This window comes from Nonomuraea sp. NPDC049504 (assembly GCF_040676845.1).
Taxonomy (GTDB): Bacteria; Actinomycetota; Actinomycetes; order Streptosporangiales; family Streptosporangiaceae; genus Nonomuraea; species Nonomuraea salmonea.
In genome coordinates this window covers 1-54,490 of sequence record NZ_JBFAPT010000010.1, presented here as the reverse complement: position 1 = coordinate 54,490, position 54,490 = coordinate 1, and the positions used below count along the sequence as shown (strand labels likewise).

Here is a 54,490-nt window from a genome sequence, read left to right as displayed (position 1 = left end):
GGAACTCCAGGTCCCGCTCCTCGGCCGTGTCGCCGCGGGCGACCGCCAGCACGCGCAGGCCCCGGTCGCTCATCCTGGCCAGTGCCTCATCCACGCCGGGCACGGCGTGGCAGAGCGGCAGCACGGCGTCCGGGGCGCCCTTGAGATGCAGCCGGCCGCCGACCACGACGGAGGCGCGGCGCCGTACCGGATCGAACGGGAAGCGTGCGGTGATCTCATCGTCCACGGCGGCGTGCAGGCGCAGCGCTTCGACGTGCAGGGCCACCTCCATGGGGTCGCCGACCGCTTTCCCGCCGCTCATGCGCCCGGTCGAGCTGAGGACGGCCGAGCGCAGCACCTCGGCGGGCGAGGCGGCGGGTGACCAGAGGTCGGCCACCGTCATCTCGTTGCGGGTGAGCGTGCCGGTCTTGTCGGTGCAGATGAAAGTGGCCGAGCCCAGCGTCTCGACCGCCTCCAGGTGGCGTACCAGGGCGTTCTGGGCGGCCATCCGCTGGGCGGCCCGCGCCAGCGAGAGCGTTACCGTCGGCAGCAATCCTTCGGGGACCAGCGCCACGGTGACGCCCAGCGCGAACAGGAAACTCTCCGCCGGCTCCATGCCCAGCAGCTGTGCCAGCCCGAAGAACGCGGCTCCCACGGCCAGCGCGATCCCGGCGACGACCCTGACCACCTTGCCGATCTGCACGGACAGTGGGCTGGGCGGCCGGGTGGCCTCCTGGGTGAGCCTGGCGATTCCGGCCAGCCGGGTGTGCCCGCCGGTGGCGACCACCACGGCCTCGGCCTCGCCCTCCACCACGAACGTGCCCGCGAAGGCGCGCTCACCTGCGGCGGGGTGTACCAGGCGGCTCTCCCCGGTGAGCATCGACTCGTTGATCCCCAGCGCGTGCACCTGCGCGAGTTCGAGGTCGGCCGAGATCCGGTCGCCCGCCTCCAGGAGAACCACGTCCCCGGCGACCAGCCTGGCGGCCTCGATCGAGAGTCGCCTGCCGTCGCGGCGCACGACCACGTTGGCCGGGATGAGCTCGCGCAGCCGCTGGGAGGCCTTGTCGGCGCGGTACTCCTGGGCGAAGGCGAAGACGCCGTTGAGCAGCACGACGATGACGATCGCCACGGCGAGCTGCGGCATCCCGGCCAGCAGCGCGAGCACGGACGCGCCCCACAGCAGCAGCGCGAAGAAGTGCACCATCTGGCGCAGCAGCAGCACGACCGCGGATGTGCGGCGGGCGGATGGCAGGACGTTCGGCCCGTCCCGGGTGAGCCGTGACGCCGCCTCGGCGGCAGTGAGTCCTCGCCCGAGCTGCGACACAGTGGTCATGACTTCACTGTGGGCGCCTGGTCCGCCTCCGGGCAGGGACCTTTGGCACCGGCGTGCGGGCCGTCCGGCCCTCATGGGCGTCCGGCGGGTGCGGCAGCGTTGCACGCAGAGGGTGTACGCGATATCCGCTTCACTCGCGACCGAGTTCGGCGTCCGGCGGCTGCTGGTGACGGCCGGTCAGGCGCCGTCGATGCTCAACACCCAGCCGTGGCGCTTCCGGGTCGTCCGCGGCGAGTACGTCGAGGTACTGGCCGACCTGGACCGGCGGCTGCGCGTCAGCGATCCGCGCGGCCGCAACCTGCATGTAAGTTGCGGGGCGGCCCTGTTCAACCTGCGCCTGGCGATTCGCACCGCCGGGCAGCGGCCGATGGTGTGGCTGCTGCCCTCGCCCGGGGAGGAGCCCGAGCTGCTGGCGGCCGTACGTACAGGCGGCGCGTTGCCCGTCCCCGAGCAGTACCGGGAACTGTACGACCTCATCCCGGTGCGCCGCACCAGCCGCCGGCCTTTCGCCGATCGTGCCCTGCCTTGCGCGGTGATGGCCCGGCTGCGGCTCGCCGCCTCCCGGGAGGGCGCTGCCCTCGTCCCGCTCGACCGGCACGCCACGATCGACGCGCTCGACCACGCCGCGATCGCCGAGGGCGAGCTGGCGCGCGACGACGACTACCGGGCCGAGGTGGCCGCCTGGACGATGCCGGGCGCGTGCTACGACGGCGTGCCCCACCACACGCACGGGCCGCACGCCCTGAAGGACCCGTCCCCGGTCAGAGACTTCGGGCGGCAGGAGTACGAGGCCCGGTTCGAGGAGCGGCCGCAACTGGCGGTGCTGACCACCATGGGTGATCGCCCGGTGGACTGGTTGCGGGCCGGTCAGGCGTCGCAGCGGGTCCTGTTGGTGGCCGCCCGGTACAACGTGTCGGCATCGTTCCTGAACCAGCCGCTCGACCTGCGGGACATGCGCCGGCGCCGCGACCCGCACCACCGGCGGGGGCACCCTCAGATGATCATCCGGTTCGGCTACGGCTCGTACGTGGCCCGCAGCCCGCGCCGCCCGGCTGCCGAGCTCGTGGCCGGGTGACGACTCAGCCCACCACGGCGACCGGGCAAGGAGCGTGCTGGAGGAGGAAACCAGCGGAGCCGGCACGCTTGCGGCTGACGACCATGAGCGTGGCGGATTCGTGTTCGGCGGCGGGCTGGACCCGTACCTGCGGATGGCGCGCCGCCCACTCGGCGAGGTCTGTCGCGTGGGCGAGCGGCAGCTGGCGCAGGGCTGCCTCGTCGCGGGCGAATTCCAGCACGGAGGCGTCGGGTTCGCGCTCCGTCACGACGATGGGGCCGGGATGTGTGGCGGCTGGCAGCGGACCTGGCCCTCGCACGACGATCACGGGACAGCGTGCGTGGGTGGCGACGTATCCGGCCACCGAGCCCATGACCGCTCTGGGCAGTGCGCTGAGCCCTCTCGATCCGACCACGACGAGCGTGGCGTCCTGCGAGAGCTCGACGAGGCGTTCGGCGGCGGGTCCCTCGTGGAGGTCCGTCTCGACGCGGACGCCGGAGCTGGTCTGGCGGGCGCAGTCGGCGCCGTGCCACAGCACGTGTTCGGCGGCCTTGCGCAGGTGGGCCTTGGCCTCCTCCTCCGCCCGGCCGTAGGGCCACTGCCAGGCGTGGGCGACGGTCAAGGGCAGCTTCCTGAGCTCGGCCTCGTCCATGGCCCAGTCCAGTGCCTGCATGGAGAAGTCAGAGCCGTCGTAGCCGAGCACGATCCGGTTCATGACCATGGCCTCCTGTCTCGACATGGATGTTACGCTCTCCCGCCCCTCAGGAGCCGCTGCGACACCACGGTGGGCGTGCCACCAGCGTTGCCCCTGCGTCGGCGCCTCCGGCAGGGACCTTCGACCTTGATGCCGGGGCCGTCCGGCACTGCCTGCCGCACCCGCCTCCCGACAGCCTCAGAGCTGAGAGCACGCCCTTCAGGAACGGGAGACGGACCATGTCCGAGGGTTACGACGTCCTGCTGCGCGACGGCGGCATCGCCCACGTGCGCCGGCTGCACCCCGACGACCGTGCGGCCCTGCACGAGCTGGTGGAGCGCTCGTCGGAACGCTCGGCCTACCTGCGCTTCTTCACCGGCGGCCGGAGCACCGCCCATGCCTACATGGATCGCATCACCTCCGGCGTCTACCGCGGGCACGCTCTGGTGGCGGCTCTGCGGGGCCGGCTGGTCGCGGTCGCGGAGTACGTCCCCATGGACGACGGCAAGGCCGACCTGGCCATCCTCATCGACGACGCCGTGCACGGCCACGGGCTGGGCACGCTGCTGCTCGAACACGTCGCCTTGGACGCGACCGAGCACGGAGTGGACACGCTGGTCGCCGACGTGCTGGCCGAGAACCGGCCGATGATCCGGGTGCTGCACGACCTCGGACTTGACGTGGCGCGGCGCTTCGAGGGCGGCATGATGCACCTCGACATCGCCGCTCGCCCCACGGCCCGGCTGCGGCAGGGCGTCGAGGCCCGCGATCACGAGGCTGCGCGAACGTCCCTGGCCCGGGTGCTCGCCCCTCGTTCGGTGGCCGTGATCGGCGCGAGCCGCAACGAGCGGGCGGTGGGCCACAAGGTGCTGCGTAATCTGCTCGACGGCGGCTTCGACGGGCCGATCCATCCGGTCAACCCGCACGCCGCCGAGGTGGCCGGGCTGGCCTGCCACGCCAAGGTTCCCGACGGCGTGGATCTGGCCGTGGTGGCCGTGCCCGCCCGGCACGTGCTGGAGGTCGCCAGGGACTGCGCGCAGGCCGGGGTCGCCGGGCTGATCGTGCTGACGTCGGGGTTCGCCGAGGCCGGGCAGCAGAGTGTGGAGGGCGAGCTGCTGCGGATCTGCCGTTCGGCGGGGATGCGGCTGGTCGGCCCGAACTGCCTGGGCGTGGTCAACACGGCGGTGCGGCTGAACGCCAGCTTCCTGCCGCACCGCCCGGTCCAGGGGCGGGTCGCGCTGTTGTCGCAATCGGGCGCGGTCGGGGCGGCGCTGCTGGAACGGCTGGACGTGTCATCGTTCGTGTCCGTCGGCAACAAGGCCGACGTGAGCGGCAACGACCTGCTCGAATACTGGGAGGACGACCCGGCCACGGATGTGATCGCGCTGTATCTGGAGTCGTTCGGCAACCCGCGCAAGTTCGCCCGCATCGCCCGCCGGGTCGGCAGGAGCAAGCCGGTGTTGCTGGTCAAGAGCGGCCGCAGCGGCGCGGGCGGGCGGGCGGTGCGCTCGCACACCGCCGCGGCGGCCACCCCCGACGTCGCGGTGGACGCGCTGACCCGCGCGGCCGGGGTCATCCGGCTCGACAGCGTCAACGAGCTGATCGACACCGCCAAGCTGCTGGCCGGCCAGCCGCTGCCCGAGGGGCGGCGGGTCGCCGTCGTGGGGAACTCGGGCGGCCCTCAGGCGATGGCCGCCGACGCCTGCGAGCGGTCGGGCCTGACCGTCCCCGAGCTGCCGCCCGGCCTGCTGAACGCGCGGGCCGCCGCCGCGCTCGGCAACCCGGTCGACCTGACCGCCGACGCCACCGCGGACGAACTCGGCGCCGCCATCGAGGCGCTCGTCGCCTGTCCCGAGGTGGACGTGATCCTGGTCGTCTACACTCCTCCGTTCGGCTCCGGCCTGGACCGGACCCGCCAGGCCATCGCGGAGGCGGCCAAGACGGCGGGAAAGACCGTGCTGGCCTGCGTTGTCGGCCACGACGGCATGATCGACGGCCGGATCCCGTCGTACGCGTTCCCCGAGCAGGCCGTCGCCGCCCTCTCCCGCGTCGTGCGCTACGCCGAGTGGCGCCGGGGCCCGGCCGAACCCGCGGGCGTGGTCGTCCACGTGGACGACCGCGCCGCCCGGGAGATCGTCGAGACGGAGCTGGCCGCCTCCTCCGAGGGCTGCTGGCTCTCCCCCGCCGCAACCGCCCGGCTGCTGGGCTGCTACGGCGTGCCGCTGGTCGAGTCGCTGGAGGTGGACGGCCCGGACTCCGCGGCCGAGGCGGCCCGGCGTGCCGGCCTGCCGGTCGTGCTCAAGGCCGTCGGGCCGGTGCACAAGAGCGACGTCGGCGGCGTCCGGCTCGATCTGCGCACCGAGGAGGAGGTACGGCAGACCTACCGGGAGATGGCGACCCGCCTCGGCGCCGAGATGACCGGCGCGATCATCCAGCCCATGCTGCAGGGCGGCGTCGAGATGATCGTCGGCGGCGTGAGCTACCCAGCCTTCGGCCCCCTGGTCATGGTGGGCATGGGCGGGGTGCTGGCCGATCTGCTGGCCGACCGGGCCTTCCGCGTCCCTCCAGTGACCGACGCGGCCAGCATGATCGAGGAGCTGCGCTGCGCCCCTCTCCTGCACGGCTACCGGGGTTCCCCGCCCGTGGACGCCAAGGCCCTGGCGGACCGGATCACCCGCATCGGACGCCTGCTAGATGACCTGCCCCACGTGGCGGAGCTGGACCTCAATCCGGTCATCGTCACCGCTGACGGTGCGGTCACGGTGGATGCCCGGATCAGGGTGGCGCCCTGCGAGCCTCCGCCCTCGCCGCTGCTGCGGCGGCTGCGCTGACCAACGACCGTCCCGTTCGGGACCTTCGCCTCTGAGCGCCGCCGCTTTCCCGAGGTGTGATGAAGACAACCGACAAGGAGGCAGTCATGCGCATGACCGTCGCGGACGTGATGACGGAGAAAGTCGTCACCGTATCCGCCACCACCCCGTTCAAGGACATCGCCGAGACGCTCATCACCGGCGGCATCAGCGCCGTCCCGGTCACCGGCGACGACAACCACGTGCTCGGCATGGTGTCCGAGGCCGACCTGCTACGCAAAGAAGAATTCCGGGAGCAGTTTTACCGCGAGGGCTACCGGCCCCCGCTACGCGCCCGGCTACGCCACCCCAAGGGCCGGCAGAAGGCCGACGGCGACACCGCCGCCGAGCTGATGACCAGCCCTGCCGTGACCATCACGCCCGCCGCGGCCGCGGTGGAGGCCGCCCGGCTCATGGACGAGCGCGACGTCAAGCGGCTCGCGGTCGTCGACTACGACGGCCGCCTGGTGGGTATCGTCAGCCGCCGCGACCTGGTCAAGCTGTTCCTGCGCGGCGACGAGGCCATCGCCGCCGAGGTGCGCGACGATGTTCTCGACCGCAGCCTGTGGGTCAACACCGACGGAGTCCGGGTGGACGTGCGCCAGGGCGTCGTGACGCTGTCCGGCTGGATGGAACGCCGCACCGAAGCAGCGATCGCCGTGCGTATGGCCGGCCGGGTCAACGGTGTGGTCGACGTCGTCGACAAGCTCACCTGGAAGGCCGACGACTCCAAGTGGGAGGGCAGGTAGCCATGCTCGTGCGCGAGGTCATGACAGGCCCGGCCATCACCGTCCGCCGCACCGACCCGGTGCGGCGGGCGATCCGGACCCTCTACGACAACAACATCACCGCCGCCCCCGTCGTCGACGATGCCGGCCACCTGGCAGGCGTGGTCAGCGAACTGGACCTGCTGCGCGGGGAGTTCGAGCCCGACCCCCGCGCCACCGTCCTGCCCGCGCAAGGGGCGCACGAGCCGCTTCCCCGCCGCGTCATGGAGGTCATGACCCGCCAGGCCGTCACCGTCACCGAGACCACCGACGTCACCACCGCCATCGACCTCATGGTGGGCAAACGGATCAAGAGCCTGCCCGTGGTCCGCGGCGAACAGATCGTCGGCGTGGTCAGCCGCCGCGACCTGATGGCGATGCTGGCCCGCCCCGACGACGAGCTGCGCGAGGCGGTCGCAGCAGCCCTGCGTGAGCAGTACCCGTCCGGCCCGAGCTGGGAGGTCACCGTGCGTGACGGTGTCGCCGAGCTGACGGGGCCGCCCCACGAGCATGCCGACCACATCGCCGACGTGCTCGCCCGCACCGTGCCCGGCATCGTCCGGGTCAAGCACGTCAGGAGATCACCATGAGAGCCGTCGTCGAGAACGTGATGACCACCGAGGTGGCCGCCGTCAACGAGAAGGCGTCCTTCCACACCGTGGCCGAGCTGCTCATCAGCCGGGGCGTCAGCGGCGTGCCGGTGCTGGACGACGACAACCGCGTGCTGGGCGTCGTGTCCGAGGCCGACCTGCTGGCCAAGGAGGAGTTCAAGGAGCGGTACTACGGCGACGGCTACCGGCCGCCGCTGCGCGCCCGCATCCGCCACAGCGCCGGCAGCGAGGGCAGCGGCTACCGCAAGTCCCTCGGCGAGACCGCCGGCGCGCTCATGACCAGCCCCGCCCACGTCACCACCCCCGACGCTTCGGTCGTGTCGGCCGCCCGGCTGATGGACCGCTACGGCGTCAAGCGCCTGCCCGTGGTCGACGCCGACGGCCGCCTGGCCGGCATCGTCAGCCGCCGCGACCTGATCAAGGTCTTCCTGCGCCTGGACGAGGAGATCGAGCGGGAGGTGCGCGAGGCGCTGCACGGCCGGGCCGAGGTCGCCGTGGCCGACGCCGTCGTCACGCTGAGCGGCACGTACGCCGAGCGCAGTCAGGCCGTCACCGCCGTCCGCCTGGCCGAGAACATCGACGGCGTCGTGGCCGTGCACGACGAGCTCGGCTGGAAGCACGACGACATCGCCGACCTGCCCGTCTGGGGCGGCGCATGACCTCGGGCCGGCGGATCCAGTGATCGCCTCGCCACGCAAGGACGGACACGCCGTCGCGGGCACGCCCGCGACGGCGTGATCAACGTGGTGCGCGGTCAAGGCCAAAGGACGAAGTCCGTCGTGAATCAGGACTGACGGCACCGGGCGGCGGCTGCGGAGCGGGTAGGAATGAGAATCACCGTTCTCGGCGCCGGTCCATGGCACCACGGTGCCGCCCTGGTCCCCAAGCGGCAGGACACGCTCATGTGGTCCCGCGATCCCAGGATCGTCGAAGAGTTCAGCTTCAGGCACCAAACCAGGTGTACCTTCCCAGGTTCGCCCTGCGCTCGGCCCTCACGGGAAGGCCGCGGCCACCGTCATCGCCACCATGCTGCAGGAGATCATCCAGCGCGGGCTGCTGCGCGTCTACACCAACGAGTGATCGGCTGCGAGCTCGGTGGCGCGGTGAAGAACGTCGTGGCGATCGGGGCGGGAATGGCCCAAGGGCTGGGTGTGGGGACAACACCAGGGCCACGGGCATCGCCTGGCCTGGCCGAGCTTGCCCAGCGCGGCCAGGCCCTGGGAGTCAGGCGGCCACGTTCTCCGGGCTGATCGGGCATCCAGCCAGGTGAGTGGGCGGCCGTCATCGTGAACGCCGACGGCTCACCCGGGGTGACGACCGACCTCACCTTGGCCGCCACCCTGCCCTGGCTGGGCCTGCTGACCTGAGGGCTGGGATCGCCGCGGTGGTCCTGCTGATCGTCGGGATCTGCCTCGTCCTGGTCGGCATCCGCCTGACCGTCCAACCTGCCCCGGAACCCACGCAGACCGTCCCCGCGCTGTGAGGCACGGCGCAGGCGGGCGCCTGTCCCTCGATGGCGGGCGCCCATCTCGGGCCGGACGCGTTCGGCTCGATGATCTCGCTGCTCGCGGCGGGGTTCCAGAGGTCACCTGACCGAGAACGGCGGACCAACGATTGCTCCGCTCGGGACTTCCGTCCCTATGTCCAGGACGGCGCGGGAGATGTGATGGAAGCGGTCACAGAGGAGGCAGGCATGCAGATGACCGTCGCGGACGTGATGACGGAGAAAGTCGTCGCCGTATCCGCCGCCACCCCGTTCAAACAGATCGCCGAGACGCTCATCTCGGGCGGCATCAGCGCCGTGCCGGTCACCGACGACGACCGGCACGTGCTCGGCATGGTGTCGGAGGCCGACCTGCTGCGTAAGGAGGAGTTCCGCGAGCAGTTCTACCGCGAGGGCTACCGGCCGCCGCTGCGCGCGCGGCTGCGCCACCCCGACGGCCGGCAGAAGGCCGGCGGCGACATCGCCGCCGAGCTGATGACCCGCCCCGCTGTCGGCATCTCCCCCGAGGCGTCCGTGGTCGAGGCCGCCCGCCTTATGGACGCCCACGACGTCAAGCGGCTCGCGGTCGTCGACTACAACGGCCGGCTCGTCGGCATCGTCAGCCGCCGCGACCTGGTCAAGCTGTTCCTGCGCGGCGACGAGGAGATCGCCGCCGACGTGCGCGACGACATCCTCGGCCGCGCCCTGTGGGTGAGCACCGACGGCGTGCGGGTGAAGGTGCGGCAGGGCGTGGTGACGCTGTCGGGCTGGATCGAGCGCCGTTCCGAGGCCGCCATCGCGGTGCGCATGACGCGTCGCGTCAACGGCGTGGTGGACGTCGTGAACCAGCTCGACTGGAGGCAGGACGATCATGTGCCCGCGTGGGGCGGAGCATGAGATGGAGCCCGCCGTCCTGGATTCGCTGGATCCGCTGATCGACGCCCTGCGCGAACGCGGGTACACCGTCGTGGGGCCCGTCACCCGCGACGGCGTGATCCGTTTCGCCGAACTCGGCTCCGCCGCCGACCTGCCCCTCGGCCTGGTCGACGAACAGGCGCCGGGCGGATACCGCCTGCATGAGCGCGGCGAGCTCGTCTTCGGGTTCGCCGCGAGCCCCGACTCAGTCAAGCGTTACACGCATCCGCCCCGCTCCGCCTTGTTCCGGATGCGGGATGGCGTGCCCGAGAAGGCCCCGGTGGAAGCCCCCAAGGTGGCGCTGCTGGGCGTGCGGGCCTGCGATCTGGCGGCGCTGGCCGTACAGGACCGGGTGTTCCTGGGCGGCCGGTATCCGGACGAGGCGTACCGCGAGCGTCGGAAGGCCCTGTTCCTGATCGCCGTCAACTGCGCGGTGCCGGGTGGGACCTGCTTCTGCGCCTCCATGGGCACGGGCCCGCGCGCCACCTCCGGCTTCGATCTCGCCCTCACCGAGCTGACCGGCCCGCACCGGTTCATGGCGGAGGCGGGCAGCGAACGCGGCGAGGAACTGATGGCCGCGCTGCCGTCGCACCCCGCCGACGACACCGACCGGGCAGCCGCCCGCGAGGTCAGTACGAACACCGCCGACCGGATGGGCCGCCGCGTCGATCTCGACGGCGTCAAGGAGCGCCTGGTCGAGCGGCGCGAGTCGCCGGTCTGGAACGAGATCGCCTCCCGCTGCCTGACCTGTGCCAACTGCACGATGGTCTGCCCCACCTGCTTCTGTGTCACCGTCGAGGACGGAACCGACCTGACCGACGGCACGGCCGAACGCGCCGAACGCTGGGACTCCTGCTTCACCCTGGACTTCTCCGAGCTGGGCGGTGCCCCCGTGCGCTCGTCCGGGGCCGCCCGCTACCGGCAGTGGCTCACCCACAAGTTCTCCACCTGGGTCGACCAGTTCGGCACCTTCGGCTGCGTCGGCTGCGGCCGGTGCATCACCTGGTGCCCGGCCGGCATCGACCTCACCGAAGAACTGGAGCGGCTGCGATGATCCCATCCCCGTACCGCGTGCGCTCGCGCCGCCCGGACCGGGCCGACACGGTCACCCTCACGCTGGAGCCGGTCGAGGGCGAGTGCCCGCCCTTCCTGCCCGGCCAGTTCACCATGCTGTACGCGCCCGGCGTCGGCGAGATCCCCATCTCCGTCAGCGGCCACTCCCGCTCGGGCGACTACGTGCAGACCATCCGCGCGGTCGGCGCGGTGAGCCGCGCGCTGTGCCGCATGCGGCGCGGCGACATCGTCGGCGTGCGCGGCCCGTTCGGCACCCATTGGGAACTGTCGCAGGCGCACGGGCTGGACGTGGTGGTCGCGGCGGGCGGGCTGGGGCTGGCCCCGCTGCGCCCGGTGATCCGCGAGCTGGCCGCGCACGGTGCCCGGTACGGCCGGATCAGCCTGATTACCGGCACCCGCACGCCCGCGACTCTGATCTATCCGCGCGAGCTGGCGCGCTGGGGGCGCGACTTCGACGTGCAGGTGACCGTGGACCATCCGGACCGGACGTGGCAGGGCCCGACCGGGCTGGTCACCAAGCTCGTCGGCCGGATCGTCTTCGAGCCGAGCCGAACGTACGCGTTCGTCTGCGGCCCCGAGATCATGATGCGTGCCACCGCCGAGGAACTGCTCAGGCGCGGCGTGCCCGCCGGCCGGATCGCGCTGTCGCTGGAGCGCAACATGAAGTGCGGCATCGGCCGGTGCGGGCACTGCCAGCTCGGCCCCTTGTTCGCCTGTCTCGACGGGCCCGTGCTCACCTACGACAAGGTGGCCGATCTGCTGGAGGTGAAACAGTTGTGAACAAGCTCGCCGTCTGGAAGCTCGCCTCGTGCGACGGCTGCCAGCTGACTCTGCTCGACTGCGAGGACGAGCTGCTGTCGATCGCCGCACGTGTCGAGATCGCCTACTTCCTCGAGGCCTCCAGCGCCCGAGGGAAGGGGCCCTACGACCTGTCCCTGGTGGAAGGGTCGATCACCACACCGGACGACCTGGAGCGGATCGGGCACATCCGGCGCGTCTCCAAACACCTCGTGACGATCGGCGCGTGCGCCACCGCGGGCGGTGTGCAGGCGCTGCGGAACCTGGCCGACGTACGCGAGTTCGCCTCCGTCGTCTACGCCCGCCCCGACTACATCAAGACGCTCGACCGCTCCACGCCGGTGTCGGCGCACGTGCCCGTCGACTTCGAGTTGCGCGGCTGCCCGATCGACAAGCGGCAGCTGCTGGAGGTCATCGGCGCGTTCCTGGCCGGGCGGCGACCGGTGGTGCCCGCGCACAGCGTCTGCGTGGAGTGCAAGGCCCGCGGCAACCCGTGCGTGCTCATCGCCCACGGCACGCCGTGCCTGGGCCCGGTCACCCAGGCCGGCTGCAACGCACTCTGCCCGGCGTTCAACCGTGGCTGCTTCGGCTGTTTCGGGCCCATGGAGAGCCCGAACCCGGCCGCTCTCAACGCTCGCCTGCGCGCCGCTGGCATGGACGACGACGAGCTGGCGCGCGTCTACCGCACCTTCAACGTCACCTCCTTCGGAGGCAGCAGTGACGCATAAGACCATCCGCGTGGGCGGCCTGACCCGAGTGGAGGGCGAGGGCGCGCTGCTGGTGCGGGCCCGCGACGGCCGCATCACCGACCTGCAGCTCAAGATCTACGAGCCCCCGCGCTTCTTCGAGGCGCTGTTGCGTGGCCGCGCCTTCACCGAGCCGCCCAACATCACCGCCCGCATCTGCGGCATCTGCCCGGTCGCCTACCAGATGAGCGCCTGCCAGGCCCTGGAGTCGGCCTGCGGCGTCACCGTCGAGGGCGCGCTGCGCGATCTGCGCCTGCTGCTCTACTACGGCGAGTGGATCGAGTCGCACGCCCTGCACATCTACCTGCTGCACGCCCCCGACTTCCTCGGCTATCCCAGCGGCGTGGCCATGGCCGCGGACCACCGTCCGGCGGTCGAGCGCGGGCTGGCGCTGAAGAAGGCAGGCAACGAGCTGGTGGCCGCCGTCGGCGGGCGCGCCATCCACCCGATCAACGTGCGGCTGGGAGGCTTCTACCGGGCGCCCGCCGACCTCACGCCGCTCGCCGGGCGCCTCCAGCAGGCCCTGCGCGCGGCGCTCGACACCGTCGAGTGGGTCAGCGGCTTCGACTTCCCGGACGTGGAGCACGACTACCGGTTCCTGGCGCTGCGCCATCCTGCGGAGTACGCGATCCTGTCCGGCGACGTCGCCGTCAGCGACGGCACCGCCTTCCCCGTCTGCGACTGGCCGCGCCACGTGGTGGAGGAGCAGGTGCGGCACTCCACCGCGCTGCACGCCCGCCTTGACGGCCACCCCGGCTTTCTCACCGGCCCGCTGGCCCGCTACGCGCTCAACGCGCCGCTGCTGTCGCCGCTGGCGCTGCGGGCCGCCGCCGAGGCGGGGCTCGGGCGGGTGTGCCGCAATCCGTTCCGCAGCATCGTGGTGCGGGCGGTGGAGATCGTGCACGCGTGCGAGGAGGCGCTGCGCCTCATCGACCGGTACGTCCCCTCGGGCGAGCCGGCGGTGCCCGTCGCACCGCGGCCGGGTGTCGGGCACGGCGCTTCTGAGGCGCCGCGCGGCACCCTCTACCACCGTTACCGCATCGACGAGCAGGGCCTGATCGCCGAGGCCGACATCGTCCCCCCGACGGCGCAGAACCAGGCCCGCATCGAGGACGACCTGCGCGCCGTCATCGAACCCCGGCTCGGCCTGCCCCTCGCCCGGCTGACCGCGCTGTGCGAGCGGGCCATCCGCAACCACGACCCGTGCATCTCCTGCTCGGCGCACTTCCTCGACCTGTCGCTCAGCCATGACTAGAACGGTCGTCATCGGGCTCGGCAACGACTATCGCGGCGACGACGGCGCCGGGCTCGCGACCGCCCGCCTGCTGCGCGGGCTCGACGTGCCGGTGGTCGAGAACGGCGGCGATCCGGCGGAACTCATCGAGGCGTGGACGGGCGCTGACGTGGCCGTCGTGGTCGACGCCGCGTGCTCGGGCGAGCCGCCGGGTGTGGTGCGCCGGTTCCGCGGCGTTCCGTCCCTGCCGCACGGTGGGGCGAGCAGCCACGTCCTGTCCCTGGCCGATGCCGTGGAGCTGGCGCGCGCTCTCGGTCGGATGCCCGGCGAGCTGGTCGTCTACACCGTGGAGGGCGCCTCGTTCGAGCTCGGCGCCGGGCTGTCGGAGCCGGTGACGGCGGCGGTGACAGCCCTCGCACGCACGATCGCCCGCAGCCTCAGCCCGTGACCTCAGCCCGTGGCCTCAGCAGATCCGTGGGAGCTGCTCCCCCACCAGCATGTCGATGACCCGGCGCGAGCCCACCAGCGTGCGCATGGTGACCCGCCCGGGATGGCCGGCGACCACGGTGCCGATGCGGGTCGCGCACGCACCCTCAGGCCGTGCGCGCATGGCGGCGAGCACCGCCTCGGCCCTGGCCGGGTCGACGAAGGCCACCAGGCAGCCCTCGTTGGCCACGTGCAGCGGGTCCAGGCCCAGCAGGTCGCAGGCGGCGGCGACCTGGGCCGGAACGGGGACGGCCTGCTCGTCCAGCTCCACGCCCACGCCGGAGGCCGCGGCCAGCTCGTTCAGCGCGCTGGCGAGCCCGCCCCTGGTCGGATCGCGTAACGTGTGCACCCCGCAGGCGCCCGCCGTGATCATCGCGGCGGCCAGGCGGTGCAGCGGCCTGCTGTCGGAGGCCAGCGAGCTCTCGAACCCGAGCCCTTCCCTGGTGCTCAGGATGGTGATCCCGTGCAGGCCGATTGGGCCGGACAGCAGCACGGCGTCGCCGGGGCGGCCGTTCGCTGCGGCCACGTGCGCGCCGGGCAGCCGCACGCCGATCCCGGTGGTGGTGACGAACAGCCCGTCGGCCGCGCCCTTGCCGACGACCTTGGTGTCGCCGGTCACGATGCGGACGTCGCAGGCCCGGGCGGCCTCGGCCACGGAGGTGGTGACGCGGCGCAGCTCGTCCAGCGGCAACCCCTCCTCCACGATGTAGGCCAGGCTCAGCGCGACGGGTACGGCGCCCATCATGGCCAGGTCGTTGACCGTGCCGTGCACGGCCAGCGACCCGATGTCGCCGCCGGGGAAGAAGCGGGGCGTGACCACGAACCCGTCGGTGGACACCACGATCTCCGGCGCGCCGGTGCTGACGATCGCGGCGTCCTCCAGCGTGCCGGCGCCGAGGCGGGGGGTGAGGTCGGCGAGCAGCTCGGCCATGAGCTGCCCGCCGGAGCCGTGGCCGAGCAGCACCCGCTCGTTCTCGGCCAGCGGCGCGGGGCACGTGGCGGCGATGGGGTCGAAGCGCGTGGTCATGGCATCTCCTGTCGGATGCGGCCGACGTTGTGGAAGGCGGCGCAGGTACCCTCGGCGGACACCATCGGCGCGCCCAGCGGTCTGCGCGGCGTGCAGAGCGTCCCGTAGGCAGCGCAGTCGAGCGGGGTGCGCGTGCCGCGCAGGATCTCCCCCGCGATGCAGTCCGGATGCTCATCCGCGCTCACGCTCCCGACCCCGAACCGCAGCGTCGCGTCATAGCGGGCGAACTCCGGCGTCAGGACCAGCCCACTGGCCGGGATCTCCCCGATCCCCCGCCATGTCTGGTCGCTCACCCGGAAAACGCGCCGCACGGCGTCCTGGGCGAAGGTGTTGCCGGTGCGGCGGACGGCCCGCGCGTACTGGTTCTCCACCTCGGACCGCCCCTCCTCCAGCTGGCGGACCGCCATGAGAATGCCTTCGAGCAGGTCGAGCGGCTCGAAGCCGGTGACCACGATCGGCACCCGGTAGCGGGCGGCCAGCGGCTCGTACTCCGTCCAGCCCATCACCGCGCACACGTGGCCGGCCGCCAGGAAGGCGTCCACGGAGGCGGACTCCATGATCGCGGCCATCGCGGGAGGCACCAGGACATGGCTGACGAGGACGCTGAAGTTGTCGAGGTGTTCCGCGGATGCGCGGAGCACGGCCATCGCGTTGGCCGGCGCCGTGGTCTCGAAGCCGACCGCGAAGAACACCACCTGCCGGTCCGGGTTCGCCGCCGCCAGCTTCAGGGCGTCGAGGGGCGAGTAGACGACGCGCACGTCCGCACCGCGCGCCTTGGCCGCCAGCAGGTCCGCGCCGGAGCCGGGCACGCGCAGCATGTCGCCGAAGGAGGTGAAGATGACCTCGGGGCGGGCGGCGATGGCCAGTGCCCGGTCGATGGTGGCCAGTGGCGTCACGCACACGGGGCAGCCGGGCCCGTGCACCATGCGCACCGGGATCAGCTCGTCGATGCCCTGCCGGACGATGGTGTGCGTCTGCCCGCCGCACACCTCCATGATCGACCACGGCCGGGTGGCGGCGGCCCGGATCTCCCGCACGAGGCGGCGGGCGAGCACGGGGTCCCGGTACTCATCGAGATATCTCATCCATCCCTCCCGGGATCGCCCGGAGCACCGCGAGCGTGCGCAGCGCCTCGTCCTCGTCCAGCACGGAGATGGCGAACCCGACATGCACGATCACGTAGTCGCCCAGCCCCGCCTCGGGGGTGTAGGACAGGCAGGCCTCCCGGCGCAGCCCGTCGAAGTCCACGGTGCCCATCTCGCCGTCGCGGGCCACGATCCTTCCCGGTACGCCCAGGCACATCCCGACCAGCCTCCTCCGCCTTGTCCTCTCAGCGTGCGCCTCACCCACGAGCGCGGGCAGCGGCGAACGTCCCGCGTGCCAGGGGCCGAAGGTCCCTGGCCTCAGCCCGTCCGGACCACGGCGACCGTGCAGCGCGCGTGGTGCAGAACGCCCCTGCTGACCGAGCCCAGCAGCGCCGAGCTCAGGGCTCCGCGCCCGTGGGAGCCGACCACCAGCAGGTCTGTTTCCTCCGACGCCTGGGTGAGCGCCTCGACAGCGTCGGCGTACCGGATGTCCTCGATCACGGTGACGTCCCGGTACTGCCGCTTGAACGGCTCCAGGCACGCCCTCACCATGTCCTCGCGGGCAACACGATCCTCGCCCGCCTCGTGCGGCAGCTCGGTCCCGAACGCCTGGACGGGCCGCCGCCAGGCGTGCACGGCCCGCAGCGTGCTGCCGCGCAGGGCGGCCTGCTGGAAGGCGTAGGCCAGCGCCGGCGTGCAGTCGGGCGAGTCGTCCACGCCCACCACGATCTGCCCGTGGGCCGACCGCTGCCCGCCGTGGACCACCACGACGGGCGCCTCGGCCTGACCGGCGACGTGGTCACTGACCGATCCCAGGAGTGCGCCGGTGACCGCGCCGAGCGCCCTGCTGCTGATCACCACCTCGACGGCCGCCTTGCCCTGCTCGCGCAGGATCCGCGCGGGCGGCCCCTCCTCCAGCACGGTCGTCACCTCGACGCTGGGCTGGCGCTCGTGCACCAGCGCCACCGCCTCGTTCAGCGCCTTCTGACCGGCACGGCGCAGCTGGTCGGGCCGATCGGCGTCCGGGAACTTCGCGATCTGGTACGGCTGCCGGTCCACCGCGTAGACGAGCCTCAGCGGCTGGTGCATGCGGAAGGCGTCATTGGCGGCCCACGCCACGGCGGCACGCGCCGGCACGGAGCCGTCGACCCCCACAACAATCATGATGTCCTCCTTCGTTACCACCATCTGACCGCAGTCACCAGGCGACGTGCAGGGCCGGAAGTCCCGGAAGCAGGGAGGCGAAGGACCGCGGGACGAAGCCGGAACGGCTCGGTGGGCCAGGCGCCGGGCCGATCCCCGCACATGCCGGCGCCCACCTCCGGTGTGCCGGAGGTGGGCGTCTGGTCGTTCGCACTACTTCAGCCAGGCGTTGCGCTGGACGATCGGCAGGTTGCCGAGCCCGAGCGTGGTGCCCGCGCCGGTGAGGGCGAGGCCGATGAGGACGATCGAGTAGATGAGGTGGTCGTCCATGAACGGGTTGTTGGCCAGGGGCAGCTCGGCCGCCCACATCAGGACCAGCATCGCGGTGCCGGCGCCGGCGGCGATGCGGGTGCCGATGCCGAGGATCAGGGCCAGGCCGATGCCGAGCAGGCCGGCCATGAACAGCCAGTCCACCCACGCCTGCCCGGCCAGGGCCGAGAAGAAGCCGCCGAGCGCGTTCTCGCCGGTGCCCTTGAGGAACCCGGTCGTGGGGCTGCCGCCGTTGATCCAGGCCTTGGCCGCCGGGGTGGCGAAGCCGAAGCCGAAGGTCTTGTCCAGGAACGCCCACAGGAAGATCCAGCCGATCGAGATCCGGGCGGCGGCCCAGACGTAATCGACGGGACGGCGGGCTTGAGCGGCGCCGGTCTCCATGACGGGCCTGCTGAGGGTGGCGGCCATGATGGCCCCCTTTCGAGGGGTGATTCGCCGTTTCTGTGTCATCTCAAGCACACCGCTTGCGCGGCTTGTGCAGCAGTGCCGTAGGGCCTGCGGCACCGGGACCTTCGTCCCCTGCGCTCAGGATTCCTCCTTGCGGGGCCGCACCACCGCGACCGGGCAGGTCACGTGATGCAGGACGCCGTGGCCGACCGAGCCCAGGACGGCCGAGGCGAAGCCGTCCCGCCCGCGCGAGCCCACGACCACCAGGTCGGCCGTCGCACCGGCCCTGGCCAGGACGCCCACCGGGTGCCCGGACAGCGTCTCGTGGGTGATCTCGACGTCAGGGTTCTTCTCCTGCCACCGCGTCACGCTCTCCGCCACCGCCCTGGACTCCTCCTGGTAGACCTCCACCATGAGGCTGTTCCAGGCGGTCAGGTACGGCGAGAAGACCGGCGTCTGCCAGGCATGGAGCACGTGCAGGCGTCCGCCGTGGGCCCGGGCGTGTTCGACGGCGTACTCCATGGCGGCCTCGGCGTGCTCGGAGTTGTCGTAGCCGACGACCACGCGGCCGTGTCGCGCGCTGTCGGGGCCTCGCACGATCACGGCCGCTCCCGTGGCGTGCCCGGCCACGGCCAGGCTCACGGAGCCGGCCAGCATCCCGGCGAGCTTGCCGAGGCCCCGGCTGCCCATGACCACGCTGTCAGCGGTCTCGGACTCGGCGAGCAGCTGGTCGACCACGCCGCCAGCCAGCAGCTCCGTGGTCACCTGGATGCCGCGCGCCGTGTCGCGGGCCAGGTCGGCGGCGGAGGCCAGCGTGCTCGCGCAGCATCCCCTCGCGTGTTCCCCCGGCCGTTGCTCGCGCACGTGCACGATACGCAGGCCCAGATGCCTGCGCTCGGCATCGGCCGCCGCCCATCGCACGGCGGCCTTCGCCGCTGCGGATCTGTCCACTCCCACGACGATGTGTCCAGCCATCTCGCACCCCTTCGCTCCGATTTGTCACCTCCAACGTCGTCCTGAAGGGAGCTCGGTACCCGGGGAGGAAGTCCCGATCAGGAGCGCCGTTGGTCCTTACCGGCGCCGCGTGCGGGACGAGACCGAGGTGACGGCTGTGCGCATACCTCGCGCCGTCAGACTGCGCGGCGGTGGACGATGAGGGCGAGCCCGCCAGCACCAGGGTGGGCACGACCATGGTCAGGTCGAGGGCCATGCCCAGGTGGACCTGCGCCTGGGGCAGCGGCAGCACGTCCACCGGCAGCTCGCCGGTGACGGCCTGGCGGACGAGCGACACGCCGTACATGCCGGCCAGCAGGAGCAGCAGGCTGCCGACCCAGCGCATCGCCGCCCGCGCCCGGATGGCGACGTCCAGGTCCGTGAGCGCCAGCCCGAGCGACGCGACCGACAGGACGACGATGGCGACATGCAGCAGGAACAGGTCGTTGAAGGCGGGATCGTAGACGTAGTAGGCGTAGTTGTAGATCGAGTACGCCAGCATGCCCGCCCAGACCAGGTCGCCGCGGGTGGAGCCCCATACCGATGCGGTGAGCGAAATCATCAGGAGGGGTACACCCGCGACCAGAGTGGCCATGTCGTTGCCGCGGAATCTGGCGATGAGTGCCGTGGGACCGGAATACAGCCCGTCGTTGAGCAGACCGGCCAAAGCGGCCACGACGGCCACCGCGCCTTTGTCGCTCGCCCTGAAGCCTGCCCAGAGGCGTAAGCCCCGGTTGGAACAGCCGAAAGCCGGGCCGCTCGTCCGGTCAGTGCACCACGGCGACGGGGCAGGGCGCGTGGTGCACCATGGCCTGGCTGACAGAGCCGAGGAGCAGCCCACGGACCTCGCCCAGGCCACGCGCGCCGACCACCAGCAGGCAGGCCTTGCGCGCCGCCTCCAGCAGCGCCCGGCGCGCGGGCTCGTCTGCGAGCTCGACACTTGCCTGGAGGCCCGGATGAACGCGCTGCCGGTCGATCAGCTCTTCCCATGCGAGCCCCTGGGCTCGGATGCACAGCTCCAGCGTGTCCACTTCCCTTTCCCGCTCGCGGTGTGCGATCACGGCGTGGACCGGGCTGCCCAGCCGGTGCGCCTCCGTGGCGGCGAAGCCCAACGCGGCCCTGGACGCCGGGGAGCCGTCGAAGCCCACCAGGACCTCGCGAGCGCCGCGCTCCTGCGGGTCGCCGCGCATGACGATCACCGGGCAGTGGGCTCGGGAGGCGACATGACCGCTCACCGATCCGGCCGCCATGCCGTGGAGCGCGCCGTGCCCGCGGCTGCCCACCACGATCAGCGCGGCGCCGGCGGACAGGTCGGTCAGGAGTGCGGACGGGGAGCCGCGGTCGGTCAGCGTGTTGACAGGTATGCCGGGATGGTGCCGTTTGGCCCAGGCGGCCGCGGCCTTGACCAGCCGCTGGGCGGGGCGGCGCACGAGTTCGAGCGGCACCAGCTCGCCTGGCCACTCGTGGTGGGGCCAGTCCCACGCGTGGCACACCGTCAGCGGCACTCTTCTGCCGGCGGCCTCAGCGGCGCCCCATCGCAGGGCTTCCCGTGCCGACGGGGAACCGTCGTAGCCCACCGCCACGCCGAGATCGTCCATATCCATCGCCGCCTCCGCCTGTGGGATCTGCCTTCACGCTCCCGCAAGCAGAGTCCGCCGCTCAGAGGCGTCCTTCCTGTGCCGAGGGGACTTTGGTCCTCATCGCGTCCAGGCGGGCGTACGGACCCACCCCGCCCCTACCGGCCTCGCAAGGGGATCTCGCGGCACAGCCGCGTGCCGCCCTCGTCGGGGGACTTCAGCCGGGGGTGCCGCCCAACCGGCCGGTCCGTTCCTCGATGTTGCGCAGGCCGCTGCGGCGTCCTTGCTCGCCCACCCCGACACCGTTGTCCGTGACCACCAGGGTGAGAGCGGCGTTGCCGACCTCGACGGACACCTCGGCACGAGTGGCGTGGGAGTGGCCGGCCACATTGGACAGCGCCTCGCGCAGCACCGCCAGCACGTGCTCGACGACCTGCTCGGGCACCGAGGTGTCCGAGCTACAGGGGGAAGCTCCTTCGGCATGGCAGAAGGTCGGGCTAGGTGTTCTGCGGGGTTTGGCGGCCTATGGCATGTTGGTTGACGGCACCCCGAAATCAGCCGGCCCTTCGCCGGGTGCCCACGACGGAGAGGACCGCAAGCCCGCCGAGTGTCCAGGCCGTCACCACGGCGAGGTCGGTCCACGGCCACGGCCGTCCCGCCGGATCCAGCACGGCGAGGACCGTGTGGGAGACGTGCCTGAGCGGGAAGACATCACCGATGATGCGGAGCGCGCCGGGCAGCTCGCCCCCGATGACGAAGACGTCGGAGACGAAGGCCAGGGGCAGGAAGGTGCCGAGGGTGATCGCGTTGACCGTCTGCTGCTTGCTCGCGAACGCCACCACGAGCGCTGCGAGGACGGTGAAACACGACGCTCCGGCAACGATCGCGGCGAGCATCCAGGGGATCATGCCGGACTCGATCCTGACGCCGTAGCCGAGCGCCGCCACCAGCGTCAGCGCCATGGCGGTGGCGATGGTGACCAGCAGCGCGGTGGTGAGGTGGCCCGCATGGTAGGCCCAGCGCGGCAGCGGAGTGCCGGCGAGCCGCTTGAGCACGCCGCGCTCGCGGTCACCGGAAGTGGCTTCGGCGATGTTCACGTAGGACGCCACGCCCACCGTGTATGTGATCATCGCGGCGAGCATGAAGACCGGCAGCCGCACCCCTGAGACCCGGGCGTCGGTGAAGATGAGTGAGATCAGCGCCAGGAGCAGCACCGGCAGGATGATGGTGAAGAACGCGGTGGACAGGTCCCGGCGCAGCCCGGAGAGCGCGTGCGCGACCTGACCGGCCAGCAGCGACACCGGCGAAGGACGGCCCTGCCGGCGAGGCCGCCGCGTGATCGACGCGGGAGCCTTCGCCGTCCGCGCCGGAGCGCGTTCCCAGCGGAAGCGCCACACCGCCAGTGCCGCGCCGCCGATCCCCCAGGCCGCCAGCACCGCCAGGTGGTCGGCGTGGAAGCCGGCTCCGGTGAGGAACGGGTTCATCGCGTCGCGCACGGCATGGGCCAGATGCCGCAGCGGGAAGACCCAGCCCACGGCGTCCAGCCAGGCGGGCAGCCGGGCGCCGATGAGGATGACGTCGGAGATGAACGCCAGTGCCAGCAGCAGGCCGGTGCCGAGCAGTTGCACCGCCGCGGCGTTGCGCACGAGCGCGACCGCCGCGAAGCCGAGCGCGGTGAAGCACGCCGCCCCGATCAGCAGGGTGAGCAGCAGCGCGGGCAGCGTACGCCACACCATCTGGGTGTCGTAGAAGACGACGCCCACGGCCAGCAGCGCGGCCACCGTCACCGTGGCGATGGCCAGCGACGCCCCGGCCAGCCCTGCGAGCACCGCCGAGGCGGGCACCGGCGTGCCACGCAGCCGCTTGAGCCAGCCGCGGTCGCGCAGGTCGGCCAGGCGGATGGCCAGCGCGCCGAAGCAGCCCTGGGCGACGCCGAACACCGCCATGACCGGGATGACGAACTGCATCACCCGCACGTCCGAGCCGGGCTGGACGGCCTGGTTGCCCACCGCGGCACCGACGATCACCGTCATCAGCAGGGGCATCGCGACGGTGAAGACGGCCGCCATGGGATTGCGGGCGAAGGAGAGGGTCTCGTGCCAGGCCAGCCGCGCGATCATGATGTCTCCTCGCTCACCAGGTCGAGGTAGACGTCCTCGAGCGACGGCCGGGCCAAGGTGAGGGAGGTCAAGTCGGTGCCGCGTTCTAGTGCCCAGCCGGTCAGCTCGTGCATGTCGCGGGCGGGCTGCTTGGTCTCGACCGTTACCGCCGGGCCGCGCGCCTCGATGTGGCCGGTGAGGGGCGGCAGGTCGGCGGCGGCCGTACCCTCGGGCAGGCGGAAGGTCAGCACGCTGGTGTGCTCGGCCGCGATGAGCGTCTCCGGCGCGCCGGAGGCGATCACGCGGCCCGCGCGCAGCACCGCGACCCGGTCAGCGAGATGCTGGGCCTCATCCATGTAGTGGGTGGTGAGCAGGATGGTCGTGCCGGACGAGCGCAGCCCGTCGATCAGCTCCCAGGCGTGATGCCGGGCCGAGGGGTCGAAACCGGTGGTGGGCTCGTCCAGGAACAGCACCTCAGGACGGCCGACGAGGCCGAGCGCCAGGTCCAGGCGACGCCGCTGCCCGCCGGAGAGCGTGCGCACGCGGGCGTCGCGCTTGTCCTTCAGGCCTGCATGCTCGATGACCTCGCCCGGGTCGCGGGGGTGCGGGTAGAAGCCGGCGTACAGGCGGACCAGTTCGAAGACGGAGAACTCCTCCTCGAACCCGGCCTCCTGCAGCACGATCCCGATGTGCTCGCGGTAGGCCCGCCCGCCGGTGGCCGGGTCGAAGCCGAGCACCGACACGTGGCCGGCATCGCGCTTCCGGTGCCCTTCCAGGATCTCCACGGTGGTGGTCTTGCCCGCGCCGTTCGGCCCGAGCAGTGCGAACACCTCTCCGCGTTCGACGGTGAAGCTCACCTCGTCGACGGCTTTCACCGTCCCGTACTCTTTGCGTAGTCCTTTTACGATCACCGCTGACATGTCGGTCCTTCCGTCCGGTTTCCAGACTGATCCGCTTCAGCCAGGCCGGGCAGGGCCGAAAGGCCCTTCTACGGGGCCGTGATGCGGAATACGGGGACCTGGGCCGCGATCGGCTGGAATTCCTCCAGTGGGGCGTGCCGGTTCACCGGGATGTGCGGGCGCGCGCCTGGCGCGAGGGCCAGGTAACGGCGCAGGATGGGAGCACGCTCGGCGGGGTCGACCTCGACGAGCCGGACGCTCCTGCGCCGGCCGTGCCGCAGCACCGCCCAGCCACCGTTCGCGCGCAGATTGAGCACCCAGTTGGTGTGCGGTCCCAGCATCGCCACCAGGTACCGCTCTCCTCGGTGGTCGGCCATCACCATGGGGAAGGAGATGATCCGTCCCGTCCGGCGTCCGGGCACCTCCAAGGTCACCAGGTGGGGCACCAGGCCGCTGGAGTGCACCACCGTCCAGGACCGGTTCATGGCGCGTGCCAGGCGATTGGGGCGGCCACCGCGGTACAGCCACCGGAGCCAGCGCCCGGAGCGGCGCGTGTCGGATCTCATGATCATCACCTCAGCTCGCCCAGGCCCGCAGGCCGTACGATCTCCCGTGGCCGCGCAGCCTGCTGAGCGACTCCTTTTCGATCTGGCGGACCCACTGCGGGGTCAGCCCGAACTTCTCGGCGATCTGCCGGGGCGTGTGCGGGTCCTGCCCGTCCAGTCCGAACCTCAGGCGCACGATCAGCGCCTGCCGCGGCGCGAGCCCGTCCACGAGACGATCGAGCACCACCTTCAGCGCGCGCTGTTCGACCAAGCGCTCGGTGGCCGGGGTCCGGTCGTCCTCCAGCAGGTCGCCGAGACTGTAGTGGTGCCGTTCCTCCCCTGCCTCGACGTCGAGGCTGGCACAGGTGCCGGGCAATTGGCGCAGGTAGGCGAGTCTCGTGGGTTTCTGCCCCAGTTCCTCGGCCAGTTCCCGCTCGGTCGGGACGCGTCCCAGCCGGTGCAGGGCCCGTACTTCCGCTTGGGAGATCTTGGCGAGCTCGTCCTGTACGGCGATGGGCAGCCGCACCGGGTGCGCGTGTTCCAGCCCGCGTTGGATCGCCTTGCGGATCCACCAGGTGGCGACCGTGGAGAAGCGGTTGCCCCGCCTGTGGTCGAAACGCTCGACGGCCTCGATCAGCCCGAGGTTGCCGTCCTGGATCACGTCCGCCAGCGACATGCCGCGGTGCGCGTACCGCTTGGCCATGGACACCACCAGCCGCAGGTTCGCCTCGATCAGGTGCCGCCTGGCCGCCAGGCCGTCGGCGACGATGTCCTGCAGCCCCGGTTCGGGAGCGCCCTGCCCGATGAGACGGGCGGCGCGGGCGGCCGACTCCATCCGTTCGGCGAGCTCGACCTCCTCTGCGGCGGTCAGCAACGGCGTGCGGCCGATGCGTGCCAGGTAGTCGCGCACCGGATCCGCTCCGGGGTTCACCGTGCCCTCCCGAGGACGGCGGGCGTGGGGGGCACACCAACGAGAATCATGCTTCCTCCTCTGTGTCCCTTCCAGGACATCGGGGAGATCGCCGCCCGCCCAGCGCCGTACGGCCTGATACCGCAGGACCTTGGTCCTTTCCGGCATCCCGCCCATTCGGTAGCGTCACGAACATGATTCGCGTCTTCCTCCTCGACGATCACGAGGTCGTCCGCCGTGGTGTCGCCGCCCTGCTGGACTCGGAGGACGACATCGAGGTGATCGGCGAGGCGGGCACGGCCGAATCCGCGGTCGCGCGCATCCCGGCGCTCATGCCCGACGTGGCGGTGCTGGACGTGCGGCTGCCCGACGGCAACGGCGTGGACGTCTGCCGCGAGGTGCGCTCGCGGGTGCCGGGGCTGGCATGCCTGATGCTGACCTCGTACGCCGACGACGACGCCCTGTTCGACGCGGTCATGGCCGGCGCCGCCGGCTACGTGCTCAAGCAGATCCACGGCTCGGACCTGGTCGGCGCCGTGCGCACGGTCGCCTCCGGCCAGTCGCTGCTCGACCCGCAGACCACCGCCGCCATGCTGCAGCGGCTGCGCGACCAGGCCGCCAGGAAGGACCCGCTCGCCGCGCTGACCGAGCAGGAGCGGCAGATCCTCGACCTCATCGGGGAAGGGCTGACCAACCGGCAGATCGGCGAGCGCATGTTCCTGGCCGAGAAAACGGTCAAGAACTACGTCTCCAACCTGCTGTCCAAGCTCGACATGCAACGCCGAACCCAGGCCGCCGCCCTGGCCGCCCGGTTGCGGGCCGGACGCAAGGAATGACGGGTCACCCGTGTGACAATCGCGCCGCCGCCACTGCCGCCTGGCCGTAGCTGATGCCGGCGTCGTTGACCGGCACCCGCTCGCCGATGTACGGCTCGAAGCCCGCCGCCGACAGCCTGGCCAGCACGTCGGTGGCCAGCAGCCGGTTCTGGAACACCCCGCCTGACAGGCACACCTGGGTGACGTCGTGCTCGGCGGCGGCCCGCTCGCACAGCAGCACCGTGACGGCCGCGATGGTGGCGTGGAAGGCGGCGGCGATCCGGCCCACGGGTTCACGGTCGGCCCTGGCCTCCAGCAGGTGGCGCAGGGTCGCCACCCCGTCGTACACCCACAGGCCGTCGAGGCGCTCCAGCCGCCAGGCCAGCGGCTCCGCCCCGTGGAAGGCGCCTGCCGCCTGTTCCAGCCGGGTGGCAGCCTCGCCTTCGAAACCGTTCACCTCGCACAGGTCCAGCAGCGCCGCGGCGGCGTCGAACAGGCGGCCGGCGCTGGAGGCGGCCGGGCAGTTGACGCCTTGCGCGATCATGCGGGCGATGACCTCCTGCCCGGGCAGGTGCCCGGGGACGGAACCGGTACTGAGCTCGCCGCCGAGCAGGTAGCCGAGAGCCATGCGGGCGGGCCGGCGCACGGCCGCCTCCCCGCCGGGCATGGGCGCGCGGGAGAAGCGGCCCAGCCGCCGGTAGCCGCGGTAGGACGCAAGCAGCAGCTCGCCGCCCCAGAACGTGCCGTCGTCGCCCAGGCCGAGCCCGTCGTAGGCCACGCCGAGGAACGGCGGCTGCAACCGGTGCTCGGCGGCGACGGCGGCGACGTGGGCGTGGTGGTGCTGGACGGCGATGCGGCTCGGCCAGCGTCGCGCCATGCGGGTCGAGAGGTAGCCGGGATGCAGGTCGTGCGCGGCGTGCAGCGGCTCGATGCCTTGCAGGTGGCTCAGGTGGTCGAGCGCCTGGTCGTAGGCCTGCAGTGTTTCGGCGTCGGACAGGTCGCCGATGTGCGGCCCGAGCACCGCCCGGTCGCCGTCGGCGAGGGTGAAGGTGCTCTTCAGCTGGGCTCCCACGGCCACCAGGGGCGGCGCCGCGGCGGGCAGGCGCAGCAGCGCGGGGGCGAGCCCGCGCCCACGCCGGATCGTGATCGAGTCTCGCCCGAACGAGCGGATCACCGAGTCGTCGTAGCGGGCCACGATGGGCCGGTCGTGGGTGAGGACGCCGTCCACGGCCAGGCCGGAGATCTCGATGGTCGGCATGGGGCTGTCGGCGTGGTTGGCGCTGGTCACCACGAGGGGACGGCGCAGCGCGTCCAGAAGGAGGTGGTGCAGCGGCGTGTACGGCAGGAACACCCCGATGTCCGGCATGCCGTGGCAGACGCCGGACGAGAGCACGCCGTGCCGTCGCGGTGCCAGCACGATGGGCGCGGACGGGCCGGTGAGCCGGGCGCGGTCGGCTTCCGACAGGTCGGCCAGCGCGCCTGCAGTGATCGTGTCGCGCACCATGACCGCCAGGGGCTTGCCGGCGCGGGCCTTGATCTCGCGCACCCGGGACACTGCCTCATCGTTGATGGCGTCGCAGACCAGGTGGAAGCCGCCCAGGCCCTTGACGGCCACGACGGCGCCGGCCGCGATGGCGTCCGAGGCGGCCCGCAGCGCGGTCTCGCCCGTCATGGCCTGCCAGCGCAGGCGGGGGCCGCAGGACGCGCACGCGATCGGCTCGGCGTGGAAGCGCCGGTTCGACGGGTCGCGGTACTCGGCGGCGCAGGCCGGGCACATCGCGAAGCCGCGCATCGACGTGCGCGCCCGGTCGTAGGGCCGGCTGTCGATGATGGTCGCCCGGGGGCCGCACGCCGTGCAGTTGATGAACGGGTAGCGGTGGCGCCGGTTGGCCGGGTCGAACAGCTCGCGCAGGCAGTCGGCGCAGGTGGCCAGGTCGGGCGGGATCTCGCTGCCGGTCGCGGACGTGACGTCGCTCGCCACGATCTCGAAGCCTGATGTCTGCTGCTCCGGCGGCACCGGCGTGACGAGCACGTCCCGGACGCGGGCGGCGCTGGGCGGCTGGGTGCGCAGGCCGGAGACGAACGCCTCCAGCGACGCCGGCGGGCCGGTGGCGGAGATGACCACGTGCCCGCCGGCGTTCCGGACCTGTCCCCGGATCCCGATGGCCGTTGCCAGCCGGTGCACGAACGGCCGGAAGCCGACGCCCTGCACGATGCCGTGCACCTCGATGTGCCATGCCGTGTCCACGACGGCGGCCCTACATCAGCGGCGGGACGACGACGAGGTCGTCGTCCTCGGCGGCCAGGTCGCCCACGACGTCCACCACGCCTTCGACGTTGCGGACGGCTTCGACGAGGGCGATGGCCTGCGACCGCCACCGCACCTGCCCGCCGATCCGCACCATGCCGGCGTCGATCTCGACCGTGAACGGGCCCGGATCCGGCAGCAGGGCGCGAATGTCGGCCTCGAGCTCGCCGGCGGGGCGGGTGAAGACGCGCAGGACGTCCCGCTGGTGCAGGGTGCCGATGACCCTCCCGGTGACGACGTCGATCACGGGCAGCTGCTTGATGCGCTTGGTGTGCATCAGCCGGGCAGCGTCGCGCACGCCGGTGCCCGGGGTGACGGTGATCGCGGGGGAGGTCATCAGCTGGGATGCCGTGACTGCGGCGGCCTTCTGGTGGTCGCGCCGCTGCTTGCGGGTCTCGAACAGTGACACGCTGTGCCGTACGGTGTCGATCTCCTTGAGCAGGAGATCGTCCTCGGAGACCACGCCCATCGGGCGGTGGTCTGCATCGATGACGGTGACCGCGCCGACCGCGAACCGCTTCATCGCGGCCACGATCTCGGCGAACGAGGCGTCCGCCTGCACGGCGATGGCCACGCGTCCCATGACGTCCTTGACTTCGATCGACATGATGTCCACCTCTCTTTCACCTCCAGGCTCGCGTACGGCGGCTTGGGCGGTCAGCGGCGAACGTCCCCGATGACCATGACGAAGGTCCCACGCCGTCAGGCGCGGACCACGGCCACCGGGCAGCGGGCGTGGTGCAGCACGCCCCGGCTGACCGAGCCGAGCAGCGCCGCTCCCACGGCTCCGCGCCCGTGCGAGCCCACGACGAGCAGGTCGGCCTGTTCGGCCGCCGTGATGAGTGCGTCCGCCGGATGCGCGCACGGCGCGTCCTCGACGACCGTCACCTGCGGGTGGTCGTGGCCTGCGGCCTTGACCCGGTCCCGGATGGCCTGGTGCTGTGTGGCACGGACTTCGTCCAGGTCGTAGGGGGCCTCGGGAGCGTAGGCGTGTACAGGCAGCTGCCAGGCGAGCACAGCCCTGAGCGTCGCGCCGCGCAGCTGCGCCTGTTCGAAGGCGTAGGCCAGGGCGGGCTCGCACTCCGGCGAGTCGTCCAGCCCCACGACGACCTCGCCGTGCACGGGCCGGTGTTCGGCGCGCACCACCACGACGGGACAGCGGACGTGCCCGGCCACGTGGGCGCTCACCGAACCCAGCAGCGCGCCGGAGAGCCCGCCGAGACCGCGGCTGCCGACCACCAGCTCTGTCGCGTCCCCGGCCAGCTCGCGCAGCACTTCGGCGGGCGTGCCCTCCATCTCACGCGTGGTGATCTCAGCGGACGGCTGCCGCTCGCGGACGAGAGCTTCCGCCTCCCGCAGCACCCGCCGCCCCTCCTTGTGAACGGAGTCCGGCAGCACCGCGTCGGGGCGCTTGCCGACCAGGTACCACGACGTATCGGTCACGTGCACGATCTGCAGCGGCACGTGCCTGCGGGCGGCGTCACCGGCCGCCCATTCCACGGCGGCCCGGGCGGCCACGGATCCGTCAACTCCTACGATGATCATGATTTCCTCCTTCGTCACCTCTCATCGGACCTCATACGTGTCCGCGTGGCGCAGGGCCGGAGGTCGCCGGTGCAAGGGACGAAGGGCCTCTGCCTGCGGCGGTCCCGGCGACGGATCGGGCAGGGCCTGGGGACATCGCCGATCCGCTTCCGCCGATGGGGGCAGCCGCATGCTCAGCCGCACGGCGGTGCCCCCGGGTCCGGTGGTGAAGGCGACCTCGTCGGCCAGGCGGCGCATCAACCAGATCCCCCGCCCGCCGGGCGCGGTGGGTGGCGGAAGGGAGGCGCCGGCGAGAATCCGCGAGGGAATACCGGGTCCTCGGTCGCTGATCTCGCAGCGAAGAACGCCGTCCCCGCACCACAGGCTCAGCCTGCCTCCGCCGCCGCCGTGCGCCACGGCGTTGACCACGCCTTCGTCGACCGCCAGGAGGAAGTCGTCGAGGCGGGCCCCGTCCAGTCCCCGTTCGCGCGCCGCGTGCAGGAGCACGCGGCGCGTGTGCTTCAGGCAGCTCTCGTCGAAGCGCAGGGTGATCACCGGAAGGGTTCTCATGCGAGCGTCAGACCATCCGCTGGGCCATCTCGACGAGCCGGTTGGCGTAGCCCCATTCGTTGTCGTACCAGCCGAAGACCTTGACCAGGTCGCCGCTCGCCTGGGTGAGGGCGGAGTCGAACACGCAGGAGGCGGCGTCGCCGATGATGTCGCGGGAGACGAGCGGGTCGGTGCTGTAGCGCAGGATGCCGTGCAGTTCGTCCTGGGCGGCTCCGGCGAAGGCGTCGTTGATCTCCTGGACGGTGACCGGGCGGCTGAGCTGGGCGGACAGGTCGGTGATGGAGCCGTCCTCGACGGGCACCCGGATGGCGACGCCGTCCAGGCGGCCCTCCAGCTCGGGCAGGACCTGGCCGACCATGCGGGCGGCGCCGGTGGTGGTGGGCACGATGTTGACGGCGGCCGAACGGGCCCGGCGCGGGTCCTTGTGCGGGGCGTCGAGCAGCATCTGGTCGCCGGTGTAGGCGTGGATGGTGGTCATGAAGCCGCGTACCAGGCCGAAGCGCTCGTGCAGCACCTTGACCATGGGGGCGACGCAGTTGGTGGTGCAGGAGGCGAGCGAGACGATCTCGTGACGGGCCGGGTCGTAGGCGGCGTCGTTGACGCCGGGCACGATGGTGGCGTCCAGGCCCTTGCCGGGGGCCGACAGCAGCACCTTGCGGGCGCCGGCCTTCAGGTGGCTCGCCAGGGCGTCCCTGGTGCGGAAGCGGCCGGTGGCGTCGATGACCAGCTCCACGTCGTGAGACCGCCAGTCGATCTGGGCGGGGTCGGCGCAGCCGCTCACGGTGATCTTCCGGCCGTCGACCTCGAGCAGGCCGGGGGCGGCGGTGACGGGCAGGTCCAGCGGCCCGTACGTGGAGTCGTGCCTGAGCAGGTGGGCCAGCGTGGCCGGGTCGGCGATGTCGTTGACGGCGACAATCTCCAGGTCGGTGCGGAGCGCGCGGCGCAGGACGGCCCTGCCGATCCTGCCGAATCCGTTGATTCCGATTCTCATGCCTTCATCGTCCGGCGCCCGGGGCTCGCGGGTCAGAGGCCACGGTCCCGCGTGCGTGGGACCTTCGGCCCCTTGCCGGGGTCCGGCACGCGAAGGCGCCCGCCGGACGGGGAGGCGGCAGAGCCGCGGGTCCCCGTCCATCGGGCCTGCGCGCCGTGTCAGGCTGTCGTGACGGGGAACGACGCCACCAGGCTCTCGCCCCACTGCCTGGCCCGCTCCAGCTCCCCCGCCGCCAGCGGTCCTTCCGTGCCGGTGACGTAGAAGCTCTGCGCCGGCGCCACGACCCTGACGCCGAGGCGGCGCAGGCGCCTGGCGATACCACGGGCGGCGGAGCCGGGCACGCGCGGCTTGGCGACGCGTGTGTCGAAGGCGGCCGAGCAGACCTCGGCCGAGGCCGTGGCGAGCGCCGACAGCCACTCGCGCACGCCAGCACCCCGGGAGATGAGCGGCTGCGTGGTCTGCTGGGCGGCGGAGCGGCGGGTGGAGGACCTGCTCATGGCGAAGGCGTGCGTCGGCCCGCCCACCACGAGCAGCCCGACCTCCGGCCCCGCTTTCGCGGGCGCGGAGCCGACCTCGACCACCTCCGTACGCAGGCGGGTGGCCAGCCCCTCGGCGACCGCCTCGGCGATCTGCTTGGTGTTGCCGAACATGGATTCGTACACGACCAGCGCGTCCATCACGCGCCTCCCATCGGGGTCTCGTGGGGCAGGACAGGTTCGAGGTGGAACATCCCGGTCACGACCTCGCCGGGTTCTGCGGCGGGCCTGGCCCGCCCGGCAACGGCCGACAGCACGTCCCGGGCCGTGACCAGCCCGACCAGCCCGTCGCCGGACACCACGGGCACGGCGTCGCAGCCGGCGTCGAGCATCAGGGCGGCGACCCTGGTCAGCGGCGTGTCCTGCCGTACCCGCGGCACCTGTTCGCAGCCGAGCAGCGCCCGTACGGGACGGCTGGACTGCTCCTGCGGCCCGCCCGACCAGGACGCGGCGATCCGCTCGCGGGTCAGGATGCCGAGCACGTGCCGCCCGTCCACGACCGGCAGGTGGTGCACCCCGGCCCTGCGCATCAGCTCCCAGGCCATCAGCGGCGAATCGCCGGGCTTGACGGCCACCAGGACGCGGCTCATCACCTGGCCTACGGTCAGCGTCTCCACGGTCATGATCTCTCCTGCCACGAGGTGACCGGCCATGATGCCGCTCCTTCGGACGTCGGTCTGTCATCTCCACCGTCCCGGCAACCGGGTCCCGGCGCCCGGGGACGAAGTCCCGAGATCGGCGCCGTTGGTCCTCGGCAGGTTGTGTTCCTCAGGAGGTGTGCAGGGTCGCCGGCGCTCAGTGCCGTACGACCCGAGGCCAGAGGAGCTTGGTCCTCCCCAAGCACATCCGCATCCAACGGCGGCACGCCTGGGGCTACGGGCAACGCCGCAGGCCCCCACTGGCGGTCACCAGCGGGGGCGGCGGTGCTCGTCTGGTCAGCCCTTCTTCGCCCAGTCGCCCAGCGACCAGTCACGCACCTCGGGCATGTCTTCGAGGTGTTCGACGACGTACGCCTGGTGCTCGGCGAGTTTCCGCTCGCACCAGGCCATCAGGTCGCTGGCGCCGCGCGGCAGCCGCCTGGCGTTGTTGAGGGCGTCCATGACCAGGTGGTAGCGGGAGGCGCGGTTGCGTACGGTCATGTCGAAGGGTGTGGTGGTGGTGCCCTCCTCGATGAAGCCGCGCACCCGGAACCGGTCGGCGTCCGGGCGGCCGTGCACGAGCTGGTGGATGGCGCCGGGGTAGCCGTGGAAGGCGAACACGACATCGACGGTGTCGGTGAACAGCTCGGTGAACAGGGTGCCGCTCATGCCGTGCGGGTGGTCCTTGGGCCGCATGAGCGTCATCAGGTCGACGACGTTGACCACGCGGGCCTTGAAGCCGGGCAGCCGCTCCTTGAGGATCTGCGCCGCCGCGACCGTCTCCATGGTCACCACGTCGCCGGCGCAGGCGAGCACGATGTCGGGGTCGCTGGTGCCGTCGTCAGTGCCGGCCCAGTCCCAGATTCCGGCGCCGCGGGCGCAGTGCTCGATGGCCTGGTCGATGTTCAGCCACTGCAGCTGCGGCTGCTTGTCGATGACGATGAGGTTGATGTACGACCGCGACCTCAGGCAGTGGTCGGCCACCGACAGCAGGCAGTTGGCGTCCGGCGGCAGGTAGACGCGGGCGACGTCGCCGCGCTGGGTCAGCACGACCTGGATCAGGCCGGGCCCTTGGTGGGAGAAGCCGTTGTGGTCGTTGCGCCAGGCGGTCGAGGTCAGCAGCACGTTGAGGCTGGGCACCTTGGCCCGCCACGGCAGCCGGCTGGCCTCCTGCAGCCACTTGCCGTGCTGCACCGTCTGGGAGGCGCTGACCATGGCGAACGCCTCGTAGGTGGCGAACATGCCGTGCCGCCCGGTCAGCGTGTAGCCCTCCAGCCAGCCGTGGCAGTTGTGCTCGGACAGCACCTCCATGACCCGCCCGTTCCGGCTGATCGCCACGTCGTCGGCCGTCACGCGTTCGGCGAAGGCGCGGTCGGAGACCTCGAACACGGCGCCGAGCCGGTTGCTGTTGGTCTCGTCCGGGCAGAACAGGCGGAAGGTGTCGGGGTTGTCGCGGTAGACGTCGCGCAGCAGCTCGCCGAGCCGGCGGGTCGACTCGGCACGCAGTCGCGCCGGACGCGGCACCTCGACGGCGTAGTCGCGGAAGTCGGGCAGGGCGAGATCACGCGTCAGCAGGCCACCGTTGGCGTGCGGGCTGGCGCTCATCCGGAGGTCGCCCTCCGGCGCCAGGCCGCGTACCAGCTCACTGGGCGCGCCGGTGGCGTCGAACAGTTCCTCCGGCCGGTACGAGCGCAGCCAGCTCTCCAGGATCGCCAGGTGCTCCGGGTTGTCGCGTACCCCGGACAGCGGCACCTGGTGCGAGCGCCACGTACCCTCCATCTGCACGCCGTCCACCTTGTCCGGGCCGGTCCACCCCTTGGGCGAGCGCAGCACGATCAGCGGCCACCGCGGCCGGGTCCCGTCCCACGCGCCGGTACGGGCCAGATGCTGGATGGTGCGGATCTTGCTCCAGGCCTCGGCCAGCGTCGCCGCGAAGCGGTGGTGCATGCCCGGCAGGTCCGAGCCCTCTACCTCCAGCACCTCGTAGCCGTGGCCCTCCAGCAGCCGGCGCACCTCGGCGGGATCCTTGCGGGACAGGACCGTGGGGCCGGCGATCTTCGCTCCGTTGAGGTGCAGGATCGGCAGCACGGCGCCGTCACGCTCCGGGTTGAGGAACGACACGCCCTTCCACGACCCTTCCAGCGGCCCCGTCTCGGCCTCGCCGTCGCCCACCACCGCCACCGCCAGCAGGTCGGGGTTGTCCATGACGGCGCCGAAGGCGTGCACCAGCACGTATCCCAGCTCGCCGCCCTCATGGATCGAGCCCGGCGTGGTCACCGAGACGTGGCTGGGGATGCCGCCCGGGCTGGAGAACTGCCGGAACAGCCGCGCCATCCCGGCCTCGTCCTGGCTGACGTGCGGGTAGATCTCGCTGTAGGTGCCCTCCAGGTATCCCGCAGCCACCAGTGCCGGCCCGCCGTGCCCGGGCCCGGCCAGATAAATTGCCTGCTGCCTGGTGTGCCCGATGAGCCGCGAGACGTGCGCGTAGATCAACGACAGCCCGGGGCTGGTGCCCCAGTGGCCCAGCAGCCGCGGCTTGATGTGCTCCGGTGCCAGCGGCTCGCGCAGGAGCGGATTGCCCTGCAGGTAGATCTGCCCGATCGTGAGGTAATTGTTGGCCCGCCACCAGGCGTCCAGTTGTTCGACCTCCTCGGCCTCCGGGGAGGCCAGTCTCTCCAGCATGTCCTCATCGACGGCCTTGCGGACCTGCTCATCCGAAACTGCGGTCATGAGCACGTTCCCTTCTCAGTGTGGTTTGCCGTAGTGCCCAATGTGCGGCTGTTCAGTCCAGTCCCGCGGGCGGTGGGGTGACGGCACGGAGGATCGGCGGCGGCCGCACGCGAGGGGCCGGGCCCGCCGACGCCCGCAAGGATCATGGCCTCCTCTGTCACCACCCCATCCGACCTCAGCCGAGGCCCCGGGAACAGGGCCGGAAGTCCCCACGACCGCAGGTCCAAGGGCCACCCGCTTGAGGGGAGTGTGTCGTCGATGGCGAAGGGACAAAGGCCCTGTCTGATATGGCGGGCGGCTGGGTAGCGTCACCCGAGGCGGCTCACACGTGGCTGCCGGCAATGACATCACCGTGGAGGAAACGATCATGACCCACCCGGGCGATTTCGGGCGTCGCATCACCCATCACCGCACGAGGTTGAACCTGACGCTGGAAGAGGTGGCCGACCGCGCGGACATGTCGGCCGGATACGTGCAGTACCTGGAAGACCATCTGGGCACCCCCGACAGGGGCACGGTGACCCGGCTGGCCAAGGCGCTGGAGACCACGGTGGAGGATCTGCTGGGCGGAGGGTACGAGCGTCCGCCCGGCCCGGGAACCGCCGCGGAGAGCCCCGTCCTGGAGGTGCTGGAGCCCGCGGAGTGCCTGCGCCTGATCGCGCCGGGCGGCATCGGCCGGGTGGCGTTCAACGGCTCACACGGCCCGACGGTACTGCCCGTCAACTACAGGGTGCACGACGGTGCGATCGTCTTCCGCACCACCCACGGCGGCCCCATGGACGAGGACCTGCGAACAGGCGTGGCGGGTGTGGAGATCAAGATCGGCTTCCAGGTGGACCGGATCGACGAGCCGCGGCGCGAGGGCTGGAGCGTGCTCGTCCAGGGTCCGGCCCATCACGTGCCCGATGACGAAGTGGCCACGGTGAGCGGCGCCGGCATCACCCCGTGGGCGGGCGGCCAGCGGCACCTGTACATCCGCATCGTGCCCCACCAGATCACCGGCCGCCGCATCCATGGCCTCTGACCGCGCGACGGGATCGCCTCAAGCTCACCACGTAGATCGAACCTGAGCCGTTCGTACAACGCACGGGCCGGTCCGTTGTGCTGCCCTATGGTCACCACGATCCGGCGCTCCCCCGCTCGGGCCATGACCTCCTTGACCGGGCTTCGCGATCCCTCGTCACAGCATGTCTGGGTGGACGATCAGGCGGTTGATGTCGGCCTCGGCGGGCGTCTCCTCCCACGCCACCGTCCCGCCGGTCGGTCACCCTCGACCATCGCACCCAGCCACGAGAGGGGCTGGGCCGAAGTCCTCGAGGGGATCGAGAGCTCCGGCCCGTTCCTCACTTGAGCGCCTCCGTCTTCGCCGGGGCGAGCGCGTGCCGCACGGTGGCCATCAGCCACAACGCCATGGTGGCGTAGAACAGCACCGCCAGCGCGAGCTCCGCCGCCGTGATCAGCCCGATCACGCCCGCCAGGAGCGCGATGCCGCCCAGCGTGCTGGCGACGACCATGTACGGGCCTTTGCGCTCGTACGCCTCGGGCGCCGCGCTGAGCATGCAGCCGCCCACCAGGCCCAGCAGCAGGATCGTCCCGGTGGCGCCGCGCACGCCGCCGACGATCGGAATGTCCGCGCCCTGGGTGAAGGCAACGTAGACGGCGACGTTGACGCCGGCGGCCACTGTCGTGAGAGCGTCCTTCCAGGTCAGCCTCATCGTGCCACCTCCTTTCATGACGAGCGTCCGCGCGGGCGGCGGGGGCGGCCAGTGCCATTGGTCCCTCGGGGTGAGGGCATTCGCCGGTGTTCCGAGCCCGGTGGAGGGGTCACCATGGGGTCATCAGGAGGTCCACCGATCATGATCGGTGGACGCGTGATCATGGAAGCACCGCTCGTCGACGCGGAGCTGCTGACGCTGAAGAAGCGGGTCGACAGTCTCGAGGAGCAGGTTCGCACGCTGACGGCCGCGAACCTGGCCCTGGTGCGCAGCATCGAGAACCTGCAGCGGACCGCACCGGCCCCGGCCGATTGAGGATCTACGTGATGCCGGCGAGCTCATCACGTAAGTACGCGATGAGCTCGTCGAGATCGGGGACGCTGTCGGGGTCGGCGATGACGGTGATGGCAACCGTGCCGGCGTAGGAGAGGATCTCGAAGCTCACCGTCACGTTGCCGTTCTCGGAGACCGCCACCGGGATGATCTCGCGGATGTCGGCGCCGGCGAAAAGCAGGGGACGGTCGGGGCCGCGTACGTTGCTGATGAGGGTGTGAATGCGGCGCTGGCGGCGCAGGTAGCGGCGGTAGAGCCCGAGCGCGGCCAGCAACCGGAACAGCGGGCCGAACAGATCTGCGGCGGAGGCGGTCGCGGCCTGTTTCTTGCGCTCGCCGAGCAGGGCGGCGATTCGCGCCATGCGGTGCCCGGGATCGCCGGTGACGGGCAGGACCGCGATCAGCACGCCGAAGCGGTTGCCGAGCTCGCCGGAGGTGGTGCTGCGCCGGGCCGAGACCGGCACCGAGACCGACAGGGCGCCGACGTGCTCGCCCCGCCGTTCCAGGAGCCTGCTCAGCGCTCCCGTGACGGCCGTCAGTAGGGCGTCGTTGATGGTGCAGCCGTGGCGGTGGGCCGCGGACCGCAGGGGCGCCAGGCCGGTCCGCACGACGGCGAAGGTCCGGCGCGGGCCGGTCGGCCGCAGCAGCGAGCACGGTGCGATGGGCTCCGGACGCAGCCCGCCGGTGGCCGCGAGGGCCGCTTTCGCGTCCCGCCAAAAGGTCCGTAAGCGGCCGATCGATCGCAGGCGTTCGGTGAAGGCGTCGGCCGCCAGGCTCGGCAGGGACGGTGGCGGCTGCGGGAAGCCGGCGGGCGCCGGCCGTTGCGCGGGGTCGGCCAGCGCCGCGAGCAGGGCGAGCCCGCCGATCCCGTCGGCCAGCACGTGGTCGAGCACGACGATCAGCGCCACCGCGCCGTCGCTCAGCCCGGTGACGAAGACCGCCGTCCACCGCGATGGCGGCAGCGGGCCGGTCAGCGCGGCGGCGGCCACGTCCAGCAGAGCCCGTTCGTCTCCTGGCGCGGGGCAGGTGACCTCGCGTACGTGCAGCCGGAGGTCGAACTGCGGATTGTCCACCCACACCGGGCGGCCGCCGCCGAACGGCACCCGCACCAGCCGCCGCCTGAGCCTCGGCACGGAGCGGATCCACTCGGCCAGCAGCGCCGAGGCCCGCGTCACCTCGAATCCCGGCCCCGGCTCCAGCATCAGGACGGCGCCGGCCCGCTGTGACAGCGCGCCGCCCGCCCCCATGGCCAGCATGGCGACATCGGCGGGGCTGGCGCGATCGATGAGCCCCATCACGTTCATCGGTGGCCGGGGACGACGCGCGCGTCCGGCCCGGGGTAGACGAGGGACTCGCGCCCGCTGTCCAGCCAGCGCACCTGGTAGGGAGGCGAGCCGTCGGCGTGCTCCACGCCTACGACGAAGCCCTCCCGGCGGGTGTTGCTGCCGTACGTACCCTCCACGATCAGCCGGTCCCCCACGGTCGCTTTCATGGTGAGCTCCTCGTCTCGCTGTGAGCAGGATGGTTGACATCCCGGCTCCAGCCTCCGGCTTCCGGCTCGCGAGTGGCAGGGCCTGAGGTCGGGAACAGGCAGGACGTTGGTCCCATCACGTTCGGACGAGCTCCAGCTTGGCGATCTTGCCGTTGGCCGTCTTGGGCAGCGCGTCGCGGATCTCGACGTATCGCGGGTACTTGTAGGCGGCCAGGCGATCCTTGCAGTAGGCGATCAGCTCCGCTCGCGTGGCGGGCTCGCCTGGCTTGAGCGACACGTACGCGGCGACCTCCTCCCCCAGCCGCGTGTCCGGGACGCCCACGACGGCGGCCTCGGCGACGGCCGGGTGGTGGTAGAGGATCTCCTCCACCTCGCGCGGGTAGACGTTGTAGCCGCCGCGGATGATCAGCTCCTTCTTGCGGTCGATGATGAAGAAGAAGCCGTCCTCGTCGACGTAGCCGAGGTCTCCGGTGTGAAGCCAGCCGCCCGCCATGGCTTCGGCGGTCGCCTGCGGCTGGCCGTGGTAGCCCTTCATGACGTGGAAGCCGCGGGTGACGAGCTCGCCGACGTTGTCGCGGCCGGGTGGAAGCCGGTTGCCCTGTTCGTCCCAGATCTGCGTCTCGGTGCCCCAGATGGGCTTGCCGACGCTGTAGGCCCGCCGCTCGCCGGCGCTGATGTTGAATGTGGTCGTCGAGGCGGTCTCGGTCAGGCCGTAGCCCTCCAGGACGATGATGCCGAAGCGCTGCTCGAAGGCGTCCAGGACGTGGGCCGGGATGGCGGCGCCGCCGGAGATCGCCACGCGCAGCGAGGAGGTGTCGTACCGGTCGAGCTCGGGGTGCTCCAGCACGGCCACGAACATGGTGGGCACGCCCTCGAAGATGGTCACGCGGTCGCGCTGGATCGCCTCCAGGGCGGCCTTGGCGTCGAAGCGCGGGACGAGGGAGAGCGTGCAGCCGAAGCGCACGGCCACGTTCAGGATGCTCGACATGCCGAACACGTGGAACATCGGCAGGATCGTCAGCACGACGTCGCCGGCGCGCACGTCGAACAGCCGGCCGGGGATGTCGGCGTTCATGTAGAGCTGGAGGTGCGTCAGCTCCGCGCCCTTCGGCACTCCGGTGGTGCCCGAGGTGAACACGATGGCCGCGGTGTCGGAGCCGTCTGCGGGGGCGATCGGCCGATGGCCGGGCGCAGGTTCGATCAGGTCGGTGAACGGGGCGGCGGCGGGACAGGCCGCGCCGACGGCGAACACGTCGAAGATGCCTTCTTGCGTGGCGCCCTTGACGGCCTCCCCGGCGACCGGCGTCCAGGTGATGAGCGCGCGGGCCCGGGAGTTGCCCAGGCAGTAGGCGATCTCCCGGGCCTTGAGCAGCGGATTCAGCGGCACGACGACCGCCCCGGTCTTGAGGATGCCGAAGTAGGCCACCACGAACTCGGGGATGTTGGGCAGTTGAAGCCCGACGGCGTCGCCGGAGCGGACGCCCAGGACGGCCAGGCCCTCGGCTACCGCGTCGGACAGCGCGTCCAGCTCGGCGTAGGTCATGGCGCCACCGTCGTGACGGATGGCCGCCTTGCCGGGCGCGGCCTTCGCCGATTCGCGCAGGATGACGGCGAGGTTGAACATGGCTCTCTCCTTCGATCAGGCCGGGTGCGGCTCCGCGACCCTGGTCCGCGTGGGCTTCGGGCCCCGCCGCTTCGCGGCACGCGGCCGGGGAGCCGCTTGCGAGGGGCGGAAGGCGAGGCGCAGCCGCTCGACCTCCCGCTCGATGCCGCGGGCGAGCCCCTCGACCTCGGGCGCGCTGTCGTAGTCGCCGGTGACGCCGAAGGTGACCTGGTCGCAGTAGGTGAAGATGGACACTCTGGTGCGCAGCCGGTTGGCGATGGGGACGTACGGGAGGATCTCCAGGGTCCGCCTGCCGAGCAGGTAGAGGGGCCGGCGGGGGCCGGGGACGTTCGTGGTGACGGTGACGATCTGGCGCTGCGGGAGGTGGGCGGCCAGGCGCATGACGCCGGAGACGGGCGGGAACGGCTCGTGTCCCGCCAGCCTGGTGATGGCCTCCCCGGCCTGCGCCTCCCCGCTCGCCTTCAGCTCGGCCAGGTGCTGGTGGACGGCCCGCAGCCGTTCGGCCGGATCGGTCAGGTGGACGGGCAGGTAGGGCAGCAGGAGCGAGATGCGGTTCTCGCACACGCCTTCCTCGCCGGGCGCGCGGACCGAGACGGGGACGAGCGAGCGTACCGCGTGCGCGAGAGGTTCCTCGCCGCGTTCGCGCAGCAGGGATCGGTACGCCCCGCTGATCGCCGACAGGACCACGTCGTTGAAGGTCACTCCGGCCCGGTGCGCGACCTCCTTGACGTCGTTCAGCGGCGCGCGGGCGACGGCGTAGCGGCGGTGCTCGCCGATCGGGCCGGTCAGGGTGGAGGCGGTCGCCGGCCACAGCGCGCCCGCCAGCGGCACGAGCCCGCGAGCCGCTCCGGCGACGCGCTGGGCGAGGGCGCGCGGCGAGGCCAGTGCCCGGCCGATCATGCGCGCCTGCTCGATGGGGTTGAGCAGGAGGTCGCGCAGCGCGTCGGCGGTGAGCCGCAGGGCCGTCGGCTCGCCGTCGGGGTTCCACTCGTCCGCGGACGGCCCCGGGTTGCCCTCGGGCGACTCGTCGAAGATCACGTAGTAGAGGTGGGTGCCGGACACCCCGTCGACCATGCAGTGGTGCACCTTGGACACCAGCGCCCAGCGGCCCTCGGCCGGCCCTTCGATCACCCAGTATTCCCAGAGGGGGTGGGCCCGGTCGAGCCGCTGGGACATGATGTCGCCGATCAGCTCGCTCAGCTGGGCGTCGCCGCCCGGCGGGGCCAGGGCGACGCGCCGCACGTGGTAGCCGAGGTCGAAGGCGGGGTCGTCGACCCAGACAGGCGGCCCCAGGTCGAGCGGCACCTGCCGTGCCTTCTGCCGGTAGCGCCGCACCAGCGGCAGCCGGGCGCGGATGGCGTCGAGGAACTCCTCCCGGCCCGGCGGCGGGCCCTCCAGGACGGCAACCGATGAGATCGCCATCGACACCTCGGGCTGCTCGTCCTCCAGGGTCAGGAACGCCGCGTCGAGCGGACTCATGTGGTCGGCCATGTCCATCGCCACCTTGCGTATGCCGGTTGGCCTCAGCGTCGTGCGAGGTCAGGAAGGCCGATAGGGCACAAGGTCCCGGGCCGGGCGCTGTTATGCCTGTCGGGCGAGCGGATGCCGGGCGGCCCGGACGGCCGGCCCCTCGCCGTCGAGCCAGCGCAGCACGGCGTCCGCCGTCTCCCGCGGCGCCTCCAGCTGGGGCGTGTGACCCACCCCGTCCAGGACGACGAGCGGCCAGGAAGGATGTGCCCTGGCCAGCGCGCGGGAGGCGGCCACCGGCACCAGCCGGTCGCGTTCGCCGTGCACGAGCAGCGCGGGCGCGCGCACCGACCGGGACGCCGCCCGGTACGACAGCCCGGCCGCCGTCCGCACGACCGATCGGGCCGCCTGCAGGAAGTCCTGGCCGGCGTGCTCCAGCTCGGCACGGTGGCGGGCCAGGCGCACGTGCTCGGCGACGACGCCGGGCGGCACCCGCGCCGGGTCCACGCAGCACAGCCTGAGCATCAGGCCGACAGCGGTCTCGGCCGGCATCGCCCGGCGGCGGGCCATGGCGAGCGTCCCCAGCCAGGGCATGCCGTACAGTGCGAAGACGGCGGCCACCACCGGGTCCGGCAGGGCTCGGCCGAACGGGCCCGCCGCGTCGAGCAGCACCAGGCCCGCCACCGCCTCCGGGTTCGCGGCCGCTTCCAGCAGCGAGATCATGCCGCCCATCGAGTTGCCCATGAGGATCACCGGCACGCCGGCGACCCGCTCGACGAAGCGGTGCAGCAGCAGCCGGTTGGCCGCGACGCCGGACCGCCGCTCGCGCGTGCTGGTCAACCCGTGTCCGGCCAGGTCGGGCGCCAGCAGGCGGCACCGGCCGGTGAGCAGCGGCGCGATGGCGAGCCAGTTCAGCGCCGAGCCACCGAGCCCGTGGACCGCGACCACGACGGGCCCGTCCTGCGGGCCGCCGAAGTCCAGATAGTGGACGCGATCTTCGAGATCGGCCCAGCGGGAGGCGCCGGATGACGGTCTTGTGTCCATGGAGGACCTCACCAGTCCGGGTCAGGACCGGGGACCGGACAGAACGGCGACCGGGCAGCGGGCCCGATGCAGGACCGCGTGGCTGACCGAGCCGAGCACCGCGGAGGTGAACCCGGTCAGGCCGCGCGAGCCCACGACCACCAGCCCTGCGGTCCGCGAGGCCTCGGCCAGGGCGGACACCGGGTGCCGGTGGACCTGCGACTCGACGATCTCGACCCGCGGGTACTTCTCCCGCCAGGGTGCCAAGCGCCTGGGAGCGCCATCGGCGTGCTCGGCCGGCAGGGGGCCGTATCCCGCCGGGTGCGGGGCGAGGGCGGGGAACGGCACAGCGTGGATCACACGGACCCTCGTCCCCCGGGCCGACGCCTGCTCCAGCGCGTATTCCAGCGCCGTCTCCGCATGTGGAGAGCCGTCGTCGCCGACCACGATGTCATCGCCGGAACCGGCGTGGAGCGACCTGACCACCACCAGGGGACAGCCCGTGTGCCCCGCGAGGCCGAGCCCGGCCGAGCCCAGCACCATGCCGGTGAAGGCGCCCAGGCCTCTGCTGCCCACCACCAGGGTGTCGGCCGTTTCCGCCTCGCCGCGCAGGCGCGGCAGGACAGCGCCCGTGACCAGGGCGGTGGAGACCGTCACCGCGGGCGCGACCGCTCGCGCCCGCGCGGCGGCGTTCTCCAGCAGGACGTGGCACCGCTCGGTCAGGGTCTCCACGCCGTGCAACGGGTGTTCGGCGGCCCACGGCTCGCGTACGTGGACGATCCGCAGCGGCCGCTTTCTGAGCCCGGCGTCCTCGGCCGCCCACATCAGGGCCGCCGTCGCCGTCGGCGATCCGTCGAATCCCACCACGACAGCTCTGTTCATCACTGTCCTCCTCCCTGAGGCGGCGGGCGCGGGCGGGGCGCCACCGCCCGCGCCCGCCAGGCGTCAGTGCTCGACGGTGATCCGCCGGCCCTCGGCCTTCTTCTCCTCGGCCAGTCCCACGCTGACCTCCAGGACGCCGCCCTTGTAGACGGCCTTGACGTCATCGGTCCTGGCCGTGGCGGGCAGCGTCACCGTCCGCGAGAGCGACCCGTAGGCGAACTCCGAGCGGTGCGGCTCGGCGGACTTGCGGGTCTTCTCCGCCCGGATGTGCAGCATGCCGCCGTCCACCGTGACCTCGACGTCCTTGTCGGGGTCGATCCCGGGCAACTCGGCACGCAGCACGTACCGGCCGTCGGCGATGTAGTCCTCGACGCGGACGATCTGTCCGAACGGGCGGAACCCGAACATCGGGCTTTCCATCCATGCCAGCAGCTCCGGGAACGTGAACCTGATGTCCCTCCGCTCAGGCAGGTTCATCACAGCCTCCTTCCGTGGGACCCCGGTCCCACACCCCCAGGCCACACCAGGAGGGATCGCCTCTCCAGTGGAGAAGGCCCCGCGCCGGCGGGACCATCGTCACCTTCGCAGGGGCCAGACGCGGGACTTTCGTCCCTGGCGCCGGCGCCGCCGATGACCTGGGCTGGAGGTGTCGAACCCGGTGAAGGGAGGCCACCATGGACTGGCCCCTCGCGATCGTCCTCGTCTCGGTGATCATCGCCGTCATGGTGATCATCACATCGCTCATCGCCCGGCCGAAGAGGTAGCCCCTGGCCGGGATGGACGCACGGGAGCTCAGGCTCCCGTGCGTCCCTGCTTCCCGGACCAGATTTCCCGGACCCGATTTCCCGGGCCGGGGCAGGACCTTCGGCGGGACTTCCGGCCCTGAGGTTCTGCTGGTCGCGGGGCCAGCGTTGGCGGCAGGGAGGTGCGCCATGACCATTCCTGCGCCCACCATCGGCCTCGCGATCAGACGGCTTCTCGTGGCGGCCGGGCAGGCCCCTTCGATGCTCAACACCCAGCCGTGGCGTTTCCAGGTGCACGACGGCCAGGTCATCGACCTGCTGGCGGACTGGGACCGATGGTTGCCGGTGAGCGACCCGCGCGGACGTTCCCTGCACGTGAGCTGCGGGGCCGCCCTGTACAACCTGCGCATCGCGGCTCGCGCGGCCGGCCGGCGACCGGCCGTCCGCCTGCTGCCCGATCTCGAGCACGCGCCGGAGGTGCTGGCCCGCGTCGACCTCACCGTACGCGAGCGGGCCACCGCCGAGGCCTGGCGGCTTTATGCGCTGATCCGGGAGCGGCGCACCAGCAGGGTGCCGTTCGACGAACGCCCTCTCGCGCCGCGGGCGATGGCCGACCTGCGTACGGCCGCCTCGGCCGAGCGCGCCCGGCTGCTCTTCCTGGACCAGCGCAGCGCCGCCGACCTGCTCGACTACGCCGCCATCGCGCAGGACCGGCTCGCCGGCGACGCCGCCTACCTCGCGGAGCTCGCGGCCTGGAGCACCGGCGACGGCGTGCCCGCGTACGTGCACGGACCGCAGGCGAGCGGCGACGCGGACCCCATCCGCGACTTCGGCCACCGCACCGGCAGGGCCCGCTTCGAGCCGCACCCGCGCCTGGCCGTGCTCACCACGGCCGGCGACGAGCCGATCGACTGGCTGCGGGCGGGGCAGGCGCTGCAGCGCGTGCTCCTGGTGGCCGCCGCGCACTCGCTCTCGGCGTCCTTCCTCAACCAGCCGCTCGACCTGCGCGACATGCGGCACCGGACCGACCCTCGGCACCGGCGCGGCCACCCGCAGATGATCATTCGGCTCGGTCACGGCCCGGCGGTCCCCCGCGCCCCGCGCCGCCCCGTCACCGAACTCCTGGCCTGACCAATGGCACCCGGGCAGCGGGACCTTTGCCCCTACCACCGCCGGCGAGCCCGCGCTGCGCTGAAGACACGACCCGAAGGAGGAGCACGATGCACGTCACCGTCAACGAGGTCATGACCCGCGAGGTCATCTCGGTCCACGAAGCCACCCCGTTCAAGGACATCGCCGAAACGCTCATCGAGCACGGCGTCAGCGCCGTCCCGGTGGTCGACGACGCAGGCCGCGTCCTCGGCGTCGTCTCCGAGGCCGACCTGCTGTGCAAGGAGGAGTTTCAGGAGCTCTACTACCAGGAGGGCTACAAGCCGCCCCTGCGGGCCCGGCTGCGCCACCGCCTGTCCCCGGAGAGCGCCGGCATGCGCCGCAAGGCCGCCGGCGACACCGCCGCCGAGCTGATGACCGCCCCCGCCGTCACCATCCCCGCCACCGCCGCGGTCGTGAGGGCCGCCCGCGCGATGGACGAGCACGGCGTCAAGCGCCTCGTCGTCACCGCCGACGGCGGCATCCTGCGCGGCATCGTGAGCCGGCGCGACCTGCTGAAGGTCTTCGTCCGCTCCGACGCCGACATCGCCCGCACGATCCGCGAGGACGTGCTGGAACGATCGCTCTGGGTCGAGACCCTCGGCATCAAGGTGGAGGCCGAGCACGGCGTCGTGACGCTGAGCGGCTGGATGGACCGCCGCAGCGACGCCAGGATCGCCGTCCGGATGGCCGGCCGCGTGGACGGCGTGGTCGACGTCATCGACAAGCTCAGCTGGAAGCATGACGACACGAACTGGGGCACGTGACGGAACGGAGGCCGGCATGCGATCGGCGAGATTGACCTTCCTGGGCGGGGCCGGGATCGTGACGGGCAGCAAGTTCCTGCTCGACCTGCCCGGCGGCGGCCGGATCCTGCTTGACTGCGGGCTGTTCCAGGGGCAGCGCGAGCTGCGCCGCAGGAACTGGGCCACCTTCCCGGTCCCGCCGTCGTCGGTGTCGGCCGTGGTCCTCAGCCACGCGCACCTGGACCACTGCGGTTACCTGCCGGCGTTGGTTCGCCAGGGGTTCGGCGGGCCGATCCTCGCGACACCGCACACCGCGCGGCTGGCCGCGATCGTGCTGAACGACAGCGCCCGGCTGATGGCCGACGAGGCGGAGCACGCCAACGCGCACGGCTGGTCCAGGCACCGCCCGGCCGTACCGCTCTACGACGACAAGGACGTCGCCGCCACGCTGAACCTGTTCGACCCGATCGAGCACGAACAACCCGCCGATGTGTCCGAAGCCCGGCTGCGCCTGCACCGGGCCGGGCACATCCTGGGCTCGTCGTGGTGCGAGCTCATCCTGCCCGGCGGCAGAACCCTGGTGCACACCGGCGACCTCGGGCGACCGGCCCATCCGCTGCTCAACCCGCCGGCGCCGTTCGCGGGGGCGGACGTCCTGCTCGTCGAGTCCACCTACGGCAACCGCTGTCACGACGACACGCACGCGCTGTGGGGCCTGGCCATGGCCATCAACCGGACGGTGCACCGAGGCGGCTCGGTGCTCATCCCCGCCTTCGCGGTGGACCGTACCGAGGTCATCATCTACCGGATCCGGGAGCTGCGGCACTGCGGCATGATCCCGGACGTCCCGGTGTACGTGGACAGCCCCATGGGGCTGGCGGCCCGCGACGTCTACCTGGAGGCCATCGGGTCGCCGGAGCTGCGCCCGGGGCTCACCCGCGACGCGCTCGACCCGCCCTGGCTGCGTGAACTCCGTACCAAGGAGGAGTCGATGAGCGTCAACGACCCTGACCGGCCGTCGATCATCATCTCGGCCTCCGGGATGGCCAGTGGCGGCCGCGTCCTGCACCACCTGCGCCACCTGTTGCCGGACCCGCGCATGACCGTGGTCGTCGTCGGCTTCGCCGCTCTCGGCACCCGCTCGCGCGACCTGGTGGACGGCGCCACCTCACTCAAGATCCACGGGCACTACGTGCCGGTCCGCGCGGAGGTCGTGAACCTGCCTGGATTCTCCGTCCATTCCGACGCCGGCGAAACCATCGCCTGGCTGCGCACGGCCGACCGGGCGCCCGAGGCCACCTACGTGGTGCACGGCGAGCCCGGCGCCGCCGTCGCGTTGCGCGACCGAATCGGCGCCGAGCTCGGCTGGCTCGCGGTCGTTCCCCGGACTGACGAGCACGTCCTGCTCTGAACGCTCGCAACCATCAAGCGACGAACGCTCGTGGTGTCAGGCGACGAACGTCGTAGCTGTCAGGCGACCGTGGCGTCCAGATCGAGGTAAACGTCCTGTACGGCGTGCAGCAGCGCGATACCGTCGGCCATCGGCCGCTGGAAGGACTTGCGCCCCACGATCAGCCCCATCCCGCCGGCTCGCTTGTTGATCACAGCGGTGCGCACCGCCTGCGCCAGGTCGTCCTGCCCGCCCGAGGCCCCACCGGAGTTGATCAGCCCGACGCGCCCCATGTAGCAGTTGGCCACCTGCCAGCGGGTCAGCTCGACCCTCCCGCGTGGGGCAAGGCCCAGGCGTGCACCGCGCGCAGGACCGCACCACGCAGCTCCGCCTCGGCGAAGGCGGTCTCCAGCACCCGGCCGGCGTTCGGCGAGCCGTCCACGCCGACCACGATCTCCGCGCGGGGCAGGGACGGCGGCGCGTGGATCACGGCCACGTCACAGGGTGCGTGCCCGGCCACGCCGAACGCCACCGGCCCCACGAGCAGGCCGCGCACGCCGCCAATGCCGTGACTGCCGATGACCAGCAGCTCGGCCTCGCGCGCGGCCCTGATCAAGGCGGTGCGCGGGTCTCCGGGCGCCAGAGCCGCCTCCCTGGCCGCCCAGCCTGTCGCTTCCAGCGCGGCCCGAGAGCCGTCCACTCCAACAACGATCATCTCGGTCGCCTCCTCTCCTCCCATCACAGGGCCGGGGTCAAGGAGCGGCCCAGTGTCAAAGGTCCTTCGTCGCCCGCCACACGTCGGTTCCCGCGTCAGGCGAACGATGCCCGCCCTCCGCTGTCCGGATCACGGCCAGCGGACCAGGAGCAGGATCGCCAGGACCACACCCGCGCACAGACCCGCGAACATGAGGAGGTTCTTGATCCAGGTCGTGAAACCGGTGACCATGCGGCCCCGGTAGGTGACGAACTTGCCGTGCGCCTCCTTCGCTGCCTGGCCGGAGCGGCCGAGGGCGAAGGCGGCGGCCGCCGCGATCAGGAGGGTCGCCCACGTGTTCATCGCAGATCACCAGCTTTCGCTTGCCAGGGTCCCCGCGTGCCCGCAGGAAGGAGGGGACGTGCTTCAGAGGTCTCTGCGGCCGTCAAGGCTGTCAGTACGGCGGCGAAGGCCAGGAACAGCGCGCCGCAGGCCAGGCCGATCAGCATGCGGGCGGGCGGCAGGCCGCCGAGGAGCATCGCGGTCTCGTACCAGGTGGCGGCTCGTGTGGCCGCACCACGGCGACCGGGCAGGCCAGGTGGTGCAGCACCCCATGGCTGACCGAGCCGAACACGGCCGAGGCGAAGCCGCCCAGGCCACGCGAGCCCACCACCACTAGATCCGCCGTGCCGCCGGCCTTGGTCAGAGCGTTCACGGGATGGCCGGCCACCTGTTCACCGGTGATCCGGATATCCGGGTTCTTCTCCCGCCACCTCGTCACGTGTTCGTCCGCCGCGCGGATCTCCTCCTCGTACACCGCCTGCACCAGGTGCTGGTGGGCGACCGCGTACGGCGAGTAGATCGGCGCCTGCCAGGCGTAGACCACGCGCAACCGCACTTCGCGGGCGCGAGCCTGGTCGACGGCGTACTGCATGGCGGCCTCGGAGTGCGCCGACCCGTCATACCCGACCACAACCTGATCATGCTGCACCACGGACGGCCCGCGCACGATCACCACCGGACCTGCGGCATGACCGGCGACGCCCAGCCCCACCGAGCCGACGACCAGCCCGGCGAACCCGCCCAGTCCCCGGCCGCCCAGCACCACGCTGTCGGCGACCGCCGCCTCTTCGATCAGGGTCTCGATGACGTTCCCTGCCAGCCGGTCCGTACTGGCCACGACGTCGCGGGTGAGCTCCCGTGCCCGTTCTGCTGCCGCGGCCAGCGTCCGGGCGCAGTACTCGGCCGCTTCCCCGCCACAGGACGACTGCTCACACACGTGCACCACGCGCAGGCTCAGACCCCTGCGCTGCGCGTCGGCGGCGGCCCATTCCAAGGCCGCCGTCGCCGGTGTGGATCCGTCCACGCCGACCACGATGTGTCCGGCCATCACGCACCTCCTCCGCTCTTCCCTCCAGCCTCGCGCGATTCCTGGCCGGGCACCCGGGGACGAGGTCCTCATCCGCACTTCATCGGTCCTCGGCTTCGACGCCTTTCGACCTGTCCGGCAGGGTGTCCAGGCCCGATGACGGCTCATCGGGGACAAAGGTCCCTGCCGGCCGGGCAACACAGCCGCCGGCGGGCGAGGTCTGAAGGACAGCAAGCGCGCCCAGACCATGCGCAGCAGCCCCCGTCCCGAGGCCCGTTCCGGTCTATGGCGGGAGTACGGCCAGAGGCGGCGTCAGGTGGGCAAGCACGACGAGTTTCGACGCGGGGCCTGCCGGGCCGATCGGCGGGCACCCTGCGACCTTCGCCCCTGACCCCGGCCCCGACGCGGCGGTTGAGTGAGGTGAAAGGACATGTCGACGGGCACCTGAGGGTGCCTCTCGGAGGCAATCATGTACCGGATCCTCACAGCGATGTTGTCCGGTGCCGTGGCCGTCGTCCTGGCCACCGGCACGGCCCTCGCCGCAACCCCGGCGCCGAGCCCCAGCTCGACGCCATCCACCAGACCCACGGTCACGACCAGCGAACCCACCAGCGAACCACCGACCGACGAGCCGACGGACGAGCCGACCACTCCGGTGCCCGCGGCAGCGATCACGGTGTCGCCGAAGGTCGTCAGCAGCCAGGGCGACTGGGTCAAGATCACCGTCATCCTGCCGGGCGGTACCGACGCGGCCGTGGTGCAGTCGCGGGCCTTCGGCCGCCACGCGCTGGACGGCAAGACCGCACTGACCGTACGCACCTACGCTGGCCTGCCGGGCGGCGCCTACCAGGTGTCGCTGTTCGGCAACGGCACCGACCTCGACGCCCAGACCTGGCTCCGCGTGGGCTACCCCAAGCCGATCGGACCGGCCAAGACCGGCGACGGCGCCACCCAGCCTGACCCGGCACCGTACGCCGTCGGCCTCGGCCTGATCGCGGCGGGCGGCCTGGCCGCCACCGCCGCGGTCCTGCGCCGCCGGGACGATGGCTGAGCGCCGGCCGGGCCGCCGCCGCTGCGCGGCGGCCTGGGCCGCCGTGGCCGTCGTGCTCGTCGCCGCCGGGACGTTCCTGCTCCTGTCGGCCCGGCAGGGCCCGGGACCGCCGCCGGTCGCGCAGCCGGCCCCCAGCGCCACCAGCGCTCCCGCCGGCACCGTCGAGCTGCGGCCGCTGCTCCGGTCCGCGCCCACGCGCCTGCTCATCCCGTCCATCGAGGTGGACGCGCCGGTCGTGGCGATGGGGCTGAATGCCGACGGCGCCGCTGGTGAGCCGCCGCTGAGCAAGCCGTACCTGGTGAGCTGGTTCGCCGACGGCGCGGCCCCCGGCGAGATCGGTGTCGCCGCCTTCTACGGGCATGTCGACTCGCGCCGCAGCGGTCCCGCCGTCTTCTACCGGGTCGCCCAGCTCCAGCGTGGCGCGCTCGTGCAGGTGCCGCGTGAGGACGGCCGGACGGCCACCTTCCACATCTACACCGTCGAGCGTTACCCCAAGAGCGACTTCCCCACCGACCACGTCTACGGCGAGACCGACCGGCCGGAGATCAGGCTGATCACCTGCGGCGGCTCCTTCGACAGCACCGCCGGCTCCTACCGCGACAACATCGTCGCCTTCGGCGCCCTCACGGACGACCCGGCCTGATCGGCGCGCTGCCCGGGGGCTCTGCCCGTTCAGGGGCAGAGCCTTGGAGGTACCGCACGCGAGAGGAGCGCCCGATGACGGGGACATCCGACGAAGCACTCGCTCAGCTCGCCCGCGACGGCGTGAACGCCGCCGAACAGGCGATGACCGTGCGGGACCCGCTCCAGCAGACCGCCCCACCGGCCCGGGTGACGCTCCGCCTCGGTCTGGGCCGAGCGCAGCGGAGAAGGGCCCTTGGACCCTACGCAAGCGGCTGAGCCGGGTGAAACGATGCACGTGTCTGCGAGACGAACGAGAGCGCCGCCCCCGCAACGTGGGAAGGGCCGGCTCGATGGTCTCCTCAACATAGATCCGCACCTGGCGAAGAGCCCGCATGGACGCCGGCACCCGGGCCACCCGCTCGGAATTCCCTGCGGGGACGCTTCCATGCGGGCTCCGGGTGCGCCACCCACCACCTCCACGGGCAACGGTAAGACCTACAGGGTCGGCGGCGTCGTCAAGCGGGCGGTCACGCCACGCGGTACCTTCCACGTCCGATGGCAGGTGAACGGCTGGGACAAGGGGACGCTCGGCTCGCTGTGTACCGGCCGCGCTACTTCAACGGCGGCATCGCGGTGCACGGCTACGGCTCTGTCCCGCCGTACCCCGCCTCGCACGGCTGCGTGCGTGTGAGCCTGGCCGCGATGGACTGGATCTGGAGCAGTCCGTGGCTGAAGCCAGGCGATGTGGTCCTCGTGAGATGATCAATCTCCTGCTCGACCGGGGGTCAGCCCTCCTCCGCCTCCGCGTGACGCCCGGCGGCGCCGCGGACCACCACGACGGGACAGCGCGCGTGGTGCAGGACCCCTCTGCTGACCGACCCGAGCAGCAGCGAGCCGAGCGCACCCCGGCCGTGGGAGCCGACGATCAGCAGGTCGCACGCGGTGCCGGTGAGGGCGTCCACGGGGTGTGCGTTCTGGATGTCCTCCACCAGGTTCACCTCGGGATGCCTGGCCTCCCATGGTGCGATCCGCCCGCGGACCATCTCGTGCCTGGTGGCGTGGATCTCGTCCGCGTCGAAGAAGATCTCGGGGGCGAAGGCGTGCACCGGCACCTGCCAGGCGTGGACGAGACGTAGCGTGGCGCCTCGCAGGCCGGCCTGCTCGAAGGCGTAGGCGATCGCCGGCTCGCAGCTGTCGGAGTCGTCGATGCCGACCGCGATCTCGCCGGCCCGCTCGCGGGGTCCGGCACGCACCACGACCACCGGGCAAGGCGCCTGCACTGCCACCTTCATGGTCACCGATCCGAGCAGGGCTCGGGTGAAGCCGCCCAGTCCTCGGTCGCCGATGACGAGTTCGTCCGCCTGCTGCGCCTGTTCCTGGAGAACGACGGCGGGCACGCCCTCGACTACCTGGGTGACCACCGGAACCGTGGGTTGCCGGGAGCGCGCCACCGCCTCGGCCGTCTCTAGCATCCGCACCGCCGCGCGCGATAGGACATCCTCCGGGCCGGGAACGGCTTGTTCCGCGCCACGCTGGATGTGGACGTAGTGGGGTTGTCGGTCGTTGATGGTGTTGATCAGCGACCGAGGGGTGGGTTGAGCATGTCCGGTTTCGTGTGCGACGCCATCGTGAGCATGAGCGCCTGTGTCGCAATCGGGAGATCTTGCCGGTGGCGATCAGTCGGCGTGGTTGTGCCTGTCCCGGTCGGTGAAGATGGCGACCAGCAGGCCGATGGGTAGTCCGCCTTCGCGGGGGTGGCGGAAGTGCTGGTCAAGGTGGAGGCGGTAGCGGTTGCGGCGGCCGTCGCGTTCGCGGGTCAGGTAGCCGGCCTGGTCCAGGTCGTTGATGATGGCATGCACGGCGCGTTCGGTGATGCCCAGGTTCGCGGCGATGTCGCGCTGCCGCGCCTCGGGGTTGCGGGCGAGCTGCACCAGGACGCGGGCGTGATGGGTGAGGAAGGTCCAGGTGGCGCGACGGTCGTCGGATGAGGTCACGGCTCCCCGCCTTCTCCGCTCTGTTCTCCTGCTTGCCGAAGGGGACGGCAGGACTCTTTCCTGAAGATATTATGCCGAATCATGCTTCCTGTATCGGGCTTCGTGCATGCCGTTGGGCGAGGCGAACCATGGCGCGATCCGGGTGAAGGCTGCGGGTTGGTGACGGTAGGAGATCAATCGGATCGTCCGGGTTGATCATCGGGGAGGTCGGCCGTCACGGTGACCGTGTTCCGAGTGACGTGAGTCACATGGCAACGGCCCTCCCGGTATCGATTGGCGGCGAGCTCGGGAGGGCCGTGCGAGCGTGCCCGGAGGCACCTTGATCACGGTAGAGGTCGACGCGGCTGAGGTCGAGCGGCGATTACGAGCAGGACAGATCACGTGCCCCTCGTGCGGGGGCGTGCTGGCCGGGTGGGGGTTCGGGCGTCGGCGCCGGTTGCGGGGCATGGGCCAGGCGCTGATCGAGATCCGGCCGCGGCGGACGCGCTGCGGCTCCTGCGCGCGGACGCATGTGTTGCTGCCGGTCACGGGGTTGCTGCGGCGGGCTGACGGGGTCGAGGTGGTCGGGGCCGCGTTGGAGGCCAAGGCCCGGGGCGCGGGGCATCGGCGGATCGCTGCCGGCCTGGGCCGTCCGCCGTCGACAGTCCGGGGCTGGCTGCGACGCTTCGCCGCGTCGGCCGGGCGGGTGCGGGCCGTCTTCACCACGGTGCTGGTGCGAGTGGCGGGCAGCACGCAGCTGGTCCTTCCCGCGGCGGCAGAGACGGAGTTCGCCGATGCGGTGGCCGCCGTCGTCGCCTTGTCCATGGCCGTGGGGCGGCGCTTCGCCGAGCGCTTCTTCGTCAACACGTTGTCCCCGTGGCTGGTGGCCTGCGCGGTGACCGGCGGCCGGCTGCTGGCGCCGCCCGGGCGAGGCGAGTTGATCAACACGAGTGCGCTCTTGGGAGCGGTGATGTGAGCGCGGCACCATTCTCGGTGATCTTTGTCGTCGATCACGAGGGAGTGGTGCGAGGGTGTCGAAGGCCGATGAGGAGGCGCGTCGGCGAGCCGAGCGCGCCCAGAAGGTGG

58 protein-coding genes and 1 pseudogene (1 of these 59 cut by a window edge) are annotated in these 54,490 nt (G+C 71.9%); 23 read left to right on the top strand and 36 right to left on the bottom strand.

Features of this window, described 5'->3' with window-relative positions:
- Positions 1-1,312, bottom strand: partial view of a cation-transporting P-type ATPase gene (locus tag AB0K28_RS20190; RefSeq protein WP_364372002.1) — the 5' portion only. 1,163 nt of this gene lie to the left of the window's left edge; the window shows 1,312 of its 2,475 coding nt (coding positions 1-1,312); the start codon lies at positions 1,310-1,312; its stop codon lies off the left edge, out of view.
- Positions 1,313-1,424: 112 nt separating this feature from the next.
- On the opposite strand from AB0K28_RS20190, the gene AB0K28_RS20185 reads away from it, so the two are divergent.
- On the top strand, positions 1,425-2,387 hold the full coding sequence (locus tag AB0K28_RS20185; protein ID WP_364371999.1) for a hypothetical protein: 963 nt from the start codon (positions 1,425-1,427) through the stop codon (positions 2,385-2,387).
- Positions 2,388-2,391: 4 nt separating this feature from the next.
- Here AB0K28_RS20185 and AB0K28_RS20180 read toward each other — a convergent pair whose 3' ends face one another.
- The gene (locus tag AB0K28_RS20180; protein WP_364371996.1) at positions 2,392-3,105 is read right to left on the bottom strand and encodes a universal stress protein; all 714 of its coding nucleotides are present in this window, start codon (positions 3,103-3,105) and stop codon (positions 2,392-2,394) included.
- 194 nt (positions 3,106-3,299) lie between these two features.
- Between AB0K28_RS20180 and AB0K28_RS20175 the strand changes: the two genes are divergently transcribed.
- The 11 genes from AB0K28_RS20175 to AB0K28_RS20125 all read left to right on the top strand — a co-directional run bounded on the left by AB0K28_RS20175 (position 3,300) and on the right by AB0K28_RS20125 (position 13,985).
- Entirely contained in the window at positions 3,300-5,891 is a 2,592-nt protein-coding gene (locus AB0K28_RS20175) for a GNAT family N-acetyltransferase (RefSeq protein WP_364371993.1), read from the top strand.
- 86 nt (positions 5,892-5,977) lie between these two features.
- On the top strand, positions 5,978-6,658 hold the full coding sequence (locus tag AB0K28_RS20170; protein WP_364371990.1) for a CBS domain-containing protein: 681 nt from the start codon (positions 5,978-5,980) through the stop codon (positions 6,656-6,658).
- A 2-nt stretch (positions 6,659-6,660) separates the two neighbouring features.
- Entirely contained in the window at positions 6,661-7,266 is a 606-nt protein-coding gene (locus tag AB0K28_RS20165; RefSeq protein ID WP_364371987.1) for a CBS domain-containing protein, read from the top strand.
- Complete coding sequence (locus tag AB0K28_RS20160) at positions 7,263-7,946, top strand: CBS domain-containing protein (RefSeq protein WP_364371984.1); 684 nt, start codon at positions 7,263-7,265, stop codon at positions 7,944-7,946. The genes AB0K28_RS20165 and AB0K28_RS20160 overlap by 4 nt, the downstream gene beginning before the upstream one ends.
- 168 nt (positions 7,947-8,114) lie before the next feature.
- Positions 8,115-8,537 carry a hypothetical protein gene (locus AB0K28_RS20155; RefSeq protein ID WP_364371981.1) on the top strand — a complete coding sequence of 141 codons (423 nt, stop codon included), beginning with the start codon at positions 8,115-8,117 and terminating at the stop codon, positions 8,535-8,537.
- 443 nt (positions 8,538-8,980) lie between these two features.
- Positions 8,981-9,667, top strand: a complete 687-nt coding sequence (locus AB0K28_RS20150) for a CBS domain-containing protein (protein WP_364371978.1) — start codon at positions 8,981-8,983, stop codon at positions 9,665-9,667.
- Between the two features lies 1 nt (position 9,668).
- Complete coding sequence (locus tag AB0K28_RS20145) at positions 9,669-10,739, top strand: 4Fe-4S dicluster domain-containing protein (RefSeq protein ID WP_364371975.1); 1,071 nt, start codon at positions 9,669-9,671, stop codon at positions 10,737-10,739.
- Positions 10,736-11,539 (top strand): FAD/NAD(P)-binding protein, encoded by an 804-nt coding sequence (locus AB0K28_RS20140; protein WP_364371972.1) that lies wholly within the window; start codon positions 10,736-10,738, stop codon positions 11,537-11,539. Before AB0K28_RS20145 ends, AB0K28_RS20140 begins: the two co-directional genes overlap by 4 nt.
- The gene (locus tag AB0K28_RS20135) at positions 11,536-12,285 is read left to right on the top strand and encodes an oxidoreductase (protein ID WP_364371969.1); all 750 of its coding nucleotides are present in this window, start codon (positions 11,536-11,538) and stop codon (positions 12,283-12,285) included. The genes AB0K28_RS20140 and AB0K28_RS20135 overlap by 4 nt, the downstream gene beginning before the upstream one ends.
- Positions 12,275-13,558 carry a nickel-dependent hydrogenase large subunit gene (locus AB0K28_RS20130; protein ID WP_364371967.1) on the top strand — a complete coding sequence of 428 codons (1,284 nt, stop codon included), beginning with the start codon at positions 12,275-12,277 and terminating at the stop codon, positions 13,556-13,558. Before AB0K28_RS20135 ends, AB0K28_RS20130 begins: the two co-directional genes overlap by 11 nt.
- Complete coding sequence (locus tag AB0K28_RS20125) at positions 13,551-13,985, top strand: hydrogenase maturation protease (RefSeq protein ID WP_364371964.1); 435 nt, start codon at positions 13,551-13,553, stop codon at positions 13,983-13,985. The genes AB0K28_RS20130 and AB0K28_RS20125 overlap by 8 nt, the downstream gene beginning before the upstream one ends.
- Positions 13,986-14,000: 15 nt before the next feature.
- On the opposite strand, the gene hypE is transcribed toward AB0K28_RS20125, so the two are convergent.
- The 6 genes from hypE to AB0K28_RS20095 form a co-directional block, all read right to left on the bottom strand.
- Positions 14,001-15,050 (bottom strand): hydrogenase expression/formation protein HypE, encoded by a 1,050-nt coding sequence (gene hypE, locus AB0K28_RS20120; protein WP_364371961.1) that lies wholly within the window; start codon positions 15,048-15,050, stop codon positions 14,001-14,003.
- Positions 15,047-16,135, bottom strand: coding sequence for a hydrogenase formation protein HypD (gene hypD, locus AB0K28_RS20115; protein ID WP_364371958.1), 1,089 nt, complete (start codon positions 16,133-16,135; stop codon positions 15,047-15,049). Before hypD ends, hypE begins: the two co-directional genes overlap by 4 nt.
- Positions 16,119-16,352 carry a HypC/HybG/HupF family hydrogenase formation chaperone gene (locus tag AB0K28_RS20110; RefSeq protein ID WP_364371955.1) on the bottom strand — a complete coding sequence of 78 codons (234 nt, stop codon included), beginning with the start codon at positions 16,350-16,352 and terminating at the stop codon, positions 16,119-16,121. Before AB0K28_RS20110 ends, hypD begins: the two co-directional genes overlap by 17 nt.
- A gap of 101 nt (positions 16,353-16,453) precedes the next feature.
- On the bottom strand, positions 16,454-17,299 hold the full coding sequence (locus AB0K28_RS20105) for a universal stress protein (RefSeq protein WP_364371952.1): 846 nt from the start codon (positions 17,297-17,299) through the stop codon (positions 16,454-16,456).
- A gap of 192 nt (positions 17,300-17,491) precedes the next feature.
- Positions 17,492-18,016: a hypothetical protein gene (locus AB0K28_RS20100; protein ID WP_364371949.1), complete on the bottom strand. Its 525-nt coding sequence runs from the start codon at positions 18,014-18,016 to the stop codon at positions 17,492-17,494.
- 117 nt (positions 18,017-18,133) lie between these two features.
- Complete coding sequence (locus tag AB0K28_RS20095) at positions 18,134-18,970, bottom strand: universal stress protein (protein ID WP_364371946.1); 837 nt, start codon at positions 18,968-18,970, stop codon at positions 18,134-18,136.
- Positions 18,971-19,140: 170 nt separating this feature from the next.
- Here AB0K28_RS20095 and AB0K28_RS20090 point away from each other — a divergent pair, with 170 nt between their 5' ends.
- Entirely contained in the window at positions 19,141-19,452 is a 312-nt protein-coding gene (locus AB0K28_RS20090) for a hypothetical protein (RefSeq protein ID WP_364371943.1), read from the top strand.
- 303 nt (positions 19,453-19,755) lie between these two features.
- Here AB0K28_RS20090 and AB0K28_RS20085 read toward each other — a convergent pair whose 3' ends face one another.
- From AB0K28_RS20085 to AB0K28_RS20060, 6 genes are all read right to left on the bottom strand, one after another.
- A complete protein-coding gene (locus AB0K28_RS20085) occupies positions 19,756-20,592 on the bottom strand; it encodes a universal stress protein (protein WP_364371940.1) in 837 nt (278 codons plus the stop codon).
- A gap of 190 nt (positions 20,593-20,782) precedes the next feature.
- Positions 20,783-21,010 (bottom strand): ATP-binding protein, encoded by a 228-nt coding sequence (locus tag AB0K28_RS20080; protein WP_364371937.1) that lies wholly within the window; start codon positions 21,008-21,010, stop codon positions 20,783-20,785.
- 109 nt (positions 21,011-21,119) lie between these two features.
- Entirely contained in the window at positions 21,120-22,685 is a 1,566-nt protein-coding gene (locus AB0K28_RS20075) for an ABC transporter permease (protein ID WP_364371934.1), read from the bottom strand.
- On the bottom strand, positions 22,682-23,539 hold the full coding sequence (locus AB0K28_RS20070; RefSeq protein WP_364371931.1) for an ABC transporter ATP-binding protein: 858 nt from the start codon (positions 23,537-23,539) through the stop codon (positions 22,682-22,684). The genes AB0K28_RS20075 and AB0K28_RS20070 overlap by 4 nt, the downstream gene beginning before the upstream one ends.
- 113 nt (positions 23,540-23,652) lie before the next feature.
- Positions 23,653-24,129 (bottom strand): nitroreductase family deazaflavin-dependent oxidoreductase, encoded by a 477-nt coding sequence (locus tag AB0K28_RS20065; RefSeq protein ID WP_364371928.1) that lies wholly within the window; start codon positions 24,127-24,129, stop codon positions 23,653-23,655.
- A 10-nt stretch (positions 24,130-24,139) separates the two neighbouring features.
- Positions 24,140-25,039: a sigma-70 family RNA polymerase sigma factor gene (locus AB0K28_RS20060; RefSeq protein ID WP_364371925.1), complete on the bottom strand. Its 900-nt coding sequence runs from the start codon at positions 25,037-25,039 to the stop codon at positions 24,140-24,142.
- A gap of 173 nt (positions 25,040-25,212) precedes the next feature.
- Here AB0K28_RS20060 and AB0K28_RS20055 point away from each other — a divergent pair, with 173 nt between their 5' ends.
- Complete coding sequence (locus AB0K28_RS20055; protein ID WP_364371922.1) at positions 25,213-25,854, top strand: response regulator transcription factor; 642 nt, start codon at positions 25,213-25,215, stop codon at positions 25,852-25,854.
- A 4-nt stretch (positions 25,855-25,858) separates the two neighbouring features.
- Here the strand turns inward: AB0K28_RS20055 and hypF are convergent, their stop codons facing one another.
- The 8 genes from hypF to AB0K28_RS20015 form a co-directional block, all read right to left on the bottom strand.
- Positions 25,859-28,081, bottom strand: a complete 2,223-nt coding sequence (gene hypF, locus AB0K28_RS20050) for a carbamoyltransferase HypF (protein WP_364371919.1) — start codon at positions 28,079-28,081, stop codon at positions 25,859-25,861.
- Between the two features lie 10 nt (positions 28,082-28,091).
- Positions 28,092-28,748 carry a CBS domain-containing protein gene (locus AB0K28_RS20045; protein WP_364371916.1) on the bottom strand — a complete coding sequence of 219 codons (657 nt, stop codon included), beginning with the start codon at positions 28,746-28,748 and terminating at the stop codon, positions 28,092-28,094.
- Between the two features lie 95 nt (positions 28,749-28,843).
- Positions 28,844-29,686: a universal stress protein gene (locus AB0K28_RS20040; RefSeq protein WP_364371913.1), complete on the bottom strand. Its 843-nt coding sequence runs from the start codon at positions 29,684-29,686 to the stop codon at positions 28,844-28,846.
- 21 nt (positions 29,687-29,707) lie between these two features.
- Positions 29,708-30,220, bottom strand: a complete 513-nt coding sequence (locus tag AB0K28_RS20035; RefSeq protein WP_364371910.1) for an ATP-binding protein — start codon at positions 30,218-30,220, stop codon at positions 29,708-29,710.
- Between the two features lie 22 nt (positions 30,221-30,242).
- Positions 30,243-31,226: a type I glyceraldehyde-3-phosphate dehydrogenase gene (gap, locus tag AB0K28_RS20030; protein ID WP_364371907.1), complete on the bottom strand. Its 984-nt coding sequence runs from the start codon at positions 31,224-31,226 to the stop codon at positions 30,243-30,245.
- 158 nt (positions 31,227-31,384) lie between these two features.
- Positions 31,385-31,903 carry a flavodoxin domain-containing protein gene (locus tag AB0K28_RS20025; protein ID WP_364371904.1) on the bottom strand — a complete coding sequence of 173 codons (519 nt, stop codon included), beginning with the start codon at positions 31,901-31,903 and terminating at the stop codon, positions 31,385-31,387.
- Entirely contained in the window at positions 31,903-32,415 is a 513-nt protein-coding gene (locus AB0K28_RS20020) for a CBS domain-containing protein (protein ID WP_364371901.1), read from the bottom strand. Before AB0K28_RS20020 ends, AB0K28_RS20025 begins: the two co-directional genes overlap by 1 nt.
- A 282-nt stretch (positions 32,416-32,697) precedes the next feature.
- A complete protein-coding gene (locus AB0K28_RS20015) occupies positions 32,698-35,082 on the bottom strand; it encodes a phosphoketolase family protein (RefSeq protein ID WP_364372544.1) in 2,385 nt (794 codons plus the stop codon).
- Between the two features lie 415 nt (positions 35,083-35,497).
- Here AB0K28_RS20015 and AB0K28_RS20010 point away from each other — a divergent pair, with 415 nt between their 5' ends.
- On the top strand, positions 35,498-36,154 hold the full coding sequence (locus tag AB0K28_RS20010; RefSeq protein ID WP_364371898.1) for a pyridoxamine 5'-phosphate oxidase family protein: 657 nt from the start codon (positions 35,498-35,500) through the stop codon (positions 36,152-36,154).
- Between the two features lie 319 nt (positions 36,155-36,473).
- On the opposite strand, the gene AB0K28_RS20005 is transcribed toward AB0K28_RS20010, so the two are convergent.
- Entirely contained in the window at positions 36,474-36,845 is a 372-nt protein-coding gene (locus AB0K28_RS20005) for a hypothetical protein (protein WP_364371895.1), read from the bottom strand.
- Between the two features lie 141 nt (positions 36,846-36,986).
- Between AB0K28_RS20005 and AB0K28_RS20000 the strand changes: the two genes are divergently transcribed.
- On the top strand, positions 36,987-37,160 hold the full coding sequence (locus AB0K28_RS20000; RefSeq protein ID WP_185107730.1) for a hypothetical protein: 174 nt from the start codon (positions 36,987-36,989) through the stop codon (positions 37,158-37,160).
- 4 nt (positions 37,161-37,164) lie between these two features.
- On the opposite strand, the gene AB0K28_RS19995 is transcribed toward AB0K28_RS20000, so the two are convergent.
- From AB0K28_RS19995 to AB0K28_RS19965, 7 genes are all read right to left on the bottom strand, one after another.
- Positions 37,165-38,472 (bottom strand): wax ester/triacylglycerol synthase domain-containing protein, encoded by a 1,308-nt coding sequence (locus AB0K28_RS19995; protein WP_364371891.1) that lies wholly within the window; start codon positions 38,470-38,472, stop codon positions 37,165-37,167.
- 5 nt (positions 38,473-38,477) lie between these two features.
- Complete coding sequence (locus tag AB0K28_RS19990; RefSeq protein WP_364371888.1) at positions 38,478-38,669, bottom strand: DUF1918 domain-containing protein; 192 nt, start codon at positions 38,667-38,669, stop codon at positions 38,478-38,480.
- Between the two features lie 115 nt (positions 38,670-38,784).
- Entirely contained in the window at positions 38,785-40,293 is a 1,509-nt protein-coding gene (locus tag AB0K28_RS19985; protein WP_364371885.1) for a long-chain fatty acid--CoA ligase, read from the bottom strand.
- Between the two features lie 15 nt (positions 40,294-40,308).
- Entirely contained in the window at positions 40,309-41,784 is a 1,476-nt protein-coding gene (locus AB0K28_RS19980) for a wax ester/triacylglycerol synthase family O-acyltransferase (protein ID WP_364371882.1), read from the bottom strand.
- Positions 41,785-41,874: 90 nt separating this feature from the next.
- Positions 41,875-42,804 carry an alpha/beta hydrolase gene (locus AB0K28_RS19975; protein WP_364371879.1) on the bottom strand — a complete coding sequence of 310 codons (930 nt, stop codon included), beginning with the start codon at positions 42,802-42,804 and terminating at the stop codon, positions 41,875-41,877.
- A gap of 21 nt (positions 42,805-42,825) precedes the next feature.
- The gene (locus AB0K28_RS19970) at positions 42,826-43,665 is read right to left on the bottom strand and encodes a universal stress protein (protein WP_364371876.1); all 840 of its coding nucleotides are present in this window, start codon (positions 43,663-43,665) and stop codon (positions 42,826-42,828) included.
- Between the two features lie 63 nt (positions 43,666-43,728).
- Positions 43,729-44,142, bottom strand: coding sequence for an Hsp20/alpha crystallin family protein (locus tag AB0K28_RS19965; RefSeq protein WP_364371873.1), 414 nt, complete (start codon positions 44,140-44,142; stop codon positions 43,729-43,731).
- 455 nt (positions 44,143-44,597) lie between these two features.
- Between AB0K28_RS19965 and AB0K28_RS19960 the strand changes: the two genes are divergently transcribed.
- The 3 genes from AB0K28_RS19960 (at position 44,598) to AB0K28_RS19950 (ending at position 47,714) form a co-directional block, all read left to right on the top strand.
- Positions 44,598-45,539, top strand: a complete 942-nt coding sequence (locus AB0K28_RS19960; RefSeq protein ID WP_364371870.1) for a hypothetical protein — start codon at positions 44,598-44,600, stop codon at positions 45,537-45,539.
- Between the two features lie 89 nt (positions 45,540-45,628).
- Complete coding sequence (locus tag AB0K28_RS19955) at positions 45,629-46,324, top strand: CBS domain-containing protein (RefSeq protein ID WP_364371867.1); 696 nt, start codon at positions 45,629-45,631, stop codon at positions 46,322-46,324.
- Positions 46,325-46,340: 16 nt separating this feature from the next.
- Complete coding sequence (locus tag AB0K28_RS19950) at positions 46,341-47,714, top strand: MBL fold metallo-hydrolase (protein WP_364371864.1); 1,374 nt, start codon at positions 46,341-46,343, stop codon at positions 47,712-47,714.
- Between the two features lie 59 nt (positions 47,715-47,773).
- On the opposite strand, the gene AB0K28_RS19945 is transcribed toward AB0K28_RS19950, so the two are convergent.
- From AB0K28_RS19945 to AB0K28_RS19930, 4 genes are all read right to left on the bottom strand, one after another.
- Positions 47,774-48,001: a hypothetical protein gene (locus AB0K28_RS19945; protein WP_364371861.1), complete on the bottom strand. Its 228-nt coding sequence runs from the start codon at positions 47,999-48,001 to the stop codon at positions 47,774-47,776.
- Positions 48,002-48,012: 11 nt separating this feature from the next.
- Positions 48,013-48,408: a universal stress protein gene (locus tag AB0K28_RS19940; protein ID WP_364371858.1), complete on the bottom strand. Its 396-nt coding sequence runs from the start codon at positions 48,406-48,408 to the stop codon at positions 48,013-48,015.
- 129 nt (positions 48,409-48,537) lie between these two features.
- Positions 48,538-48,750, bottom strand: a complete 213-nt coding sequence (locus AB0K28_RS19935) for a hypothetical protein (RefSeq protein WP_364371855.1) — start codon at positions 48,748-48,750, stop codon at positions 48,538-48,540.
- Positions 48,751-48,889: 139 nt separating this feature from the next.
- A complete protein-coding gene (locus AB0K28_RS19930; RefSeq protein ID WP_364371852.1) occupies positions 48,890-49,777 on the bottom strand; it encodes a universal stress protein in 888 nt (295 codons plus the stop codon).
- A 469-nt stretch (positions 49,778-50,246) separates the two neighbouring features.
- Between AB0K28_RS19930 and AB0K28_RS19925 the strand changes: the two genes are divergently transcribed.
- From AB0K28_RS19925 to AB0K28_RS19915, 3 genes and pseudogenes are all read left to right on the top strand, one after another.
- Positions 50,247-50,807 (top strand): hypothetical protein, encoded by a 561-nt coding sequence (locus tag AB0K28_RS19925; RefSeq protein WP_364371849.1) that lies wholly within the window; start codon positions 50,247-50,249, stop codon positions 50,805-50,807.
- Positions 50,800-51,450: a class F sortase gene (locus tag AB0K28_RS19920; protein ID WP_364371846.1), complete on the top strand. Its 651-nt coding sequence runs from the start codon at positions 50,800-50,802 to the stop codon at positions 51,448-51,450. The genes AB0K28_RS19925 and AB0K28_RS19920 overlap by 8 nt, the downstream gene beginning before the upstream one ends.
- Before the next feature lie 453 nt (positions 51,451-51,903).
- A pseudogene (locus AB0K28_RS19915) lies at positions 51,904-52,193 on the top strand (L,D-transpeptidase); the annotation flags it as partial.
- 23 nt (positions 52,194-52,216) lie between these two features.
- On the opposite strand, the gene AB0K28_RS19910 reads toward AB0K28_RS19915, so the two are convergent.
- Positions 52,217-52,969 carry a universal stress protein gene (locus AB0K28_RS19910; protein ID WP_364372541.1) on the bottom strand — a complete coding sequence of 251 codons (753 nt, stop codon included), beginning with the start codon at positions 52,967-52,969 and terminating at the stop codon, positions 52,217-52,219.
- A gap of 138 nt (positions 52,970-53,107) precedes the next feature.
- On the bottom strand, positions 53,108-53,425 hold the full coding sequence (locus AB0K28_RS19905) for a helix-turn-helix domain-containing protein (protein WP_364371843.1): 318 nt from the start codon (positions 53,423-53,425) through the stop codon (positions 53,108-53,110).
- 319 nt (positions 53,426-53,744) lie between these two features.
- Between AB0K28_RS19905 and AB0K28_RS19900 the strand changes: the two genes are divergently transcribed.
- Positions 53,745-54,380 carry a hypothetical protein gene (locus AB0K28_RS19900; RefSeq protein ID WP_364371840.1) on the top strand — a complete coding sequence of 212 codons (636 nt, stop codon included), beginning with the start codon at positions 53,745-53,747 and terminating at the stop codon, positions 54,378-54,380.
- Positions 54,381-54,490: the final 110 nt, after the last annotated feature.

Bases quoted from the DNA above. Each gene is read 5' to 3' on its own strand.
- AB0K28_RS19985 (WP_364371885.1), bottom strand. From the start codon at position 40,293: ATGTTCAACCTCGCCGTCATCCTGCGCGAATCGGCGAAGGCCGCGCCC.
- AB0K28_RS19925 (WP_364371849.1), top strand. From the start codon at position 50,247: ATGTTGTCCGGTGCCGTGGCCGTCGTCCTGGCCACCGGCACGGCCCTC.
- AB0K28_RS20040 (WP_364371913.1), bottom strand. From the start codon at position 29,686: ATGATCATCGTAGGAGTTGACGGATCCGTGGCCGCCCGGGCCGCCGTG.
- AB0K28_RS20025 (WP_364371904.1), bottom strand. From the start codon at position 31,903: ATGGACGCGCTGGTCGTGTACGAATCCATGTTCGGCAACACCAAGCAG.
- gap (WP_364371907.1), bottom strand. From the start codon at position 31,226: ATGAGAATCGGAATCAACGGATTCGGCAGGATCGGCAGGGCCGTCCTG.
- AB0K28_RS20180 (WP_364371996.1), bottom strand. From the start codon at position 3,105: ATGTCGAGACAGGAGGCCATGGTCATGAACCGGATCGTGCTCGGCTAC.
- AB0K28_RS20045 (WP_364371916.1), bottom strand. From the start codon at position 28,748: ATGTCGATCGAAGTCAAGGACGTCATGGGACGCGTGGCCATCGCCGTG.
- AB0K28_RS20145 (WP_364371975.1), top strand. From the start codon at position 9,669: ATGGAGCCCGCCGTCCTGGATTCGCTGGATCCGCTGATCGACGCCCTG.
- AB0K28_RS19970 (WP_364371876.1), bottom strand. From the start codon at position 43,665: ATGAACAGAGCTGTCGTGGTGGGATTCGACGGATCGCCGACGGCGACG.
- AB0K28_RS20150 (WP_364371978.1), top strand. From the start codon at position 8,981: ATGCAGATGACCGTCGCGGACGTGATGACGGAGAAAGTCGTCGCCGTA.
- AB0K28_RS19930 (WP_364371852.1), bottom strand. From the start codon at position 49,777: ATGGCCGGACACATCGTGGTCGGCGTGGACGGATCCACACCGGCGACG.
- AB0K28_RS19935 (WP_364371855.1), bottom strand. From the start codon at position 48,750: ATGAACACGTGGGCGACCCTCCTGATCGCGGCGGCCGCCGCCTTCGCC.
- AB0K28_RS20010 (WP_364371898.1), top strand. From the start codon at position 35,498: ATGACCCACCCGGGCGATTTCGGGCGTCGCATCACCCATCACCGCACG.
- AB0K28_RS19940 (WP_364371858.1), bottom strand. From the start codon at position 48,408: ATGATCGTTGTTGGAGTGGACGGCTCTCGGGCCGCGCTGGAAGCGACA.
- AB0K28_RS19965 (WP_364371873.1), bottom strand. From the start codon at position 44,142: ATGAACCTGCCTGAGCGGAGGGACATCAGGTTCACGTTCCCGGAGCTG.
- AB0K28_RS20175 (WP_364371993.1), top strand. From the start codon at position 3,300: ATGTCCGAGGGTTACGACGTCCTGCTGCGCGACGGCGGCATCGCCCAC.
- AB0K28_RS20110 (WP_364371955.1), bottom strand. From the start codon at position 16,352: ATGTGCCTGGGCGTACCGGGAAGGATCGTGGCCCGCGACGGCGAGATG.
- AB0K28_RS20140 (WP_364371972.1), top strand. From the start codon at position 10,736: ATGATCCCATCCCCGTACCGCGTGCGCTCGCGCCGCCCGGACCGGGCC.
- AB0K28_RS19990 (WP_364371888.1), bottom strand. From the start codon at position 38,669: ATGAAAGCGACCGTGGGGGACCGGCTGATCGTGGAGGGTACGTACGGC.
- AB0K28_RS20075 (WP_364371934.1), bottom strand. From the start codon at position 22,685: ATGATCGCGCGGCTGGCCTGGCACGAGACCCTCTCCTTCGCCCGCAAT.
- AB0K28_RS20015 (WP_364372544.1), bottom strand. From the start codon at position 35,082: ATGCTGGAGAGACTGGCCTCCCCGGAGGCCGAGGAGGTCGAACAACTG.
- AB0K28_RS20005 (WP_364371895.1), bottom strand. From the start codon at position 36,845: ATGAGGCTGACCTGGAAGGACGCTCTCACGACAGTGGCCGCCGGCGTC.
- AB0K28_RS20100 (WP_364371949.1), bottom strand. From the start codon at position 18,016: ATGGCCGCCACCCTCAGCAGGCCCGTCATGGAGACCGGCGCCGCTCAA.
- hypE (WP_364371961.1), bottom strand. From the start codon at position 15,050: ATGACCACGCGCTTCGACCCCATCGCCGCCACGTGCCCCGCGCCGCTG.
- AB0K28_RS19975 (WP_364371879.1), bottom strand. From the start codon at position 42,804: ATGGACACAAGACCGTCATCCGGCGCCTCCCGCTGGGCCGATCTCGAA.
- AB0K28_RS20165 (WP_364371987.1), top strand. From the start codon at position 6,661: ATGCTCGTGCGCGAGGTCATGACAGGCCCGGCCATCACCGTCCGCCGC.
- AB0K28_RS20095 (WP_364371946.1), bottom strand. From the start codon at position 18,970: ATGGCTGGACACATCGTCGTGGGAGTGGACAGATCCGCAGCGGCGAAG.
- AB0K28_RS19995 (WP_364371891.1), bottom strand. From the start codon at position 38,472: ATGGGGCTCATCGATCGCGCCAGCCCCGCCGATGTCGCCATGCTGGCC.
- AB0K28_RS20000 (WP_185107730.1), top strand. From the start codon at position 36,987: ATGATCGGTGGACGCGTGATCATGGAAGCACCGCTCGTCGACGCGGAG.
- AB0K28_RS20160 (WP_364371984.1), top strand. From the start codon at position 7,263: ATGAGAGCCGTCGTCGAGAACGTGATGACCACCGAGGTGGCCGCCGTC.
- AB0K28_RS20155 (WP_364371981.1), top strand. From the start codon at position 8,115: ATGAGAATCACCGTTCTCGGCGCCGGTCCATGGCACCACGGTGCCGCC.
- AB0K28_RS20055 (WP_364371922.1), top strand. From the start codon at position 25,213: ATGATTCGCGTCTTCCTCCTCGACGATCACGAGGTCGTCCGCCGTGGT.
- AB0K28_RS20105 (WP_364371952.1), bottom strand. From the start codon at position 17,299: ATGATTGTTGTGGGGGTCGACGGCTCCGTGCCGGCGCGTGCCGCCGTG.
- AB0K28_RS20170 (WP_364371990.1), top strand. From the start codon at position 5,978: ATGCGCATGACCGTCGCGGACGTGATGACGGAGAAAGTCGTCACCGTA.
- AB0K28_RS19955 (WP_364371867.1), top strand. From the start codon at position 45,629: ATGCACGTCACCGTCAACGAGGTCATGACCCGCGAGGTCATCTCGGTC.
- AB0K28_RS20065 (WP_364371928.1), bottom strand. From the start codon at position 24,129: ATGAGATCCGACACGCGCCGCTCCGGGCGCTGGCTCCGGTGGCTGTAC.
- AB0K28_RS19950 (WP_364371864.1), top strand. From the start codon at position 46,341: ATGCGATCGGCGAGATTGACCTTCCTGGGCGGGGCCGGGATCGTGACG.
- AB0K28_RS19960 (WP_364371870.1), top strand. From the start codon at position 44,598: ATGACCATTCCTGCGCCCACCATCGGCCTCGCGATCAGACGGCTTCTC.
- AB0K28_RS19920 (WP_364371846.1), top strand. From the start codon at position 50,800: ATGGCTGAGCGCCGGCCGGGCCGCCGCCGCTGCGCGGCGGCCTGGGCC.
- AB0K28_RS20085 (WP_364371940.1), bottom strand. From the start codon at position 20,592: ATGGATATGGACGATCTCGGCGTGGCGGTGGGCTACGACGGTTCCCCG.
- AB0K28_RS19980 (WP_364371882.1), bottom strand. From the start codon at position 41,784: ATGGCCGACCACATGAGTCCGCTCGACGCGGCGTTCCTGACCCTGGAG.
- hypD (WP_364371958.1), bottom strand. From the start codon at position 16,135: ATGAGATATCTCGATGAGTACCGGGACCCCGTGCTCGCCCGCCGCCTC.
- AB0K28_RS20125 (WP_364371964.1), top strand. From the start codon at position 13,551: ATGACTAGAACGGTCGTCATCGGGCTCGGCAACGACTATCGCGGCGAC.
- AB0K28_RS20020 (WP_364371901.1), bottom strand. From the start codon at position 32,415: ATGGCCGGTCACCTCGTGGCAGGAGAGATCATGACCGTGGAGACGCTG.